A 52,581-nucleotide genomic window follows, 5' to 3' on the forward strand; every position below is an offset into this window, starting at 1 on the left:
CCATTTATCACCCGACGCACGGCGAGCCGGTGATGGATCCGCAGCGCTTTGTCCGGCACCTGCTCAGCCACCGCAAGCAGCGCGAGAACCAGATCGTGCGCGGCATCACCGAGGGGCTGGTGACGGTGCCGGCCATGGTGGCGGCCATGTATGCCATGGTGGACGAGCGGCTGCACCCGGCGGCTGGGCGGTCGGTGCTGGCGCATCTGATCGATCTGGAACAGCGCGGGCGGGTGGTGCGCGCGGGCGAAGGCTGGCAATTGACGGGAGTGGCGTGATGGATGTGCGTGTGGGTGCGGGGCTCAATCCGCTGGGCCTGAATCCGTTGGGTCTGGGTATCCCGGCTGTGGACCTGAAGGAAGAAATCGCGCGCCTGAAAAAAGAGCGCAACGCCGTCATTCTTGCGCATTATTATCAAGAGCCGGCGTTGCAGGACATTGCCGATTTCGTCGGTGATTCCCTTGATTTGTCGCGCAAGGCGGCGGCCACCGATGCCGATGTCATCGCGTTTTGCGGCGTCAAGTTCATGGCCGAAGTGGCCAAGATACTGTCCCCGCAGAAAACCGTGATCCTGCCCGATCTCAAGGCCGGATGCAGCCTTGAAGATAGCTGCCCGCCCGAGGAATTCGCCCGCTTCCGCCGCGCGCATCCCGATCACATCAGCCTCACCTACATCAACTGTTCGGCAGCGGTGAAGGCCGAGAGCGACATTATCGTCACATCGTCATCGGCGGAAAAGATCATCAACCAATTGCCGGCCGACCAGAAAATCCTGTTCGCGCCGGACAAGCATCTCGGCGCCTGGTTGAGCCGCAAGACCGGCCGCGACATGCTGTTGTGGGACGGCACCTGCATCGTCCACGAGAAATTCTCGGTGACGGAATTGCTCAAGCTCAAGGCGCATTATCCCGCTGCGCCGGTGCTGGCGCATCCGGAATGTCCGGCCGCCATCCTCGATCTGGCGCATTACATCGGCGCGACCAGCGGTATCCTGAGCTATGCGCTGAACAACCCGGAACCGGTGATGATCGTGGCGACCGAGCCGAACATCATCCACCAGATGCAACTCAAGGCCCCGCACAAGACGTTCATCGGCGCGCCCGGCGCCGACGGCAATTGCGGGTGCAACATGTGTCCCTATATGGCGCTCAACACGCTGGAAAAGCTGTATCTGTGCCTGCGTGACCTGTCGCCGGTCATCACAGTGCCCGAGGATGTGCGCCTGCGCGCCAGGGTCAGCCTCGACCGGATGCTGGAGATGGCGGGATCGGTCAGCGCCGTGCCGGTGCGCGGGGATTAGGGTTCTGGCGCGGCCCGGCGTGCGCCTGTCCTACACGGGGCATTCGTGCGAAGGTCACGCTGCTCTTTCCCATTGCCGAAATCGCTGGCCAATACTGCTTCTGCGTCCTGCCGGCAGATTTTCGAAAAGCTCACGAAACCGTCAACTTCGTCTACTTCCAAATGGGCCATCAAGGCCGGCCCTGGCGGCTGGCCCTGGCGGCTGCCGGGGCCGGATGCGGCGCTTGTCGGTGCCTTCGGGGCAGACTATCGGGGACGCATGATAGCTGATTTCGACCTGGCCGCCTTTGTTGCCGCAACGCTTGCCGAGGACATGGGCGTGGGCGGCGATGTAACCTCGGCTGCGGTTATTCCGGCCGAGGCGCGGCTGACGGCGGTGATGGACAGCCGCGATGCGGTCGTTGTCGCCGGCCTGCCATTGGCGGCGGCGTTCTTCCGGGCGCTGGATGCCGATTGCGCCATCGAGGCACTTGTGGCCGAAGGCGCCGCCGTGCCTGCCGGCACCGACCTGATGCGGATCACCGGCAATGCCCGCGCCCTGCTGACCGCCGAGCGTTCGGCTCTGAACACTGTCCAGCATCTGACCGGCATCGCCACCATGACGCGCAGCTATGTCGATGCCATTGCCGGCACCGGCGCCGTGCTGCTCGATACCCGCAAGACGCTGCCCGGGCTTCGGTTGCTGGAAAAATATGCCGTCCGCATGGGCGGGGCGACCAACCACCGCATGCGGCTGGATGACGGCGTCATGATCAAGGACAATCACATTGCGGTGGTTGGCGGCGTCGGCCCGGCTGTGCGCGCCGCCAAGGCGGCGGGCCTGACCGGCGTGGTGGTGGAGGTGGACACGCTGGAGCAGATTCCCCCGGCGCTGGAGGCCGGCGCCGACCGCTTGCTGCTCGACAACATGGGACCTGACATGCTGCGCGCAGCAGTCGCCATCATCGCAGGCCGCGTGCCGACCGAAGCGTCGGGCGGGGTCAACCTGTCCACCATCCGCGCCATCGCGCAAACCGGCGTCACCTACATCAGCGTCGGCCGCATCACCCAAAGCGCGCCGGCCGCCGATATCGGGCTGGATTACGCCTAGCGCCGATCCAGGTGCCGCCTGATCAGCCTGAGATTGCGGCTGTTGGAGCGGAAGAAAAAGTCGAAGACATCGCCGGCCAGCGGCACCGAGCCCAGCGCGGTATCAAACCCGACATTGGCCAGCATCCGCGCCAGCGTCCAGCGCGACAGCCCGAGGTTGCGCCCCTCCCAGATCAGATACAGCCCGATGGCGCCTGCCACAGCGTCTCCTGCCACAGGCACGAGCCCGATGATGGAATCCAGCCCCAGGCCGATGCGCGTGCCCGGAATGGTCAGGCTGCGTTCCAGCAAGCGTTCGAGCAGGTCGATGCGCGCCCGCACGGCTGCGGTGTCCTGTCCGATCAGCGGTGCCGTCATGTCGGCGAATATGGCCAGCGGGGTTGCTCCAGCGGCGGAAGGCCGGTGAAGCATGACGTGGCCCCGCCGCGCCGCAATGCAAGGCCCTTGCGGTTAATTCTTGCCGAACATGCCCGTTTTGATCTCCCCGCTGCACTGTTTGTCAGGCATGAGCATGTTACCAGCATGTTGCGATGCACATGCGCCAAATGGCGCGCTGCCAACGACGCACTTCCTGCTATGCTGCACAGATGGAACCCGAAACGCCCAGCGCCGCGCGCGCCGAAGAAAAAGCCCGCGCCCTGGCTGGCTTCCAGCTTGTCGAGCGCTTGCTGCTGATCATCATCGCGGTGCTGACGCTGGGTGCCGTCGGCATCGAGCTGGGGCGGGTCGTGCAGGCGCAGACGGTCAATCTCGCCGATATCCTGCTGATGTTCCTGTACACCGAAGTCATTGCGATGATTGCCGTTTTCTACACCAGCAAGGGCTCGCCGTTCGTTTATCCTATCTTCATCGCCATCACGGCGCTGGCTCGGCTGATCGTGTTGCAGGGCAAGGAAATGGCGCCGCAGAACATCGTGTTCGAGGCGTCCGCCATCCTGTTGCTGGCCGTGGCGGCAATGATCATCCTGAAGGTTACACGGACGCCCGGCGCCTAACCCCGCAACATCGCCGGCAGCGCGCCCTGATGGGCGCTGCGCAGCGCCCCCAACTCCAAAGCTTCCCCATTCAGCACCAGTGCCGTGCCGCCGGTTTCGCCCAGCTTCATCGCCGGCACGAGGCAGCGGCCAAGTTCGAAGCCTTGGGCAAGCGTGACGATATAGCGAGCCTGGTCCTCGCCAAAGGCGCTGGCTGCGGTCCATGCGCCATCGATGACGGCGCCGACATCGCCGGCCAGTGCCATTTCGGCCAGTGCCACGGCAATGCCGCCGTCGGACACGTCGTGCACCGCGGTGATCGGCGCGCTTTCGCGCAGCAACGTGATGAAATCGCCGGTCTTGCGCTCGGCAACCAGATCCACTGGCGGCGGCGGGCCTTCCTCGCGGCCCGCGATATGGCGCAGCCACAGCGACTGGCCAAGATGCCCCGGACCGGGGGCGCCGATCAGCCAGATTTCCTGGCCATCGCCCTTGAACGCCAGCGTTGATTGCGTGTCATAATCGGCGATCATGCCGACGCCGCCGATGGCCGGGGTGGGCAGGATGGCGCTGCCGCCGCCCGTCGCACGGCTTTCGTTGTAAAGGCTGACATTGCCCGACACGACCGGATAGTCGAGCGCGAGGCACGCCTGCGACATGCCCTGGATGCAGCCGACGATCTGGCCCATGATGACCGGATTCTGCGGGCTGCCGAAATTCAGGCAGTTGGTGATGGCCAGCGGCTTGGCGCCCACCGAAATCAGGTTGCGCCAGCTTTCGGCCACCGCCTGCTTGCCGCCTTCGACCGGGTCGGCAAAGCAATAGCGCGGGGTGCAGTCGGTAGTGATGGCGAGCGCCTTTTTCGTGCCATGCACACGCACCACCGCCGCATCGCCGCCGGGGCGTTGTAGCGTATCGGCGCCGACCATGTGGTCATACTGTTCCCAGATCCAGCGGCGCGAGCACAGGTCGGACGACGCCATCAGCGCCAGCAGGTCGGCAGCGATGCCGGCGCTTTCGGGCACATCCACCAGCGGCGCGCGCGGCGGCGTCGGCACATGCGGCCGGTCATATTTCGGCGCATCATCGGCCAGCGGCCCGAGCGGGATTTGCCCGACGACCTCGCCGTGGAACGTCATGGTCAGGTCGCCGCCGGCTACCACTTCACCGATGACGGCAAAATCCAGCTCCCATTTTCGGAAGATTGCCTGCGCAAAGGCTTCGCGGCCGGGCTTGAGCACCATGAGCATGCGCTCCTGGCTTTCGGACAGCATCATCTCATAGGGCAGCATGGCGGTTTCGCGGCACGGCACCTTGTCGAGGTCGAGCCGGATGCCGACGCCGCCTTTGGAGGCCATTTCCACCGACGACGATGTCAGGCCGGCGGCCCCCATGTCCTGGATGGCGACAATGGCGTCCGACGCCATCAATTCCAGGCAGGCCTCGATCAACAGCTTTTCGGTGAACGGGTCGCCGACCTGCACGGTCGGGCGCTTTTCGTCCGAATTCTCGTCGAATTCCGCCGAAGCCATGGTGGCGCCGTGGATGCCGTCGCGTCCGGTCTTGGAGCCGACATAGACGACCGGATTGCCCACGCCAGCTGCTGCCGAGTAGAAAATCTTGTCGGTTTTCGCGACGCCGACGGTCATCGCATTGACGATGATATTGCCGTTATACGACGGGTGAAAATTGGTCTCGCCGCCCACGGTCGGCACGCCGACACAATTGCCATAGCCGCCGATGCCGGCAACCACGCCCTTGACCAGATGGCGCATCTTGGGTGCATCAATATCGCCGAAGCGCAGCGCGTTCATGTTGGCGACCGGCCGCGCTCCCATCGTGAACACGTCGCGCAGTATGCCGCCAACCCCGGTGGCTGCACCCTGATACGGCTCTATGAAGCTCGGGTGGTTGTGGCTTTCCATCTTGAAGATGGCGGCATCGCCGTCGCCAATGTCGATGACGCCCGCGTTCTCGCCGGGGCCGCATATCACCCAGGGTGCCTTGGTCGGCAGCGTGGCGAGGTGGATTCGTGACGATTTGTAGGAGCAATGCTCCGACCACATCACCGAAAATATGCCCAGTTCGAGCAGATTGGGCGTGCGGCCCATGGCGGCTTCGATCCGCGCATATTCTTCCGGGGTCAGGCCATGGTCGGCCACGATCTGGGGCGTGATGTCAGATGCTGTGTGAATCATGGCGGCGGCGATAGCGTGTTGCCGACAATCTGTCATCCTGTGGTGCGATACTCAGTTATCGACTCGGAGGAGACAGACCATGAGCAGCGATATCCGCGCCATTGCCGATGATGTCATGGCGTTGGCCAATGCTGGTGATTTCGATGCCATCGGCCAGAAATACTGGGCTGATGACGTCGTGAGTTTCGAGCCGATGGATGGCCCGATGGCGGTGGCCGAAGGCCGTGAAGCCGTGCAGGCCAAGTCGGACTGGTGGAACGGCGCCCATGAGGTGCACAGCGCCAGCGCCCAAGGCCCCTATGTCCATGGTGACCAGTTCGCCGTGCGTTTCACGATGGACGTGACCAATCGCGAATCCGGCCAGCGAATCCAGATGGACGAGGTGGCGCTGTACACCATCGAAGACGGCCAGATCGTCGAGGAACGCTTCTTTTACTGATCAACCAGCCGGCGCAAGGGAGGTGGCCGCAATGTCGCCGCCCGGCAGCAGTTGCTGTTCCGATAAGGCATCTCCCTGTCGGTGACGCTGCATTGGCCATGCAGTGCGGCCATGCCGTCATGCACGGTGTGTCAATTGGATGGATTCGGGTTTGGGCAAACCGCGCCGCCGCGCTAAGGGTCACCAGGGAATATCAGGGCAAGGCCGCACAAATCGATGCCACGCACGCGCGCAGACGGAAAAAAGACCCAGATCGTCGTCGTCGGAGGCGGAGCGGGCGGGCTTGAGCTGGTCACGCGGCTTGGTGCCAATCTGCCGCGTGCCGATTTCGACATCATCCTCGTCGATCGCAACCCGACGCACGTCTGGAAGCCGCTGTTGCATGAGGTCGCCGCTGGCAGCCTCGACGCCAATCTCGACGAGGTCGGCTATCGCGGCCATGCCTTTCGCTGGGGTTATCGCTATTTCGATGGCGCGCTTGAAGGCGTTGACCGCGAGGCCAAGGAAATCCTGATCGCGCCGATCAACGACGAGGATGGCAGCGAAGTCATCGGCCGGCACCGTATCCGATATGATTATCTGGTGCTGGCAGTCGGCAGCGTTTCGAATGATTTCGGCATTACCGGCGTCAAGGAACATTGCCTCGCGCTGGAAACTCGTGCTGACGCTGACCGCTTCCGCCGCCGCCTGCTCAACCAGTGCCTGCGAGTATCACGCCAGATGGTCGCCGATCCAGCCTGTGATGCCTTGGTCAAGGTCGTGATCGTTGGCGGCGGCGCCACCGGCGTCGAACTGGCCGCCGAATTGTTTTCCGCCGCCGATGCGTTGGCCTATTATGGCCTTGAGGTCTTCGACGCCAAGCGACTGAAGGTGACTTTGCTCGAGGCCGGGCCGCGCATTCTGCCGCAATTGCCCGAGCGATTGGCCGAATCGGCCAAGGCCGAACTGGAAAATCTCGGTGTCACCGTGCTGACGCAGACGCAGGTGACCAGCGCGGCCGCCGACGCCATTCATACCAAGGATGGTCAGATCATTGCAGCCGACCTGAAGGTTTGGGCCGCCGGCGTGCGCGGCGCCGATTTTCTGCATGAAATCGGAGGGCTGGAAACCACGCGGGGCAATCTGCTGGTGGTGTTGCCGACGTTGCAGACAACGCGCGACCCGAGCATTTTCGCCATTGGTGACTGCGCGTTCTTCAAGCCCGAAGGCGCCGACCGGCCCATCCCGCCGCGCGCCCAGGCCGCGCACCAGATGGCAGACGCTGCCTATCGCAACATTCGTGCCGCCATCGCCGGCAAGCCGCTGGTGCCATTCGTGTACAAGGACAATGGCAGCCTGGTCAGCCTTGCCCGTTATTCGACAGTCGGCAGCCTGATGGGCAATCTTGTCGGCGGCCGCATGGCCATCGAGGGCCGGCTGGCGCGGCTGGTCTATACGTCGCTGTATCGCATGCACCTGATCGCCATCCATGGCTGGATCAAGGGACTGTCGCTTCTGCTCGTCGGCCATGTCAACCAGGTGGTGCGGCCCAAGTTGAAGCTGCATTGAGGTCGTGAATCACGATCGATAAAAAAGGGGCCGCCGGCTTGCGCCGCCGGCCCCTTTTTCGTGTTTGCGCGGACTCAGGCAGCCACGGCTGTCTGGCGACGACGACGCATCGTTGCGCCAATCAAGCCAAAGCCGGCCATCAGCATGGCCCAGCTTGCCGGTTCCGGCACGGCGAGATCATAGCCCATGGTGTCAAAGGCGATGAGGTCGAGCTTGGTGATGTTCATCCGGGGACGGCTGCCGTTCGGGCCGCTTGCGGTCGGGTCCATGATGCCGATCGGCGGGAAGATGTTCAGCGCCGAATCGTCCTTCCAGTGACTGGCCTGGCGGCCATCACCATTGAACGATCCCGTCGACAGCAAGGTCAGGCAATTCTGCCCGCCATTGATCGAGAAGCACGGGGTGCCGCCGATCGACCAGTCAAGGATACGGTCAGTGCCGAAATTGCCGTAACGGTTGAGGTCATGGACAGTGCCCCAGCCAATGTTGTTCAGGCCGCGGGCGCCATTGGGTGCGGCGCGGTTTGGCAGGGCGTTTTGATCGGCCAGATCGACGCCGGAACGAAAGCCGAGCGCATGGCCGATTTCATGGGCGGCAACGCCGACAAAATCGATGGCGCCCGGCGTGATGCCGTCGCTGGGGTCGAAGTCCCAGATGAACAGCGTGCTGAACTGCACCGTGCCGTCGCGGCCGCCGGCATTGGTGCCAGCATTGTAGACAGGGTTGAGGCCGAGCGCCTTCACCTGTGCCGTGTTGATCTGGATGTTGTTGTTGTCGAAGGTGTTGTTGTTGTCGAGGAAGCGCAGGCGCGCATCGATCGGGCCGGTGACCGGCGGCTCGTTGCTGACGAACGACAGCGGTCCGGCCTGCAACGCGGCAACAGATGAGCGGTCCCACACCGATTTGGCGTCGGTGCCCAGCACGCTCGCAAGGCCGGCATAGTTGATGGTGTTGGTCGTCGAACCGGTCGAACCCAGGATGTTGGGGCCAAGCTGCGCAAAGCGCACGTCGAGACGGATGGTGATCGGATCCTTCAGGACCCTGGACCACAAGGCGGCAGCCGCTTCAAAGCCGGCGCGCGCCTGGGAACCGACACCGACACCGCCCAGATCGTTGAGGAAGAACGTCATGCCGCCGCCAGCCGTGCTGGCAGACTGTGCCAGAAGCGACGAGCCGCCGCCTGTGCCGACCGTGCCTTCGTTGCTGGTGAACTGATGTCCGCAGGTGCCGTTATGGACATGGCCCTGCGCCATGGCCGAGCCCGATGATGCAAGCAACAATGCCGCTGCAAGAATTCGCATGTGTATTCCCCTTTTGAAGATCAAGAATCGCTAGTCCCCGAACGCTCATTACAATTCGTCAACGAGCGATGCAATTCGCAAAAAGACAGCCAAATCAAAATGATACATAGTTACATGAGTTGCGTCATCACGCATCGAATTCAAGAATTTCAGGGATGCGGGTAAAGGCAATGCGAGGGCCGCCGGACCGCGTGGCGCCATGCAGATCGTGGCCCAATGTGACGGCATCGCGCCCCCAGCGGCTGTTGACCTTGTCCATGGCCTCCGACAGCGCCCGGCGCCGTGTTTCGGTATTTGCATCGACCAGTCCCGCGCAGTCCAGCAAGTCGCCCTGCACGGCATCGGCGTCGGTCAGTTCCGCCAGCGTGATGCCGACTTGCAGCAACCGGACCGCGCCGAATGCGTCCAGCATCTGCTGCCACAGCTGCTCCATCACGGCGACCAGCGACAGCGAATCGATGATCTGCGGCAATTTCGTGCCGCCCTTCCAGCGCGTGCTGCGCGTTTCGCCCTCCCTGCGCGCCTCGCTCTTGACCATCAGGCCCAGCCAGCCGGCGCGCTTGCCGGCCTGCCGCAGTCGCGTGCCAGCCTTCATCACCAGCCGCCGCGTCACCAGCCGGGCGCGTTCGGGGCTTCGCTTGTCGGGACCGAGCACGTGCGAATGGCCGATGCTTTTCTGGTCGTGGCGGGTTTCGGCAATTTCCGCACCCTTGAGCAGCCAGTGCATGCGCGCGCCCCAGACGCTGCCCCAGGCCAATTGTGCCTCGTGCGCCGACAGGGCCAGCAGCCGTTCCATGGTGACAATGCCGGCCGCCGCCAGCCGCCGTTCCATGTTGCGGCCCACGCCGGGAATGTCCGACAGCTTGAGGCGCGATAGCCGTTCGTGCAGCGTGTCTGCCGTCAATATGGTCAAGCCATCGGGCTTTTGCATGTCGGCGGCCATCTTGGCGAGCAGCCGGTTGGGCGCAGCGCCGATCGAGGATGTGAGGCAGGTGCCGACATTGGCAGCAACGCCGGCCTTGATGCGGGCCGCCAATGCCGCAACTGCTCCTGCGCTGTTTTCATTGTCCATCAACTGGCAGGCCACTTCGTCGATGGAACAGACCATCGTTACCGGGACATGGCGGGCGACCTCGGCGATGACCTTGTGGTGAAAGCGGACATAGTCGCCGTGACGGCCCGGCACCACGACCAGATCGCGGCACAGAGCCCGCGCCTCCCAGATCTTCGTGCCGGTGCGGATGCCGAATGCCTTTGCCTCGTAGCTGGCGGCAATGGCGCTGGTGGAATCCGTGTCCACCGGCGCCACCACCACGGGCCGTCCGCGTAGAGCCGGGTCGAGCTGCTGTTCGACGCTGGCGAAATAGCTGTTCAGATCAAGGTACAGCCAGCGAAGGGGCGGCGAATCAATCATATCTGTTTGTCGCACAAACGGAACAAAAAAGGAACAAGTGTGGCGAGGGCTGTTGCGCCGCGTCGCTTGCGGGTAAACCGGCACCATGAGCGTCATCTCCGAAATTGCAGAACCCGCAGGTGTCACCGCTGTTGCCGCCGATGCGCTGGCAGGCAGGCAACTGCGCTTTTATGATTTTGCCATGGCGGCGTTTGCCGTCATCCTGATCTGTTCCAACCTGATCGGTGCGGGCAAGCAGGCGGCCGTAACGCTGCCCTTTTTCGGCCAGATGACGTTCGGTGCCGGCATATTGTTCTTCCCGCTGGGCTATGTGCTCGGCGATGTGCTGACCGAAGTCTATGGCTATGCCCGTGCGCGCCGGGTGGTCTGGGTCGGCTTTACCGCTTCGATCTTCACCGCTTTCATGGCCTTTGTCGTGGTCTCGATTCCCCCTGCGCCGGGCTGGGACGGGCAGGAAACGCTGGCCGCCGTTTTCGGCCAGACCCCGCGCATATTTCTTGCGTCCATCACGGCCTTTTGGGCCGGCGAGTTTGCCAATTCCTTCGTGCTGGCGCGCATGAAGGTCTGGACCGGCGGCAAGCACCTGTGGACGCGCACCATTGGTTCAACGGTCGTGGGGCAGGGGGTGGACAGCCTGATTTTCTATCCGCTGGCGTTTCTGGGCGTGTGGGACACGTCGGCAGTCATCACCGTGGCGTTGACCAACTACGGGCTCAAAGTGCTGTGGGAAGCGTTGCTGACCCCGGTCACCTACCGCATCGTCGCCTGGTTCAAGCGCGCCGAGGGGTTGGACGTGTTCGACACGGCCACCGATTTCTCGCCGTTCAAGACTCGGGTGTAAATGGCGGTGTTACGGGCGGCGTAACGGGGATTTCCATCAGGTCGCGCCCGACGATGATTGGTCCCTTGTAGGCGCGGGCTGCCGCGCCGGCCCATTGGCTGTCTGTTATGCTGCTGTCCCCGCCCGGCACGAAATGGCTGAGCACCAGCATGCCGACACCGGCCGCCGCTGCGATCTCGCCCGCCTGTTCTGCCGTCGTGTGGCTGGCGAGCAGATGTTCCCGCAGCCGCGTGGCGTTGGTTTCGGTGGCGAGCAGCCGCTCCAATGCCGGCATGTACATCGCCTCGTGAACCAGCACATCGGCGCCGCGTGCCAGTGCGGCCAGTGCCTTGCTGGGGCGGGTATCGCCGGAAAACACCACTGACCGGCCCGGCGAGTCGAAACGATAGGCATAGCTGTTCGTCAGCGGCGGGTGTTCTACCCGCGCCGCAGTGACCTTCAATGCCGGCGTGTCGATCAGCACTGCTGGTCCGGTTATCTCGCGCGCCGATACCATGCGCGCCAGATCGGGCCGGCCTTCATCGGCCATGCGGGTGCGGATATCGACCGCCTGCATCTTCAGGAACTGGCGGGTCATTGCGGCCAGCGGCGGTGGGCCGAACAGCTGCACCTGCCGCGCCAGCGGACCAGACCAGGCCAGCCAGGGCAGGGTCATGAAATCGGCATTGTGATCGCTGTGATGGTGGCTGATGAACACCCCTGCCAGCGAACGGAGCGGCAAGCCGGCGGCGACCAATTGGCGTGCCACACCGTTGCCGGTATCGATGACATACAGGGCGTCTCCGACCATGACGGCGGCGCCAGGCGCGGCGCGGGCGGCCTTGGGCGTTGGTCCGCCGGCGGTGCCAAGCAGGATGATACGCATCACCGGCGCGTCGGCGGCCCGGGCCGTGCCTGTCAGAAAGGGCAACGCTAGCGCTGCGCCAAGCAGTTGCCGGCGATCAGCCAAGCGCGGAGGCCAGCGCCTCGAACATGCGGCGGCCATCGGTGCCGCCCTGTTCCGGTTCGATCAGCCGTTCGGGGTGCGGCATCAGGCCAAGCACATTGCCGGCGGCATTGAGAATTCCGGCAATTTGCCGGGCCGAACCATTGACCGGCTCGCCGTAGCGCAGCGCCACCCGGCCTTCGCCTTCGAGTCGGTCGAGCGTTTCGGCATCGGCGACGAAATTGCCGTCATGATGAGCTACGGGCAGCGTGATCGTCTCGCCCGCGTCATAGCGGCTGGTAAACACTGACTGGGTACTTTCGACGATCAGCGGCACATCGCGGCAAACGAAATCAAGGCCGGCGTTGCGCATCAATGCGCCCGGCAGCAGCCCTGCTTCGGTGAGGATCTGGAAGCCGTTGCAGATGCCGAGCACGGCGCGGCCCTCGCTTGCGGCGCGCACCACCGCCTGCATGACCGGCGAGCGCGACGCCATGGCACCGGAGCGCAGGTAATCGCCATAAGAAAAACCGCCTGGCACGCCGATGAGGTCGAGGCCGCCCGGCAAGTCGGTATCGCCATGCCATACCATGTGCGGCGCGGTGCCGGTCACCTTGCGCAGCGCGTCGGCGAGATCCCGGTCGCAATTGGAGCCGGGGAACACGACGACTGCGGTCCTCACAGCACTTCGACCCGGTAATTTTCGATGACCGTGTTGGCGAGAAGCTTTTTCGCCATGTCCTCGATGACCGAAACGGGCGTCCCGTCGGCAAGGTCGAGTTCGATCACCTTGCCGGCACGGACATCACCGACGCCGGCAAAGCCGAGCCCGGACAGGGCAGCGGCAATCGCGCGCCCCTGCGGATCAAGTACGCCGGATTTCAGGGTGACGGTGACGCGGGCTTTCATGGGCGCGGCTTTAGGCCCTGAGCGCGCGCCGGGCAAGAGGCGCGAAACCGCTTGTCGGCGTGCTATGAAAAATGGTGGAATCGGGTTAACCTGTTGCCAAGGCCGGGTACGCCGCCAGGCGCGCCCCTGACGCCAAGGACAAGTGTTTGCACCAGGGGAGTGAACGACCATGTCTGAGGATTGGGCAGCAGACGTCAGGAACCATGTTCCGGATGCCGACCCAGCAGCGATTGCCGGTATCGTGCGATATTGCGGCATAGCCCTTCGTAGCCGCGATGCGTCGCTGGTGTCGTTTTCGGATCCGGTGGAAACCGGCCGGGTGCGGGAGAACTTCCTCAAGAAGAAGTTGGCGCTGGCGGATGGCGATGACGTTCTCGACGCCGCTGTCGCGCAGGTCGGAGTGCGGATGGCGGGCGAACCCACCAAGAACCGCGTCACTGTCTATTACCTGCTCGCCGAGCACTTTGGCCGGCTCGGCGATTTCATCAGCGCCAAGGATGCGGCGCTGAAAGCGAACGGTCCGGCCAACGATCCTGCATCGCCGCCCCTGCCATTGGCTGCGACCGATTCGCTACCGGCGCCGCCGGTCATGCCGCTGGGCCTTGCTGCTATGCCGGCGGCCGGGCCAGTGCATCATCGCCGCGCGCATGGCGGTTATGGCCTTGCTGGCTTGGGCCTCATCGGCCTTGCAGTGGCTGTCTTTGCGGGCATCGGCGTGCTGGTGACCGGCGGCTCGGCATCGTCACCGGCGGATGTCGCCGTGGCGCCGGCCGTCATGGCGGAGCCGGCCACGACCGTGATCGAAGCCCCTGATGGCGCCGGGGTGGTGGCACAGTTCATGGACGGCAAACCAAGCCTGTCCGTCTATTTCGACACCGCAAAGTCCGAAGTCATCGCCGATTTCGAGGCCGCCGCCGCGCCGCTCAAGGCCTGGCTCGATTTTCATCCTGCAGAACGGATCGTGGTATCGGGCTATAATGATGCGACAGGCAATGCAGCCCTCAATGCCGAATTGTCCAAGAACCGCGCTCGCGCCGTGCAGGCCGCGCTGGTATCGGCCGGCATTCCCGCTGATCGCATCCTGCTGGAAAAACCTGCTGCCACAACGGATACGGACGTCAGTTCGGCCGAGGCGCGGCGCGTCGATGTGATGGTCCGCTAACCCAGCAGCTGCATCACCGCCGCGCCCAGGCCGGCAGCAAGCAGCAGCCATGGCGTGGACCAGCCGCTGCTCTGCCCGCGCTCAGGTGCGGGCGGCATCGGTGCCTGCGGCGGCGCGGCACCGGGCATCGGGTTGTCGGCGACGAACTGGCGGAATATGCGCGGCAACTGCGCCAGGGCGCGGGCATTGAGCACGATTCGATCGGCAATGACCGCCTCTGGCCCCATTTCGTCGCGTACCCAGTCGCGGACATAGGGTTCGGCGACTTCCCACATGTTGACATGCGGATCGAGCGTCAGCGCCACGCCTTCGACCATCACCATGGTCTTTTGGAGCAGCAGCAGATGCGGCTGGACCGGCATGTCGAAACTGCGCGTGATCGAGAACAGACCTTCGAGCAGGTCGGTGATGGCGATGTCTTTGGCGCGCTTGCCGCGGATCGGCTCCCCCACCGCGCGCAGCGCCGTGGCAAAGGCCGCGACATTGTGGTGACCGGGCACATAGCCGGCCTCGAAATGGATCTCGGCCACACGCGCATAATTGCCGGTCACCAGCCCATGCAGGATTTCGGCCAGATACAGCCGCGCCCGGCGGTTGATGCGCCCCATGATGCCGAAATCTATGACTCCGATGCGGGCATGCGGGTGGCCATCGCCGGCCGGAATCACGAACAGATTGCCCTGATGCAGATCGGCGTGGAAAAATCCCTTGGCAATCGCCTGTGCCAGAAAGCCGTTGACCAGCACCCGCGCCAGCCGCGTCCGGTCAAAGTCCAGAGCGGCCATGGCCGCCCGGTCCGAGACCTTCACGCCGTCGATCCAGTCGATGACCAGCATGCGCCGGCCCGAACGCGCCCAATCAACGGCAGGAATGACATAGTCCGGCTCGCCGGCAAGTATCTCGGCAAGCTCCGACGCCGATGCTGCCTCGCGGCGCAGGTCAAGCTCGGTTTCGATCCAACCCTTGAACATGGCGATGACGGCGCGCGGCCGCAGCCGGGCAAATTCCCCGCCCAGCGTTTCAAGATGCGCCGCGCCCCATTCGTAGGTGGCGATGGCGCGCGCTACTTCTGCCTCGATGCCGGGACGCAGCAACTTGATGGCCACGGCGCGGCCGTCACTGGTGACGGCACGGTGGACCTGGGCGATGGAGGCAGCCCCGACCGACACCGGGTCCACCGACTGGAACTGCTCCCGCCAGTTTGGCCCGAGCACCGGCTCCAGCGCCGCAAACGGCACCGGCGGCAAGGCATCCTGCAACCGCGCCAAGTCAGCTGCAGCCTCCTGCCCGATCAGGTCGGGCCGTGTCGCCAACGCCTGGCCGAGTTTGATGGCAGCAGGGCCGACTGCCGACAGCCCGCCGGCAAAATCAGGTATGGCGGGCGCGCGGGCGCCCAGCCGAGCGACACGGGCCACCAGGCGGATGGCCAGCGGCAGGGCAGGGCCTTCGAACGGGCGCAGGGCGCCATGCCGGGCAAGCCGCCGGCCCCAGACCAGCATCCGCCAGAAATGCACGATGGCAGGCGTCATGCCGGGATCAGACCTTCCAGCCGGAATGCACGGCCACTGCGCCGCCCAGAATCGGACGGTATTTGACGCGAGTAAAACCGGCAGCTTCGATCATCGCGGCAAATGCGGGCATGCGCGGAAAGCGCCGGATCGATTCGATCAGGTAACGGTAGGACTCGCCATCGCCGGCCACCATCTGGCCAATGCGCGGCACCAGCTTTTCGGAATAGACGTCATACAACGAGGAAAAGCCCGCCCATTCGGTCGTGGAAAATTCGAGGCAGAAAAACCGCCCGCCAAATTTCAGCACGCGGTGCGCTTCGGCCAGGGCAGCGGGAATATCGGTGACGTTGCGGATGCCGAACGCGATCGTATAGGCGTCGAAATGCCGGTCCGGAAACGACAGCACTTCGGCATTTTCCTCGCGCCAGACAAGGCTGGTGAGGCCGCGCTCCGCCGCCCGGCCCATGCCGACTTCGAGCATGTGCGGGTTGATGTCGGCGACAGTGACACTGGCGCCGGACCCGGCAATGCGAAATGCGATGTCGCCGGTGCCGCCGGCCATGTCGAGGATGTGCTCGCCGGCGCGCGGGCGCAATTGGGCGACGAAGTCGTCCTTCCAGACCCGGTGCATGCCTGCCGACATCAGGTCGTTCATGATGTCATAGCGCCGCGCCACCGAGGCAAAGACATCGCCGACGCGCCGGGTCTTTTCCTCCGGCGCCACGTCTTCATAGCCGAAGCTGACGGTTTTCTGGGTCACGGCGGCGTCCTTGCTCATGGCCGATGCCCCTAGCCGAGGCTTGGCGCCGGCGCAAACGCGCCCTATGTCGCGCGTCACGCCGCAATCGCCGGTTGGAGTCGCCATGCCGGAACTGCCCGAAGTCGAAACCGTCATGCGCGGGCTGGAGCCGGTCTGGCTCGGGCAGCGGCTGGACGGCGTGATCCTGCATCGCCCCAACCTGCGCCGGCCCTTCCCGCAAGACCTGGGCCAGCGGCTGACCGGCGCTGTTATCATGCGCCTGCATCGCCGTGCCAAATACGGCCTGATGGACACCGACCGCGGCGACACGTTGATCATTCACCTGGGAATGTCGGGCCGGATGCGCGTCGATCCGGATACCATCGGCAAGCACGACCATGTCGTTTTCACCACTGGCAATGGCCGCACGGTTGCCTTCAACGATGCCCGGCGGTTTGGCAGTCTCGACCTTGTGTCCAGCGCCGACCTGGCGGCGCATCCACTGATTGCCGGCATCGGTCCCGAACCGCTTGGCCCCGAATTCGGCCTCGGCTTGCTGGAGCGTGCCTTTTCGGGCCGCATGGCGCCAGCCAAGGCGCTGCTGCTCGACCAGCGGCTGGTGGCCGGGCTGGGCAATATCTATGTGTGCGAATCCCTGTTTCGTGCCGGCATTCATCCCGCAACGCCCGGCAGCCATGTCCCCCGCCCCCGGTTGAAGGCACTGGCCGCCGTGATTCCCGCTGTGCTGGCTGAGGCCATTGCTGCCGGCGGGTCGTCCCTGCGAGATCATGCGGCGCCCGATGGCACTTTGGGTTATTTCCAGACCGGCTTTCATGTGTATGGCCGTGAAGGCGCGCCTTGCACCGCGTGCGGCACGCCTGTGGCCCGCATCGTCCAGTCAGCCAGATCAAGCTTCTTCTGCCCGTCCTGCCAGCGTGGCCGAGGGTAAGGGCTTGACCCGGACCGCGCACTCACTTATGCGGCTGCGCTCTTGGTGCGAGGGGTTTCCTGGCGCCAGACCGGCCTTGTGCCGGCATCAGCGCCGGCACCTGCACGGGTGACAGCACTGCCGCCGCGCCGGTTCATGCAATAGTTTTTACACCATCAAGGACGACCATGGCCAACACGCCCCAGGCTGAAAAGCGCATTCGCCGCAATGCCCGCCGCGCCCTCACCAACAAGGCGCGCGTCAGCCGCATCCGTACCTTTGTGAAGAAGGTCGAATCAACGCTCGCCGGCGGCGATCCCGCTGCTGCTGCGGCTGCCCTGGTGGCTGCCCAGCCGGAAATGATGCGCGGTGTCTCCAAGGGCGTTCTCCACAAGAACACCGTTGCCCGCAAGATCAGCCGGCTGTCCAAGCGCGTGAAGGCCCTGGCCACCGCCTGAGTGTTTCGGCACGGCGCAAATGCGCCGCGCCCCTGCCTGCGCAATGCCTGTCGCCGTCTGTCCCATATCCGGGGCGGGCGGCGATTTTCGTTTGGCTTTCTTGTCCCGGTCTGGCCGATTCGTTGCCGTGATTCGCGGAAGCCATTTGCCGATTCGCCGGGCCTGAACCGTTGCCGGAAGGACAAAGGCGGAACATTGTGTCAGGTGCCAGACGGCTACCATGAAAAGCGAAATCGCAAGCCCGGGCACTTCTGTTTTCATGACAGGCACGCCGCGAATCGGCTCTGTGGATAATTGCAGTAGATTCAATGGATTGCGAATCTCTCGCCGGGGGCCTGTCATCAACGTGTCATGAATTTGTCACGTAAAATCAGACCCTTGCAGGTCTCTCCAAGGGTGGTCCCCGGCTTGGCCTGTCAATCGCTTTATTTGCGGCGCTGACAAATTCTGTTGCTTGCTTGACGACCGTCCGCTTGCTTATCTGTGCCTCGGTTCGAGGCCGCTGACGGACATTCCGTCTGGCGACATCAATCGGAAATTTTATGAGGCAAGGCAGGAAGCTCGCGTTTTCTGCATGCGGTGTAGCGTGCCCTGTGTCTTGCGCTTGGTTGCCCTGTTTTGGTGCGCCCAAGGGTAATCCGGACATCTTCACCTCCATGGGTTGCGCCCGGTCCGGTTGCGGACAGCGTGCGGACTGTGCGGCTGCATGTCTGTTTTGCTTGGGTTTCGGTGGCTGATCCGCGCTGTGGGTTGGGGGTAATGGTCATAACGGCCAGGAGGTTGGGGTCACGTGTCGGCATTGGTTGCATCATCTGTCGTGTCTGCATCCTCTGTGGCCGTTGACTCTCTTTCCGGACCTGGCTTGCGCATCCCTTCGCGTGGTCCCCAGTCTGGACCCCAGCCTGGCCAGGCTGCGCGTCCGATGGTGGCCGCAGATCTTCAGCCCCGGTTGGCCGCCGACGCTGACAGCCTTGCATGGGGGCGCGTGCGCGCTGCCCTGCGTGCCGAAACCGGCGATTCGCTTTTTGACACCTGGCTTGCCCCGCTCGCCTTGATCGGCTGCGAAGGCGAAACCGTTCGTCTTGCCGCGCCATCGGCCTTTCTCGCCGATTGGGTCGGCGGCCAATACACCGACAAGTTGCGCCAGCATTGGGCGGCCCAGCGCCCCGGCAGCCGGCGTATCGCCCTGGTCGTGCAAGCTGTTCCGTCGGCGCCGACATCGCAGCACGCCGTGCAGCCGGCGCTCGAAACCAGCGGGCCGTTGCCCGTCGAGGCGCGCTACAGCTTTGACAGCTTCATTGTCGGCAAGTCCAACGAACTGGCCTATAATGCCGCCATGACAGTGGCCGAGGCTGGGCCTGTCGGGTTCAACCCGCTGTTCCTCCATGGCCCGACGGGGCTGGGCAAGACCCACCTGATGCACGCCATCGGCAATGCCGTGATGGCCCGGCAGCCCGATGCCCGCGTCGCCTATATGTCGGCGGAAAAATTTATGGTCGAGTTTTTGGCCGCCATGCGCGCCAAGGACACGATCAGCTTCAAGCAGCGGCTGCGTTCGGTGGACCTGCTCATGATCGACGATGTGCAGTTCATCGCCGGCAAGGAATCGACGCAGGAAGAATTCTTCCACACGATGAACGAAATCATCGGCGCCGGAAAACGTCTGGTCATCACCGCCGATCGCAGCCCGCAGAACCTCGAAGGCATTCAGGACCGCATCCTGTCGCGCATGGCCTGGGGCCTGGTCGCCGACATCAACCCGGCCGACTATGAATTGCGGCTCAATATCCTGCATGCCAAGTTGGCCGGCATGGCCCAGCGCGTGGTCGTGCCCGATGAAGTCATCGAGTTTCTGGCACGCAAGATCACGGCCAATGTCCGCGAACTCGAAGGCGCGCTGAACCGTGTCGTCGCCTATGCGGCGCTTGTCGGCCAGGCCGTCACCCTGGAATTCACTCGCGAGACGCTGGCCGATCTGCTGCGCGCCCATGAGAAAAAGCTGACCATCGACGAAATCCAGCGCAAGGTCGCCGAACACTATGGTCTGAAGATGCAGGATTTCTTGTCGGCCCGCCGTGCCCGCGAAGTTGCGCGGCCGCGCCAGCTTGCCATGTACCTGGCGAAAAAGCTCACGCCGCGCTCGCTCCCCGAAATCGGTCGGCGGTTCGGTGGCCGTGACCACACCACGGTTATGCACGCGGTCAAGCGCATCGAAGAACTGCGCGCCACCGACCGCGAGATCGACGCCGATGTGGTGCTGCTGACGCGGCTGCTCGACGCCTGAGCGCACGGATGCGCACAGTTTATGCTGGCGCCGGCGTGCGCCTCTATCACCTCGATGACACTGATCCCGTCGCGCAGACGCTGTTCTACGGTCCGCTCGATGCCGCGCTGGACGTTGCCCGCCAGCAGCCCGAGGACATACAGGCCGGGCTGTGGCTCGCGACGGAAAATGACGTCGTGTCCTTTCTTGACATTGAGCAGGGCTGAAACCCTTCCCACATTCATCCCGGGCCGCTAACCCGGCCCGGTGAACGGTTTCCTTCAGCGCGGCGCATTCTGGATGGTGGTGTCCTGCGCTGCCTTTGCGTCGATGTGGGTGATGATCCGCTATGCCTCGGCCAGCCTGCATGCCTTCGAGATCGTGTTCTTTCGCAATTTCATCGGGCTTGTCTGCCTGTTGCCGCTGCTGGCGCGCAATCCCGGCTTGATCCGGCTGGAAAACTGGCGCCTGCACCTGCGGCGCGCGACGTCGGGCTTCATCGCCACCATGGGCACATTCTATGCCGTAGCCAATGCGCCCCTGGCGACGGCGCTATCGATCAATTACACGGCGCCGCTGTTCGCAACCGTGGGTGCCGTGCTGTTCCTGGGCGAACGCATCCGCTTCCGGCGTGTGCTGGCGCTGGCGTTTGGCTTCCTGGGCATGCTGATCGTCGTGCGCCCTGGCCAGCTGCCGATGACGCCGGGTGTGGTTGCTGCGGTCATCTCGGCTGTCTCCACGGCCTTTTCGGTGATTGCGATCCGCCAGCTTGTCGCCAGCGACGACAGCCGCGCCGTAGCGGCCTGGACCTTCATCCTCACGGTCATACCCAGCCTGATCGTAGCGATGTTTGTCTGGTCCTGGCCGGCACGGGACACCTGGCCGCTGCTGGCCGGAATCGGCGCCATGGCCGCCATAGGTCAGCTCAGCCTAAGCCGCGCCTTTTCGCTGTCCGAGGCGTCGGCGATCCTGCCTTATGATTTTGTGCGATTTGGCCTGGTCACACTGGCGGGCGTCGCGTTGTTCGGGGAGCGCTATGACGCGCTGACGCTGACGGGCGGCGCCATCATCCTGGCCAGCACCATCTATCTTGCCCTGCGCGAGGCCAAGGTCGCCCGCGATGCGCGCGCTGCCAGCCTGCCCGAAAGCCCCAACTGACAAATGCAGGGGGCGGGGGCAGGGGGCTGGCGGAAATGGCCGGTTGCGCGCCGGCCCGCGCCTTCGCATAACCGCGATGCAATCTTTTGGGGAGACGCGAGATGAAACTGGATGGTGTGTCGGCCGTGGTGACCGGCGGTGCTTCGGGCCTTGGTGCGGCGACGGCGCGTGCGCTTGCAGCGCATGGCGTTAAAGTGGCGATCTTCGACATGAACGCCGAAAAGGGCGAAGCCGTTGCAGCCGAGCTTGGCGGCGTGTTCTGCCACGTCAATGTCACGTCCGAGGACTCCGTTGATGCCGGCTTTGCCAAGGCCCGCGCGGCCATCGGCCAGGAACGCATCCTGATCAACTGCGCCGGCACCGGCAATGCCATCAAGACCGCCAGCCGCTCCAAGGAGGATGGCAGCATCAAGCATTTCCCGCTCGATGCCTTCAACATGATCATCCAGATCAACCTGGTCGGCACGTTCCGCTGCATCGCCAAATCGGCCGCCGGCATGATGGCCCTGCCGCCGATGGAAGACGGGGAGCGCGGCGTGATCGTCAACACCGCCAGCGTGGCAGCCGAGGATGGCCAGATCGGCCAGGCGTCCTATTCCGCGTCCAAGGGCGGCGTTGTCGGCATGACCCTGCCGATCGCGCGCGATCTGGCTTCTGAATCGATCCGGGTGAACACCATCCTGCCCGGCATCTTTAACACGCCGTTGCTTCAGGGTGCACCGCAGAACGTCAAGGATGCGCTTGCCGCGTCGGTGCCCAACCCCAAGCGCCTGGGCGCGCCGGAGGAATATGCCTCGCTGGCAGTGGAAATGTGCCCCAATGGCTTTTTCAACGGCGAGGACGTGCGGCTCGAGGGCGCCATCCGGATGGCGCCGCGCTGAGTTTTGCGCCGATTGACTCGCGCTTTGGGCGCAATAGGATGGCAACTGCAACCAAAGGGAGGACGCAATGGGTCACAAGTTTGAAGTCTACAAGGACAAGGCTGGCGAATATCGCGTGCGCTTCATGTACAACAGCGAAGTGATGTTCTCGACCCAGGGCTATGCTTCCAAGTCGTCAGCCATCAGTGCCATCGAATCCATCAAGAAGAACGGTCCTGACGCACCGACCGAAGAAGCCGAATGACATGAAACCGGGGCGGCCCAGTGCCGCCCCGGTTATTCAAATCAGCGCGTCAATGGCAGTCGCCAGCTTGACGTCCCGCGCCGAAAGCCCGCCCGCGTCATGGGTGGTGAGCGCGATCTCCACCTTGTTATAGACATTTGACCATTCCGGATGATGGTCTGCGGCCTCTGCCAGCAGCGCCACCCGGGTCATGAAGCCAAAGGCTTCGACAAATGTCTCGAAACGAAAACTGCGCTTGAGATGCTCGCCATCGACATGCCAGAGCGGCAATTGCGCGCCCAGCGCAGCCCGGGCATCGGCTTTGAGTTTCTCGACCATATCGTGTCCCTTCGCTACTATGCGGCAATGAAAACCCATGCGCCCAGCCTGCACCATATCGAGACCCTGGCCCGGACGGCCATGGCCAATCTGCCGGACCTGTTCCGCCAGCATCTCGCCCATGTCGTCCTCAAAGTCGAGGATTTCCCGGATGAGACGGTCATTGCCGAGATGGGGCTGGAGAGCGAGTGGGACATTCTCGGGCTTTATTGGGGCCGGCATGTCGGCATGAAGGGCGATGTGCCGACCGGCGCGCTGCCCGACATGATCTTTCTGTACCGCCAGCCCCTGCTGGCCGCCTGGTGTGAAGGCGAGGACAGCCTTGAGGCGCTGGTCACCCATGTTCTGGTGCATGAGGTGGGGCATCATTTCGGGCTGAGTGATGAGGCGATGGATCGTATCGCCGCGAGTGGCTAGCGCGCAGCGCTGGGCGCCGGCAGGCGAAAGATCGGCCGGCGGCGGCGGCGCAGGCCCGCGGTCGGACGAGTCAAAAAAGGGGCGGCCTGATGGCCGCCCCTTTTTCGCTCGCCGTCCGGTCTTGCCAGAGTCGGCAGATAACACAGTGCGTTATCTGCGCGCCCGGCTGCGACTAGAAGTTCACCCGTGCCGTCACGCCGAAATACCGATCCGCTTCGCGCGGAATGATATAGCGCAGCGAACCACCAGGGCCGCCGTTGGTGATCTGGGCTGCGAAGCTCTTGTCGAACAGGTTGCGCACCACGAACTGCACGCGGAACTTGTCTTCCTGCTCCACCAGCCCAAGCTGGAGATCGAACAGCGAATAGGCGCCGATGGTGCCGGCAGCGCGGACAGCGGCACTGGCATCGAACAGCGACAACTGGCTCGACTGGGTGGAGGCCTGCAAGCCGAAGGTCACATCGACCACGCCGCCAGTGCGCCAGCGATAATCGGCGCCGATGGCACCCTTCCACTCTGGTGCAAATGCCAGCGGTGTGCCGGCCGGCACGATCGCGGCACCCGGGGGTGCACGGAACGCATCGACGCGCGCCTTGGTCCAGGCAACGCCGCCGGTGATGTTGAAATCACGGAACGGCGTGAAGGCGAAGTCCGCTTCTACGCCGCGGGTCGAAACATCGCCGGCGTTGGTGAAGCGGGTGATGATGACACCGGCGACCAGATCGGGGTTGTTGGCCTGGAAGTTGCGATACTTGGCGTAGAAGCCCGCAAGGTTCAGCGTCAGCTTGCCATCGAGGAACGTGTTCTTCAGGCCGATTTCGAACGAATCCGAAAGTTCGGGTTCGATGACGTTGGTGCCATTGGCATTGAGGTTGAAGAAAATGTTGTAGGCCGGGCCCTTGTAGCCCCGGGTCCAGCTGCCATAGGCCATGATGTCATCGCTGAAATCGAACTGCAGGCCGGCCTTGCCCGACAGGTTGGTGGCATCGGTGGCGGCGCGATAAGGCACGCCGTTGGTGGCCAGCGGGTCGCCGTTGATGTTCGCCGGTGTCGAGGTCAGGAACACGCCCTGGTCGAAGTTGCGATTGACGCCGGGGATGCCGCCGACGTTCGGCGAGGCGACACGGCTGTGAAAGCCTGTCAGGTTATCGACGGTGTAACGCAGGCCGACGATGCCGCGCAGGCGGTCGGAGAAATTCAGCACGCCCTGTCCGAACAACGCGATGTTGTCGAACGTCGAGCCGAACGTGGCCGAGCCGCTGAACTGGCTGGTGGCCGGGGCGCCGGCGCTGCCGCAGGGCACAAGCGCCACCACGGCCGGCGCCGGATTGCAGGTAATGACGTTGCGGGTGAACGTGCGCTGAGACGGCGCATGGCTGTAGAAAACGCCTGCGACATAGGTGAAGAACTGATCGGTCGGCGATGCGATGCGCAGTTCCTGCGTGAAGGTGGTGCCGGTCTGCGGACCATCATCATGCAGCTGCGGCACGCCGGCCACGGCCTGGCCGATCCAGTCGCCATCGCGGATTTCGCGGTTCTTGTAGCTGCGATAGGCCGTGATCGAAGTGACGCTGTGCGTGCCCAGTTCGACGTCGAGCTGCAATGACCCGCCCCAGCTGTCTTCCTCGGTGCGGGTCACCAGATTCTGGCGGATGGTGCGGGTGCCGTCACCCTTGAAGTTGATGCCGGCCAGCGCCAGCGCGCCAACGCCGGTCGGTTGCGTGCCGATCACTTCGGCGCAGCAATTGTCCTTGGCCTGGCGCCAATCGAGGATAACCGTGGCCTTCACGGTGTCGCTGATGTCTGCCTCGGTCACGGCGCGCACGCCCCAGCGGCGATAGCCGTTGACGCGGCGGTTCACGTTCGGCGCATCATTGAAGATGTTGCCGTTCCAGGTGCCGTAAAAGCCCGTGATGCGGGTGCGCACGGTGTCGCTGAGCGGCACATTCAGCGCGCCGCGCATGCGATATTCCTCGCCATTGCCGCCAAAGAACGCGCCTTCCAGATAGCCGCCCAGTTCATCGGTCGGGCGCTTGGAGACGATGCTGACCACACCGGCAGAGGCGTTCTTGCCGAACAGCGTGCCCTGCGGGCCGCGCAGCACTTCGATCCGCTCGATATCCACCAGGTCACTGAACGCTTCACCGGCGCGGCTGAGCACCACGCCGTCGAGAACGGTCGAAACCGACGGTTCGCCGGCAATCGAGAACGTCGCGGTGCCAACGCCGCGCAGATACAGCGACTGGTTGATCGTGGTGCCCGACTTGCGGAAGTTCAGGGTCGGGACGAGATACTGCGCGCCTTCGATGTTCAGAGCACCCTGCCGAGCCAATTGGTCACCGCCGACGACCGACACGGCCAGCGGGATGTCCTGAAGCTTTTCCGAGCGCTTTTGCGCAGTGACGACGATTTCCGCCGGCTCCCCTTCATCGGCGGCCACTTCGGCAGGCGCATTCTGCGCCATGGCCGGCGTGATGGCAAAAAGCACAAGGGCAGCGCTGCCCAGCAATGATGCGATCTTCATGGTCTCTCCCCGATTTGGCGCTGCATTGCAGCCGCCCGCCGGCTGACCCCGGCATTTCCCGCATTGCCATGCCGGGATTTGGCGTTTCGCGTCAATTGGCCGGACAGAGAAGCCGCGCCTGTGTTGCTATCGTGTCACAGTTTCAGTCGCGTTACAGACCCAGTTCCGCCATCGTCACAACCCGGTGTTCGCGTGCTGAAATCTCGGCGGCCATGCCCATGGCGACTGCGCGCAGGCCGTCATCGGCGCTGACCATCACCGGGCCGGCGCCGCGCACGGCCTTGGCGAAATGCTGGTGCTGGAAGAAGGTCGAGCCGTGATGCTGGCCAGCCGCCAGCGCTTCGGCTGGCGTTTCGACATGCCAGCGCACAGCCTGCTTGGGGTTCATGAAGCCGACGCGTGGGCTATGGATGAGGTCGCCGGCCGGGATCAGCACATCCAGCCGTGCCTTGTCCCCCACCGCGATGATCTCCTCCTGCTGCTGCGCGCCATCGGCGAACATGTTGAGGTCGAGCATCGCCCGCGCGCCATTTGCAAAATCGACGGTGGTGTAGCTGTTGTCGATGATGTCCGGCGTCCGGCCATCATAGCGCTCGTCCTTGTGGTTCACGTCCATGGCGCCCGAGCAATGCACGCGAACCGGCTCCGACCCGATCACAAGGCGCATCAAGTCAAAGAAATGGCAGCATTTCTCCACCATGGTGCCGCCGGTATTGGCGACAAAGCGGTTCCAGTCGCCAACCTTGACCAAAAAGGGAAAGCGGTGTTCGCGGATCGACAGCGTCTTGAGGTCACCGACCTTGCCGGCGTGGACAAGCTGCACAAACTCGCTGACCGGCGGCATGAAGCGATATTCCATCGCCGTCCAGAATATCGGTCCATAGCTGCGGGCGGCATCGGCCACGGCGCGTGCGTCATCCATCGTCGTGCACAGCGGCTTTTCGCACAATATGTGCAGGCCCGCGTCCATCAGCGGCGTCAGCACCGCGCGGTGCGTGAAGTTCGGTGAAGCAATCACGACTGCATCGCACAGGCCAGAGGCGGCAAGGCCCGCCGCATCTTCAAAACGTGCCACTTCGCCGCCGATGGCCGCTGCGGCGCGGTCGAGGCAGGCCGGCACCGGATCTGCAATCGCGGTGATGACGGCGTTTTCCGTCAGCTTGATGTTGGCGACATGCTCCAGCGCCATCATCCCTGTGCCGACAATGCCCCAGCGGATAGTGTCTGTGCTTTTCATGTGGGCTGTCCCCGGTCTATGGCATGGTCATGAACGAAATCACCCTAAGCCCCAATCCGCGCCCGCTGGGCAAGTCCGAAATCATGGTCAGCCCGCTGGCCTGGGGCATGTGGCGCTTTGCCGGCGACGATGTGAAGGCCGCTCAGGCCAAGTGCGAAGCGGCGCTGGCTGCGGGCATCACCTTTTTCGACACCGCCGACATCTATGGTCCCGACAATGACGAGGCGTTCGGAGCGTCGGAGGCGCTGCTTGGCCGCGTGTTTGCTGCTGCGCCGCATCTCAAAGACCGTATCGTTCTGGCGTCCAAGGGCGGCATCCGCATGGGCGTGCCCTATGATAGCTCGCCCGCCTATCTGCGCGAAGCGGTCGAGGCATCGCTCACCCGGCTCGGTGTCGATCATATCGCGCTGTGGCAGATTCACCGCCCCGACATGCTGGCGCATCCAGCGCAGACTGCCGCCATGCTCGATACGCTGGTGGCCGAAGGCAAGATCGGCGCCATCGGCGTGTCCAATCACACCGTTGCCCAGTCGAGCGCGCTGAAAAAGCATTTGAAATCACCTCTGGTTTCCACCCAGCCGGAATTTTCGCCGCTGGCCACCGCGCCGCTGTTCGACGGCACGTTCGATTGGGCGATGAAGCATGGCCTGTCCGTGATGGCATGGTCACCGCTGGGGCAGGGCCGGCTGGGCGATGGTGATCCGCGTCCCGGCCGCCGGCAGGTGGAAGATCCGCGCACACTTCGCGTCAAGGCGGCGCTGGCTGCGCATGGCGCCAGCTTTGGCGTTGGCATCGCAGCCGCCGCCTATGCCTGGGCGATGGCGCATCCCGCCGGCATCATCCCGATCATCGGCAGCCAGAACCCGGCCCGCATCGCCGAGGCCGCTGACGCGTTCAAGGTGACGTTCACCCGCGCGCAATGGTATGCCATCCTTGTCGCCTCGCTTGGGGAGAATCTGCCATGAAGCCTGTCGAAGTCAGCTGGTTTTCCGCCCTGTGTGACGATGATTACGAATTCCTGGGTGTTCCCGACCAGGCGCTGAAATCCAGCTGGGAGCATTGCCGCAACATCGTGCTGGCGGCGGAAAAGGGCGGCTTCGACAATATCCTGCTGCCGTCAGGCTATGCGCTGGGTATCGACACGCAGATGTTTGCCGGCGCGATTGCGGCGCTGACCAAGCGCATTCGCCTGCTGATGGCGATCCGTGTCGGCGAAACCTGGCCGCCGCAGTTGGCGCGGGCGATTGCCACGCTGGACCAGATTGCGGGCGGACGTTTGACGGTGAACATCATCTCGTCGGACATGCCCGGCGAAACCCTGCCGTCAAAGCCGCGTTACGACCGCACCGTCGAAGTGATGGAAATCCTCAAGACAATCCTGAACGGCCAGCCGCTCGATCATCAGGGCGAATTCTACAAGCTCAAGCTCGATCCGCCCGGCGTCAAGACCGTCAGCGGCAAATGCCCGCCGCTGTATTTCGGCGGACTGTCGGAGGACGCGCGCGAAGCCTCGGCCCGCGCCGCCGATGTCTATCTGATGTGGCCGGACACGATGGACAAGGTGAAGGATGTTGTCGCCGACATGACGGCGCGCGCGGCGAAATATGGCCGCACGCTGAAATTCGGCTACCGCGTCCATGTCGTGGTGCGCGAGACGGAGGCCGAAGCCCGCACGGCGGCGAACCGGCTGTTGTCGAAACTCGATGCCGCCACCGGTGATGCCATCCGCGCCAAATCCCTCGATGCCACAAGCGTCGGCGTCAAGCGCCAGGCCGAACTGCGCGATGCGGCGAGCGACGGCTATGTCGAGGACAATCTGTGGACCGGCATCGGCCGCGCCCGCTCAGGCTGCGGCGCGGCGCTAGTGGGCGACCCGGACCAGATCGTCGCCAAGCTGAACGCCTATGCCGAAGCGGGTATGGAGGCCTTCATCCTGTCGGGTTATCCGCACGCCGCAGAGGCCGATTTGTTCAGCCGGCATGTGCTGCCACGGCTCAACCACGGGCCTTTGGTTATGTAACGGCGACGCCGGGCAGGCGTGCTACCGGCCCTTGAAAGCCGGCAGCCGCTTTTCGCGGTAACTCGCGAACGCCTCCCGGAAATCTTCTGTTCCTGTCGCCTTGTCTTGCTCAAGATCGGCGGCGGCAAAGGCCGTGCTGTAATCCTCGTCAATCGCCGTCCACACCTGCGCCTTCATCGCAGCCAGGCTGCGCGGAGCGGAATAGGCAGCGATGTTCCGCGCATACTCCATCACATGCGCCATCAGCGCATCGTCATCGAGCACGGCATTGACCAGCCCCAGCCGCTCTGCCTCGGTGCCGTCGAACCGCCGCGCGCTGTAGAGCAGGTCCATCGCCCGTGCCGGCCCGATTGCCCGGGTCAGCAGCCAGGCCGAGCCCTTCTCGCCGGGCACGCCGATGCGCGCGAAGGTGGCGTTGAACATGGCCGAGCGCGCGGCAAAGCGGATGTCGCAGTGCAATGACAGGATGAAGCCCCAGCCGAACGCCGGGCCGTTCACCGCCGCGATCGTCGGCTTGCGGCAGGTGATAAGCGCCGGCCAGCCGCCGGAATAATAGGGCGCCAGCGCCGGGCCGACATCATCGCCCCATTGCGGCGCGCTGTCCGGATGTGTCTCCACGCGCCCGCCGGCACCGGTGCCGATGATCGACAGGTCGAGCCCGGCTGAGAATCCGCGCCCGGCACCCGTCACCACGACCACCCTGACCGCATCGTCCGCGCCCGCCCGTGCCACGGCGGCGAAGAACGCGCTCAGCATGTCCGGGGTCAGGGCGTTCAGCTTGTCCGGGCGGTTAAGGGTGATGACGGCCACCCCCTCGGCCACGGCATATAGAATGCTGTCGTCCGTCATCACAGGAACCCCGGCAACCGCTTGGTGATGATGGCATGCGCATCGGCCATGATGGTGTCGATCAGCTGCTTGCAGGTCGGAATGTCGTGGATCAGGCCGACGACCATGCCGCACGACCAGGCGCCGGCTTCCATCGTGCCGTCCTTCATGATCTTGGGATACACGCCGGCGACTTCCTCGATGATGTCCTCGAACTTCAGGTTCGGGCCCAGCGCCTTTTCCTTGGCCAGCAGGCGCTCGACTGCCGCATTGTTGAGCACGCGTTCCGTGTTGCGCAGCGGCCGCATCACCAGCCGCGTGTCCAGCTCGGTGGCGTTCAAAATCGCCTGTTTGACATTGTCATGCACAGGCGCCTCGACGGTCGCGATGAAGCGCGTGCCCATGTTGACGCCGTCGGCACCCAGCGCCAGCGCCGCCACCAGCTGGCTGCCGGTGGCAACGCCGCCGGATGCCACAAACGGGATTTTCAGTTCCTGTGCGGCGCGGGGCAGCAGGATCCAGTTGGGCACGTCATCCTCGCCGGGATGGCCGCCGCATTCGAAGCCATCGACGCTGACGGCATCACAACCGATCGATTCTGCCTTCAGGCTGTGGCGCACGCTGGTGCATTTGTGGATGACCTTGATGCCGGCCTCCTTGAGCACCGGCAGCCATTTTGCCGGATTGTTGCCGGCGGTTTCGACCGCCTTCACGCCGCCATCGATGATGGCCTTGATATAGCCGGGGTAATCTGGCGTCGCGAGGCTGGGCAGGAATGTCAGGTTCACACCGAACGGCTTGTCGGTCATGTCGCGGCAGCGGGCGATTTCGCTGGCAAGATCATCGGGCGTGCGCTGCGTCAGGCCGGTGATGATGCCCAGTCCGCCGGCATTGGACACGGCGGCCGCCATTTCGGCAAAGCCGACAAAATGCATGCCGCCCTGGATGATCGGATGTTCGATGCCGAACATTTCGGTGATGCGCGTCTTCATGGCCTTGTCCCCGATGCTGATCTTTTGCCATGGCTAACCCGCCCCCGCGCTGGCGGCAACGCCGCGTTTGTGGGAGGGTCAGGGCGTGATCGTATTCGGGGTGATGAGCATCACGTTGCTGGTGGGGGCAGCGCAGGGACTCGTGCTGGCCGCGCTGTTGTGGCGGGCGCCCGCCAACCGCGCTGCGAATCGCTGGCTGGCGCTGTTGATCCTGGCCGTGGCGGCACTGATCACGCCCTATATCATTGGCTATGCAGGCTTTTACGATCGCTGGCGCTGGCTGAGCTTTGCGCCGTTCCGATATACGCTGGCCTTCGGGCCGCTGCTCTGGCTTTACGCCGCGACATTGACGGGCAGGGCGCCGGGCCGGGTGTGGCCGCATTTTCTGCCGGTGGCGGTGCAGTTCGCGTCCGATGCGCTGGTGTTTCCATGGCCGCTGGCGGTCAAGAACTGGTGGGACGGCGCCGTCCATGCGCCCTATATCTCGCCCGCGCTCGATCTGGCGACGTTCGTTTCGCTGGCCATCTATGGCCGCCTTGCCTGGGCGTCATGGGCCGAATACCGGCGCTGGCTGGGCGAGAATGTTACCGATGCAGTGGATTTCGATCCCGGCTGGATTCGCAATTTCCTGATCGCGCTTGGCCTTGTCGTGATGGTCTGGCTGGGGTTTTTCATCGCCAATCTGCGTGACCCCGGCCGCAACTACTTCGACCAGTTCTGGCTCTATGTGACCTTTTCGGTGCTGGTCATCTATCTTGGGGTCGAGGGCTGGCGCCACGCCCGCATGCGCTACCCCTTGCCGCCCGATACCCAGCCTGCCCGGCAAGCAGCAACAGCCGGAGATCCGACCGGCCGGGACTGGGCGGCGCTGGGCGCGCGTTTTGTGGGGGAGATCGAGACGCGCCGCCTGTGGCAGGACCCGGACCTGACCGCCACCAGCCTCGCCCGGGCGCTCGGCACCAACACCAACTACCTGGCGCGCGCCTTCAACGAAGGGCTCGGCGCCAATTTCAATGCCGTGATCAACCGTCGCCGCGTGACAGCGGTCCGGGCATGGCTGGAAGACCCCGCCGACAGCCGCGCCATCTTGACCATGGCGATGGATGCCGGCTTCCGTTCCAAGGCCAGCTTCAACCGCGCATTTGCGGAGTTTGTCGGCATGTCGCCCAGCGCAGTACGTCTCAAATCCTGAAAATCATCGGTATTTGGGAATTTCGGGCGATGCTGCCCGCGGAAATCGCAAGGGAAACGGCGTCAACCTTTCGGAGAACCGGCGCCATGTTTTGCAAATCCTTGATTGCCGCCCTGCTGATGTCTGCGCCCGCCATGGCTGCCGACATGCCCGATGCCATGCTTACTGCCGAACAGGCCAGCAGCGATGTCGCGTTGCTGCGCCGCGCGCTGGAGACCGTTCACCCCGGCCTGTATCGCTACACGCCCAAGCGCGACATGGACGCCAGTTTTACCCGGCTCGAAGCCCTGGCGCGCCAGCCAATCGCCACGCTGGCGCTGCACCGCGAGATTGCGCGGCTGGTCGCCAGCATCCACTGCGACCACAGCAAACCCGAATTGCCCGATGCCATCGACGCATGGCGCCGCATCAATCCCAGCCATCTGCCGCTGCGGTTCCGCCTGATTGAAGGGCGTATGGTGGTGCTTTCGGGCGCGCTGCCTGCCGGTTCCGAAATCACGGCCATCAATGGCCGGCCAGTGCCGCAAATTCTCGCCGCGCTGGCGCCGCTCGTCGCCTATGACGGCGACACCGATCAGGCCATCGCGGTCAAGATCGCGGATGACAGCGATTTGTCGGGCAGCGATTTCGACGAATATTGGCCGGGATTGTACGGCGCCGCCAAGAGCTGGGACGTGGCATGGAAAATGCCCGGTGCCGGCAGGAACGAGCGCACGGCTCTGGCGCCCATCAGCTTCGATGCGTGGACGCGGCTTGCTGCGCCCGACGGCAATCATCGGCAAGAATTCTATAACAGCATGACCTGGCGCATGGCAGGCAAGGTGGCGCGGTTGCAGATTGATACCTTCGTCAACTACCGCAATCCCGTGCAGCCCACGGCGTATCTCGGTGGCTTTTTCCGGGCCATGAAGGCGGCTGGCACGGATCATCTGATCCTCGATCTCAGGAACAACGGCGGCGGTTCCGAGGATGTTTCGATCGCGCTGGCCCGCTATCTGTTCGATGCACCGTTCACCTGGTCCAAGCCAGTGCGCTACAAGGCCATCCGCTATGGCGATCTTGCACGACACATCAGCAGCTGGGGCGAGCGTGATGCACTGTTCTACCCGCCGGAGGCCGCCTTCACCCGCACCGCCGATGGCTGGTACGACCGCATCCCGGCAGGGACCGACGAGCGCGACGACGATGACAGCACCATATCGCACGACCCGCGGCCCGAGGCGGAACGCTTCACCGGCCGGCTGACCGTATTGACGGGGCCGCAAAATGGCTCAGGCGCCACCCGTACGGTGGCCTGGCTCAAGGAACGGCGGGGCGCGACGTTGGTCGGCGAGGAAGGATCGGGCAGTGCCGAGGGACCGACAGCGGGCCGGATCTTTCTTGTGACCCTGCCGAAAAGCGGCATCAAGGTGCGCGTGCCAAATGCCTGGAACCGCACCAATATCACGGCTTTCACGCCGCGCCGGGGTGTTGCCGCCGATGTGCTGGTGGTGCCGACACTCGCCGATTTCGAGGCCGCGCGCGACCGCGCCGTCGAAGTGGCCCGCGATTTGCCAGCTCCGCCTGCTGCACTTGATGCCGCCGCCACCCTTGCCGGCGCGCTGGCCGGAAATTGGGCAGGCACGCTGGATTACCGCGATTATGGCGACGACACGCGTGCCAGCCTGCCGACGCTGCTGACCGCCCGTGGCCTGAACTTGTCCTGGGCCTTTGATGATGGCCCGGCCAACACCGTTCGATCAATCGAAAACTGGGCCTTCACGCCAGACGGCAAGACCCTGACAATCATCAGCGGCAAGACCCGCGAGACGCTGGCAGTGTCGGAATTGCGCCGCAGCCGCGATGGCGCGTTGACCATGGTGCTGGACGGCAAGGGCACGGAAAACGACCGGCCGGTGACGATTCGCACCATCCTGACCCAGGACAAACAAGGACTGCGCATCACCCGCATGAGCCGCACGCGCGGACAGCCGTTCATCATGCGCCACAGCTATCAGTTGCGCCCCGCCTGAGGGGCTGGCCGTGCGCCGGGCTGCATGCCACAAGGGGCGCATGCAGGCTGGCACGACCATCTTCGAGCATATGTCGGGCCTCGCCCGCGCCCATGATGCCGTCAATCTGGGCCAAGGCTTTCCCGATTTTGGATGGTCCGATGCGGTGCTGGGGGCGGCGGCAGAAGCCGTTCAGCGCGGCAACAACCAATATCCCCCGATGCGCGGCCTGCCTGAGCTGCGCCGTGCCGTATGCGATCATTATGCCGTGCACCAGGGGCTGGTGCTGTCGCCCGATCAGGTCATCATCACATCCGGGGCCACGGAGGCACTGGCGGCGGGCATATTGGCGGTGGTTCAGCCCGGCGACGAAGTCATCGTCTTCGAACCATTGTACGACGCCTATCTGCCGCTCATCCGCCGCGCCGGCGGTGTGCCGGTGCCGGTGCGCCTCAATCCGCCCGACTGGCGCATCGATGCCGGGGCGCTGGCTGCCGCCATCTCTCCGCGCACCCGCGCGCTCATTCTCAACAACCCGCAAAACCCGGCGGCATCGGTTTGCCCGGCTGCCGATCTCGATATCATTGCCGCGACCTGCGCCGCACACGACCTGATCGCCATTTCCGACGAGGTCTGGGAACATGTGCTGACCGGCGACGCGCCGCATATTCCGCTCGCCAGCCGCCCCGGCATGGCGGCGCGTACCATCAAGATCGGCTCGGCCGGCAAGATACTGGCGCTGACCGGCTGGAAGGTTGGTTGGGCGGTGGCCGAGCCGAGCCTGGCCGAGCGGGTGGCGGGGATGCACCAATTCCTGACCTTCACGACGCCGCCGCCGCTTCAGAGCGCGGTTGCCGTCGGCCTGGCATTGCCGCCTGACTGGTTCGCGGCATCCCGCGCGCGGCTGACGGCCGCCAAGGCGCGCCTGTCGGAGACATTGTTTGCCGCTGGCTGGCACCTGCTGCCTTCCGCCGGCTCCTATTTCATATCCGTCGATCTCGCGGCGTCCGGCGTTGCCATGGATGACATCGCCTTTTGCGAGCGCGCTGTGCGCGAGGTTGGTGTCGCGGCGATCCCCATGTCGGCCTTTTACGCCGCCGCGCCCGAAACCGGACTTGTGCGGCTGTGTTTTGCCAAAAGCGATGCCGTGCTTGATGAAGGGGCGCTGCGGTTGGCACGGGCGCGGGATTTGTTCAGCAAGGGAGCGGCGTGATGGAGAAGAAGGAAGTTGTCAGATCCGGCATCGGCTTTGGCTCGGCACTGGCCATGGTCATCAGCTGGAGCCTGCACAAATCGATCCTGTGGGCGATCGTGCACGGGTTCTTGACCTGGTTTTATGTGATTTATTACGCGGTGACGCGGTAGGCGCATCTGACTGCGGCCGCCGGCAAAGCCGTCGAGTCCGCTGAAGCGAAAAGCAAGCAAGGCAGGTTGCGGGCAAGGCCCGCGCGTCGGACGGGCCGAACGTGCCGGCCTGTAGGCCGGTCGTTCGCCCGCCGGCCGCGCTTGCCGGAGTCGGCAAATTGCGTTGCGCGCAATTTGCGCGCCCGGCTGCGCTGGAGCGGGCAGCGGGAATCGAACCCGCACGAGCAGCATGGGAAGCTGCCAGGCTACCACTACATCATGCCCGCCTGAGGGCCGCTTGCCATGGCGCGGGGCCGCAGGTCAACTGTCGGCGTCGCGGTGGCCGAATTCACCGTACCAGTCATGCAGAACACTCTTGACGACTACGGATGTAGTCAGTATTGATGACTACAGTTGTAATCATCGAGTCGCAGCCCATGCCAGCACCGCCCACAGAACGCATCAGCGAAGCCGAACTGGCGGTCATGGAAGTGCTTTGGCGGCAAAGCCCCGCCACCGCGCAAGACGTGGCGGCGCAGCTTGGCGACATGGCCTGGACGCTGGCAACCGTCAAAACCCTGTTGTCGCGGCTTGCCGCCAAGGGCGTGCTGGCGTTTGCCGAGGATGGCCGCCGGTATCTGTATCGCCCCAATGTCGCACGCTCGGATTATGTCGCGGGCGAATCGCGGCGGCTGGTTGATCGGTTGTATGGCGGTCGCCCGGCGCCGCTGGTGGCCCATCTGGCAACGCGCGGCGACCTGACAGAAGCCGATATCGCCGAACTCGAAGCCCTTGTCCGGGAGCTGCGTTCATGACCGTCTGGCTGATCGAGGCCCTTGTCGGGTCAAGTCTGTTGATGCTGTTCGTTGCGCTGGTGCGCCGGCCGATGGCGCGCATGTTCGGGGCGCGTATCGCCTATGCGCTTTGGCTGTTGCCGGTGCTGCGCATGATGCTGCCGGCGCTGCCCGGTTGGCAGCCGCTCTATGTCCCGGTCGCGGGCGAAACGCCGGCGGGCGGCGCCGCATTCGCCCTGATGGACCCGGCAAGCGCAGCAGCGATGCCCCCGATCCTGCCACCGGTCCTGACCACTACCGCGCCGCCGCCGACCGCCGGCTTGATCGCCGATCCGGTTCAGGTCTTGCTGCTGCTCTGGCTGGCGGGCGCCATTGTCTGGTTCGGCTGGCAGATGGCACGCTATGTCCTGTTCCTGCGCCGCGCGATGACGGACAGCGAACTGCTCAGCCGCCAGGCCGGCATCGACATCGTCATCAGCCCCAATGTCGATGGCCCGATGGCGGCTGGCATTGTCTCGCGCCGCATCTTCCTGCCTGCGGATTTTCGCACCCGATATACGCCGGAGGAACGCCGCCTGGCACTGCTGCACGAAGGCGCGCACCATGACCGGCGCGATATCTGGGCCAATTTTGCCGGCCTGCTGTTCGTGGCGCTGCACTGGTGGAACCCCATCGCCCACATCGCGTGGCGCGCCTTTCGTGCCGATCAGGAGCTGGCTTGCGACGCCTCTGTCCTGTCCGGTGCCGCCGCAAATGCCCGCGCCGCTTATGGCAGCGCCGTCCTGAAATCCGCCTGCGCCCGCACCCCGACTGCGGCTTGCGCCATGAACCACAAATCCCAACTCAAGGAACGCATCCTCATGATGAAATATCGCAATTTCGGACGTGCCCGCCTTGCTGCCGGCGCCGCCACCATCGCTTCTGCCATTGTCCTTGGCCTGATCGCCACGGCCAGTGGTGCCCAGGTGCAGCCGGCGCCGGTTGTCCCGCCGGTGCCTGCAGCCCCGCAGGCACCGGCGGCTCCCGCTGCGCCGCACCCGGCGGCGGCTCCGGCCGTGCCCGCTGCACCGAAGCCGCCACACATCGAGATAATCCGCGTGGAAGCCGGCAAGGATGTGAAGCCGGGCGAGAAGCGCATCATCCGCACCATGGTCATCAAGGACGGCCAGGTTGTAACGGATGATGTCGGCGGACCGGACGCGCCCGATGCGGTGGTGGGCGGCGATGGCAAGCACCGGACCGTGATGATCCGGCGGTTCGCCGACGGCAAGGACGCGGCGGAGGCTGACAAGGCGATGACCGAAGCCCATGGCGCCATGGGCCAAGCGCATCGCGCCATGGACCAGGCCCATAAGGACATGATTCGCGCCGAACATGTGCGCCTGAACATGCCAAGTCGCGAAGCCATGATGGCCAAGGTGCGCGCGGACATGACAGAGCGCTGCAACGCAGCCGGCACGCCGATGGACAAGAACGCCGAGCTGTCCCGGCTGGCGACCTGCGGTGTCGATTATCGCGAACAGGTCGCCAAGGCGCTGGCAACTGCGCGCACCAGCATCGCGCGTGACCGCAATCTGTCCGACGCGCAGCGCGCCGAGGCGCTCAAGGGCATCGACCAGGCTGTGAACAGTCAGATGCGAAACGGCGACCGCATCATCATCAAGACCAACTGATCAAAAATCGTCGCTGGCGTCCAGAAACAGCGCCGCCAGCGCCTCAAGCCCGGCCCGGTCGCCTTCATCGAAGCGGCCGGGCCTCGGGCTGTCGAGGTCGAGCACGCCAATGATGACGCCGTCGCGCAGCAGCGGCACGACAATTTCGGAACGGCTGTCGGCATCACAGGCGATATGGCCGGGAAAAGCATGGACATCGGCAACGACCTGCGTCTCGCGCGTCGCCGCCGCCGTGCCGCAGACGCCGCGTCCCAACGGGATGCGGATGCAAGCCGGCTTGCCCTGGAACGGCCCCAGCACCAGTTCGCCGCTGCGCATCAGATACAGCCCCGCCCAATTGAGGCCATCCAGCTGTGTGTAGATGAGCGCGGCCATGTTGGCGGCATTGGCGATGAAATCGCGCTCGTCGGCCATGAGACCGCCCAGCTGCGAGGCCAGTTCGGCATATTGTTCGGGCTTGGTGCCTGAAAGGGCAGGGGCGGCAAACGACATCAGCCCAGCCTCTGCAGTGCGGCCGCCAGCCGCTGCGCTTCTTCGTTTCGCGCGGCATGATCTTCCCGCGCCTTTTCCACCGCTTCGGGCTTGGCCTTTTCGGTAAAGCCGGGGTTGGAAAGCCGGCCCGCCAGTGCGTCGCGTTCTTTGATCGCCCCGGCCATGGCCTTTTCCAGCCGGGCCCGTTCGGATGCCAGATCGATGACATCGCCAATCGGGATCAACAGCGTCGCCTCCCCGTGCACGACCTGGAGCCGCCCACCGCCTGCTGCTGCGTCACCTGGTGCAATCCGTGCCAGTCGCTCGATTGCGGGAGCCTGCGCTACCAGCCGCGCCAGCGTCGCAGCGTCAGCGCCTTCCACGCTGTATGACAGCCGTGCGCCGGGCGGCACATTCAGTTCTGTTCGCGCCGAGCGCACTTCCGAAATCAGCCCGATCAGCCAGTCGATGTCGGCGCTTGCTGCTGCGTCGAAAGGCAGCGCGCCGGTTTGCACCCAGCCCGATCCGATCAGGTCACGGCTGCGCACTGCCAGCTTGTGCCAAAGCTCCTCGGTCAGGAACGGCATCACCGGGTTGAGCATGACCAATATCTGGTCGAGCGCCCAGCCAGCAACGGCGCGAGTCTCCGCCGCCACCGCAGCATCTGCGCCTTCAGCCAGCAGCGGCTTGATCAACTCGACATACCAGTCGCAAAACCGGTTCCACACCAGTTTGTAGATGGCATCGGCATAGGCATCGAAGCGGAAGTCGGCGATGGCCTGTTCCAGCGCCTGTGCCGCCTGTTTCACTTCGCCGATGATCCAGCGGTTGACCGGCTGGAGGGCGGCGGGCGGCAAGGCGCTGTCATGGCCCGAAATGCCGTTGGACTGGCAGAATCGCGCGGCATTCCACAGCTTGGTGGCAAAGTTGCGATAGCCTTCGATGCGGCTTTCGTTCAGCTTGATATCGCGGCCTTGCGTTTCCATCGCGGTCAGCGTGAAACGCAGCGCATCGGCGCCATATTTGTCGATGAGGGTGAGCGGATCGACGGTGTTGCCCTTGGATTTCGACATTTTCTGGCCCTGGGCGTCGCGCACCAGGCCATGGCAATAGACGGTCTTGAATGGCACGCGATCAGCGGGGTCGCTCCGCTCCGGGCCCATGAAATGCAGCCCCTGCATCATCATGCGGGCGACCCAGAAGAAGATGATGTCGAAGCCGGTGACCAGCACATCGCCGGGATAATGGCGGGCCAGATCATAGCCGGGATCGCCGGGTTGCAGCCCCCGTGTTTCGTCATTCCCGCGAAGGCGGGAAGCCATCTCCGGCGTGTCGCGACCTGCATCTCCGGTCGGGCGATGGACCCCCGCCTGCGCGGGGGTGACGGGATCGATTGGCCAGCCGAGGGTGGCAAAGGGCCCGAGTGCAGAGGAGAACCAGGTGTCGAGGACGTCCTCGTCGCGCGTCAGCACCAGGCTCCCGGCCATTGTCTGCGCCTCGTTCTCGGTCTCGGCCACGAAGCACTCACCGCCCGGACCATACCAGGCCGGAATGCGGTGACCCCACCAAAGCTGGCGGCTCACGCACCAGGGCTGAATATTCTCCATCCAGTTGAAATAGGTCTTTTCCCAGGTCTTGGGCACGAACTGGGTGCGGCCATCCTGCACCGCAGCAAGCGCGTCCTTGGCCAGTTCGGCGGCATTCACATACCATTGGTCGGTCAGCCACGGTTCGATCACCACGCCCGAACGATCGCCATAGGGCATCTGGATGGTCTTTTGCTCGATCGATTCGATCAGGCCGAGCGCTTCCAGGTCGGCCACGACCTTTTTGCGCGCCTCCTCGCGGGCGAGCCCGATATAATCGGCCGGCACGCCGTCAGCGGCACAGATCTGCGCCTTGCCATCGAGGATGTTGATGTAGCCGATGGTCTTGTTGCGCTCATAGACCTGCCAGTCGTTGAAATCATGGGCCGGTGTGATCTTGACGGCGCCGCTGCCCAGTTCGGCATCGGCATGTTCATCGGCAATGATCGGGATGCGGCGGCCGGTGATGGGCAGCACCACGAACTTGCCGATCACCGACGCATAGCGCGCATCGTCCGGGTTCACGGCGACGGCGGTGTCGCCCAGCATCGTTTCGGGGCGCGTCGTTGCCACGATGATATGGTCCGCGCCGCTGTCCAGCACCGCGCCGTCCGCCAGTGGATAGCGGATATGGGTGAAGCTGCCGGCCACTTCGCGGGTTTCCACCTCAAGGTCGGAAATCGCCGTGCCCAGCTTGGGGTCCCAGTTCACCAGCCGCTTGTCGCGGTACAGCAAGCCCTGTCTGTGCAACTCGACGAACACCTTGATGACGGCGGTGTTGAAACCCTCGTCCATGGTGAAGCGCTCGTTTGCCCAGTCGCAACTGGCGCCCAGCCGGCGCAACTGGCCGGTGATGGTGCCGCCGCTTTCTTCCTTCCATTCCCAGACCTTGGCCACAAACGCCTCGCGGCCCATGGCGGTGCGGCCCGGCAACCGGCTTTCCATCAGCTGGCGTTCCACCACCATCTGCGTGGCGATGCCGGCATGGTCGGTGCCGACCACCCAGCGCGCATCGCGGCCTTGCAGCCGGTGCCAGCGGATCAGCAGATCCTGCAACGTGTTGTCCAGCGCATGACCGATATGCAGGCTGCCTGTCACATTGGGCGGCGGGATGACGATGGTGAACGGCTTGGCATCGGGCCGCGCCGGGCGAAAGGCGCCGGTGGCTTCCCAATGCGTATACCAGCGGCTTTCGATGCTCGCCGGGTCAAAGGTCTTGTCAATAAGGGTCGGGCTGTCGGTCATGGAACCGCTGTTAGCGGGTGCGGCAGTCGCGCGAAAGCCCGCAAAAGCCCCCAAAGAGTTACCGACGGGTATGCGTTGGCGCTACATCTTGCCAGTCAGCCGGCGGATTTCCTCACGCGCCAGCCGCTCGACGATTTCCGGCATATGGGCGTCGAGCCAGGCCTTGAGCATCGGTGTCATCATCTGGCGCATGAGCGTGTCCAGCGTCATGGCGCCGATTGTGGGCGTGATCTCCACGGCGCCGACCTCGGCGATCATGACCGGCGGCGGCGGCGGTGCCACCAGCGCCGCTCCCTCGTCTTCGGCATCATCGCCCGTCACACGGGCGCGGATGGAGGCGAGGATGGCGTCAATGGTGGGAGGCAAGTCGCTCATACGAAGTCATCATAAGGCGCAGACAGCGCGATGACCAGAGAGTGTGAATACCCTTTAACGATTTGCAGCTCTCAAAAGGCGAATTTTTTCGGCCGGGCAAAGCCGGGAAGCGGATATGCTGCCACTTCGAGGAAGGGCAGGCCGGCAATTGCGCCATCCGCGAGCACCGATCCGGCATAGGCGCCGCCGACTCCACTGGTTCGCACCACCGCTGCAATGCGGCCACCGCCAGCCAACTGCGCCCACAATGCTGCCGGCACATGTTCGATGGCGCCTTCGAACAGCATGAGGTCATAGGGTGCTCCGGGCGCCCAGCCATCTGCCAGCGGGCCTGTGCGGGTGACTACACCGGCCGATTCGGCCAGCGCCGCCAGCGCCGTATCTGATTCGAGTGCGGTCACCTGCGCCCCCATATGCGCCAGCACGGCTGCGGAATAGCCGCTGCCGCTGCCAACGACCAGAACGCGCATCCCCGGTGTCACGCCGGCATTCTGGAGCAGCAGCGCCAGCACCAGCGGCTCCAGCAGCCAGCGGCCCGGCGCCAGCGGCTGCGCGGCATCGGCATAGGCCAGGCTCTGCTGTTTCTGCCCAAGGAATATCTCGCGCGGCACCGTGCCCATGGCGGCCAGCAAGCTGGCATCGGTGATCCCGACCGTCTTGAGCTGGCTGTCGATCATGCTCTGGCGCATGGCGGAAAAATCGCTGGTCACTCGCACACTCTTGCAATTCGGGGGCGTCGGCACGCGTTCTGTAACCATGAAGGTTGCCCTCGCCAAGCGTCATTGCTAGGGGAGCATTCCCGCGCAGGCATCGCGATGGGGCCCGATGGCGGAGTGGTGACGTAACGGACTGCAAATCCGTGCACCCGGGTTCGATTCCCGGTCGGGCCTCCACCTACCTTGTTATAGTCGTTTTATATCAACGCCTTGACCTGATAAATTGGCGAACCTTTTAGGGGGGTTCGCCAATTTGTCGGCGGCGCTGTCGGCCAGCTGGCTGCGATTCGCGGCCTCCACATATCGGGTCACTTCCTTGTCGCTGCTGTGGCCGGTCCAGCTTTTTATTTCTTGTTGTGATGCGCCGGCGTTGGCGAGGCGGACGGATGCCGCCTTGCGCAGGCCGTGGGCGCGGCCTGGTACGCCGGCGGCGATGCAGCGTTCGGCGAACCAGTTGCCGAAGCCGGCGTCGGTGAAGGGCTTGCCCTGTTCGGTGACCAGATAGGTCATGTGGCCGCTGGTGAAGCCGTCCAGCGCCTCGTGCAGTTCGGCGATGATTGGCAGATCGAGCGCCTTGTCGGTCTTGCGCTGCTTGAAGGACAGGCGGCCGCCGCGCACGTTCTGCCGGCCCAGCCTGATCGCATCGCTGCGCCGCTGGGCGGTGTTGAGCATCAGCGCCAGCGCCAGCCATTCGCGCGTGCCGGGCGGCCAGCGGCGTTTGTATTGGGCAATCTCGGCCTCGGTCCAGGTGTGGAAGCCGCCCTTGACCTGATAGGGCCGCACCAGTTTCCACGGATTGTCGGCGACGATTTTCATGCGCATGCCTTCGTCCCAGATGCGGGACAGCAGCTTGCGCAGTTTGTTGCCGGCGTTGGGCCGGTCGGCGAACTTGGCCATGATGGCGCTGGATTCCTCATAGCCAAAGCTGGCGACGGGAATGTGTTGGAACGGCTGCCGGAACCGTTCAATGACCAGGCGGAAGCTGTGGCGGGTGCGGTCGCTGGGCCGCTGCCAATCGGCGCTGCCATAATAGCGGGCAATCAGGTCGCCGATGGTGCCGGGCACGCTGCGCGCCTCGCCGGGAGTGATCGCGGGCGCGGCAAGGCCGGCCTTGCATGCGGCATATTCGGCCCACCATGCCGGGCTGAACGGTTCGGATTTGAAGTCATGGGCGGCGTGGCCGGTGCGGCGAAAGCGGGTGCGCAGTTTTCCGTGCCGGTCGCGGTAGGCGCTGACATTGGCAGGGAAGGGGCTGCGCGGGCGCGTCACAGGGCCGTGCCGGCGATCAGGTCACGCAGTGCGTCTTTTCCGGTGGGCATCGGCCTTGCCTCGCAGGGTGTCATGCGGATCGTGCCGTCTGATGTAATCTCAATGGCCATGGTAACGCCAGCCTTTGCCGCGCCAGACAGCGCACGGGCGATATCCGCCTGTGTGAACCGGGCGCGGCGGGCGGTCATGGCCATAGTCCGGGGTTGACAACATCGCGGCCGTTCACACGCAGCACACAAAGCGGAGAAATATCGTCAATGCCGGAAATCGATACGATCCAATGCCCGTCCCAGTTCGCCATTGTAAAAGTTGATCGACCGCCGCACCGGGCCACCAGAAGCTGATTGCCCGGCCGCAAGACAGTTCTTGCCCATTGCAATGCAAGACCGCGCCGAAAGTCCCGCTGCTCGTGGGACATGGTGGTCCATGACAGCAGATAATAGGGATGCTGCAGCAGCGGTGCGCCGCTCACAGCGCCAGCTCGGCGATGATGCGGGCGATTGTTTGGGTCTGGGTGACGACGGCGGCGCGGCGGCATCGGTCGATGACCCGTCGCGGCAACGGTTCTTCGCTGTGCGTGACCGCTGCGAGCATCAGGCCGTTGACGATGCCGTCGCGCAGGCACAGGCGGTGCACCTGGATGATGCGCGCCACGACTTCGCCCAGATCTTCACGCGGGACATCGGCCAGCGCCGTCTGCATGTCGGCCGCCATCTGGTAATGGCCGGGGCTGGTGATGTTCAGCTTGAGCGGTTCAAACGGCATGGTCGGCATCCGCGTCGATCTGTTCGATTGCGAGCAGCAGAAAGGCGGCGGCGCGCACCAGATCGGAACGGCGCGGCGCGGTATCGGCGGTGTGGGCCAGACTGAGCACAGCCTCGGCCCGCCTGTTGGCGGCGGGTTCGCGCGCCCATGGGCTGCGCAGCGTGTCGAGCACGTCCAGCACATCGTGTGCGGCGGGGGTGACGCCTTGGCGAAGGTCAGTCATTGCGGCGTCTCCCCCTGTGAGAAACTGTCAACGCCGGCCACCATGGCAAACTCAAGCAAATCCCGCAGGTTTTGCTGATGATCTTCGTTAAACATGGTCACGCCTTGAGATGATGCGTAGAGTTGCAGAGTGGCAAACATCATCCCCACCAACAAAGCCCCTTGATCTTGTCGCGGCGCTTTGAGCCGGGCCGTGCAATGCGCCAAGGCTTTGCGCCGCTCCCGCTCGCACGCTGCATTAAAGAGGTCTGCGGCGTTGAACGCGCCCCAAGTTTCGGGCGGCCCTAGTCTGGCAAATGCCCTGTCTCTGGCGCCGCTCATGCCGCCACCTGCATGGCGTTGAGGGTGGCGGTGAGCACCTGGAGGCGGGCGGCGTGGTGGGCGCGGTCGCGGGGGTCTGGCGCGTGGTGGGCCATGGCGCGGGCGCGGGCGATGATGTGGCGGGTGCTGTCGATGACGCCGGCGCGAATCTTGGGGTCGGCCAGCAGGACCGAGGCGGGGCGCGGGGTCATCGGGCTACGCCGATGTGCTGCGCCCGGCGCCCGGCGCGGATCGATTCCAGTGCAGCGCGGTTGTCGACGCGCTGCTGCGCCTGATCGATGCGGTGGCGCCGGATGAGCATGATGCGCGTCGTGGCGCAGAACAGCGGCCAGCCAATGACCAGACCGGCCAGTGTGCCGGTGAAGATGCCGGCCCCGAAGATATCCCAAAATGCCATCATGGCCTCCCGTTGTGGAAGCGCAAAAATTGCAGATTGTGATTATTGGTGCAAGCGAATTTATTGCAGATTGTGAAGTCGGGTATTATGCCGCCGGCTTGTGCCTGAAATTCAGCACGGTTTCGGCGAGGGCTATGATCTGGCGCTGCTCACCCTTGTCGGCGTTGTTCCAAATTTCCAGGATGCTTGCGTCAAGATCATATGGGTTGTGATCCAACAGCAGCCCCGGCGTTGTTTCCAAACAGGGAGCCAGTCTTCTCAGCCATTTAGCCGAGAGTTGCCGTTCGCCATTTTCGAGCATCGATACGACTGAAGCGGTCGTCCCGGCAGCGTGCGCCAGATCTTCCTGGGTCAGCTTTCGAAAATCGCGCCAATCGCGAAGATGGTTTGGGCCGCCATTTTTGCTGTTGTCCATGGTCACAGCTTGCCACGAACCCGCGTTTTGCGCCTTTGCGCGACTGTGAAAAAACACGCTTGACGCAATTGTCACAATCTGTGAAGTCTGGGGCATGCAAGAAGCCTCAACCATAAAGCCGCCCAAGGTAATCGAGATTGCTGCTCGGCTTGGTATTTCGCAGCCTTATGCGTCGATGCTGGTCAACGGGCGGCGTCCATGGCCGGTGCCGCTTGCGGCGCGGGCATGGCAGCGCCTCGGCCTCAAGTACGGGCCGCTGGTCGATCTTGACGACGCCGCGTGCGCCGCGCTGGCACGCGCACACGGCGCACCTGCCTCTGCTGTTCAAAACTAGGAGATGCGTCGCATGTTCCACTATCTGAACCCCATCCAGATACCCTGGGGGCCGACGCCGAAGGTAACGGCCGGCGCCACATGGTCAAAGGTCATCGCGTGGACGACGACGCCAGCCGTCATCGACGAGCATGGTGTCGAGCGCCGCGGCGAGATCTTCCGCGTTTTGTCGGGTAAGGAGGATTTGATAGCAGCGTTCGTCCGCCGTGGTAACCATGAGCGCGCCGAGGCCCTGAGGATGTCCGCCGGGGAGGCCGATTTCAGTCTTGACGGGCTGGATGACGATGTTGCGCATGGCGATGGTTCCTGTGGGCGAAATGTGCCCGGCGTGCAGCCTAATCCGGCCAGCGGCGACGGCCAAGGCCGGCCCGCATGATCCAGCATCTGACGACTTTCAGCCTGGCGCCCTATGCCATCCGGCGCCCGGTGCCGGTGCCCAGCGTGCAGACCATCGTGGCTGCCGGCGCCGATGACGCGCCGATGGCGGCTGCCGATGGCGGCGTGTTGCGGGGCGGGGTGGGCGTGGATCATGCCGCACCATCGCGCCGCGCGGCCACCCTGTCATGCGGAAAGGCGGGCGGCGTTTCCGCCTGTGTGGTGCCGTCAGTTGTCAAGGGTTCCTTGACAACTGGTGCGCCGGCCGCAGGCGGTGCCCTGTGATGGCCGACATCGTGCTGGGCGTCGGGCTGGTGGTGGCCTTGGTGCTTGATGGCAGTGTGTGCGCCATCGCCATCTGGTTGATGCACGACAGCTGGAACATCGGTGATTGGGCCGGCGTGCGGCGCAACGCGGCGGTGCTGCTGTGCCTGATTGCCGTCACCGGATGGACCGTGCCGCAAATTCTGGGGGTGATGTGATGACCCCGCGTGACCAGGCCATGAAGCGCGCCACCCGCGCCCTGATCGAGGCAGTGGGCGGTATCGAGGCCGCCGCCGTGCTGTGCCGGGTCGGCAAGACCAAGCTGGCGGAATATGCCAGCGTCAACCACCCCGAGGCATGGATGCCCGCCGATGTGGTGCGCGACCTGATGGCGGTGACGCGGGGCTGTGCCGGGCGTCATGCCCTGCTGGCGATGCTGGCGGCAGACGCCGGCGCCGCGCTGGTGATGCTGCCCGACCATGCGCTGGCGCCCACCGACCTGATCGAGGTCATCCCGGCGTTGGCCAAGGAAAGCGCCGATGTGGTCAGCCGGCTTGTCGATGCTGCTGCCGGGCGCGGCAATGCGCGCGCATTGATCAAGGACATTGATGAGGCCGTCGCCGTGCTGGTGACGCTGCGCGCCGCTGTTGTGGAGGGTGAGGGATAATGAAAAGCGGGGGAATGATCATGGGCGGGCGCGGGGGTTTTTCGGGGCCGTGCGGTGACGTCGTGCCGGCCGCCGACACGCTGTCGGATGATGCGTTGATCGGCCGGCTGAATGCCTGGGTGGTCAAGGCGCAGCCGGGCGCGGTGATGGACCTGATCACGGTGCCGATGACGCATCTGGTGGGGGCCGATCTGGGCCGGCGGGTGCAGGTGCTGGATGGTGCCGCGTTGATCATTGCGATGTGGCGGCGCGGGCGCCGGGACGGGGACTGGACTTGGCGCGTGACGCGCCTGCGCCGTCCGGTGCCGGGCAGCTGGCCCAAGGTCATTGCCTCGCCGCAACTGTCGGCGGGCGGGCGGAACGTGGATACAGAGGCGATGATCGAGGCCGAACGGCGTGCCCAGCATGCCGGCCGTGAACGCAGGCGCCGCGACGCAGCGCGCGCCATGGTGACGGCATAATGCGCGTGTCCTGGACAGATGCGGGATGGGTGGGCGCGCTGGCCGACAGGCTGGAAATGCTGTCGGCCGCGCCCAGTGCCGCGCGCCTTGCCGATCTGAAGGCGCATCTGGCGGAGCAGCCCGACAGCTATCTGGGCGATGATGCCTATCGGTTGATCGAGGCGGCGCAGACGTGGCTGGCCGATGCCGACCGGGCGGTGCCGCGTTTTCGGGGCGCGCAATTGATTGCCCGGGCGCGGGCCGGTGCCGTGCCGGCCGTGCCGGCGCCGTGGGCGGGCATGTGAACCTAGCGGGCATGAACTGACATTTAGGGACGGGGAGTGGTTATGAGCGGGGATTTTCTTTCCAAGACGGAATCACGCGTCTGCCTGGCGCGCGGTATCGATGACCGGGTGGCGGTGGTCCGTGACCTGAACGCGCTGGTCGACCGCAACGGTCTGGCGGGCGCCGAGGCGGTGCTGGGCTTTGCCGGCGCCACCATCGGGCCAATCGTGGAGCGGCGCATCGGCATCACCGAGCGCATTCTGGAAGCGCTGTACGGCCCGCGGGGCCGCAAGCTGCGCGCCGATCTGGGGGCGGCGAGCGACCCGATGAGCCGGATCATGGCGGCGGTGCGTCCGGTTGAGGCCCTGGCGGTAGTGCCTATGGTGCCTGTGGCTGCTGCGCCGTCTGTGCCCGATTCATGGGCGGCGGCCGGCACCAGCGCGGCCGAAATCGCGGCTATTCTGGCGGACGCGCGCAACCTGGGCATGACCTGGGCGCAGATCGCTGCGGCGTGCGGCGCGCATGACAAGACGCTGGGCAATCTGTTCGTCGGGCGGTTTAGGCCGGGCGTGGATCTGCTGCACAAGGTGCTGACCCTGCGCCCCGTGATTGCGCAGCACCGGGCCGTGCAGGCGCAGCGCAGTGATGAGATTGAAGCGCCGCCGATAGAAGTGGCGGCGAATGCTGCCGCGCCCGCGCCAGTGGCAGAACAACAGGTTTCCGATGCGGTAACGGAAGATGCCGCACCGGAACGGGGGGCGGCGGCTTGCCCGGCGGCTGATGCCGATGGGGTGCAGCCTGATGTATTGCCGCCCCCTGACGTGTTGCCGGTCATGTTCACGGCCCAGAGCGAGGCCAGCGGTGATGTGATCGCCGATGCTGCCGCTGCGCTGGCGGCGCGCATGACGTTTCTGGATGATGTGCAGGCCGAAGCGTGGCAGCGTGCGAGCCGGCTTCAGGGCGAGCTGGACGCAGCGCGGGCGGCGCTGGATGCTGCCGCCGATGAGCAGGTGCGTGTCGGTGCGGCGCTGAAAGCCTTGAACGGCCTGACGGCGTTGGCGGCATGAGCGCGCCGGCTGCGATGATTGCGCGCGACCCGGCCAATACCGATGCGACCGATTTCACGCCGACACCGGAGCCGGTGGCGCGGGCGATGGTGGCGCTGGAGCCCTGGGGGCCGCGCGTGTGGGAACCGGCGTGCGGCGATGGCGCCTTGAGCGGGCAATTCCTGCGGGCCGGCATCGATGTGGTCGAAACCGATTTGGCCCCGCGCGGCGTGGGCAGCCGGCTTGATTTCCTGCACGCGCGGCACCTGCTGGCGCCGGAGATCTGCACCAACCCGCCGTACCGCGACGGCCTGACCGATGCGTTCGCGGCCAAGGCGCTGGAACTGGGGGCGCGGCGGGTGATGCTGTTGATGCCGCTGGGCTGGATGCAGGCGGTGCAGGCGCCGCGCCCGCAGTTGCTGCGGCGTGGTTTGGCGCGGGTGTGGGTATCGAGCCGGCGCATCGCGTTCAAGCGCGGCGGGTGGGACGAAGGCCAGGGCGGCGGATCGATGCACAAGCATGCGCTGTATGTCTGGGAGGCCGGATACGCCGGCGACCCGGTGTTGAAATTCTTTGATTGGCGGGAGTGGGAATGATGGCGGGACGTTCACGAAAATTGCCTGTTGCGGTGGCTGATGTGGTCGATGCTGCGGTGACGGTGCCGGTGGAAACGGGCGATGTGCGGCTGCTGCCGCTGTCGGCGCTGCGGTTGGCGTCGGGCAATGTGCGCCGGGGCAAGCGGGCCGATCTGCTGCCGTTGGCGGAATCCATCGCCGCGCTGGGCGTGCTGCAAAATCTGGGGGTGGTTGTGCATGCCGGCGGTGACGCCGAGGTGCATTACGGCAGCCGGCGCCTGGCGGCGTTGCAGCAGCTGGCCAAGGCGGGGCGGATCGCCGGTGATTATTCGGTGCCGTGCCGCGTTTTGCGCGAAGCGCCGGCGCGCGAATCGGCGCTGGCGGAGAATTTCCAGCGGGTGGCGATGGGCGCGGCCGATGAGGTCAGGGCGTTTGCCGCGCTGGTGGCCGGCGGGGCGACGATCGAGGTTGTGGCGGCGCGGTTCGGCCAGACGGTGCGGTTCGTGCGGCAGCGGCTGCGCCTGGCCGGGCTGCATGCCGATGTGCTGGCGGCGCTGGAGGCCGGCACGATCACGCTGGATGTGGCGCAGGCCTTTGCATCGGTCGATGACCCGGCGCGGCAGGCCGCCGTGTTGAAGAACGCGGGCGGGTATGTCCTGATGCGCGCAGCGCTGGTTTCCGAGCAGATGCGGCATTCCAGCTGCACGGCAACCGACATTGCGGCGGTGTATGCCGGGCGCGAAGCCTATGTGGCGCGCGGCGGGCGGATATCGGCGGACCTGTTCAGCGAGGCCGAGGATGAATTGTGGCTGGACGGCGATATGGTCGACGCCATCGTGCAGGAGAAACTGCGCGCCGAGGCGCCGGAATGGCAGGCCCGGCATGGGTTTGGCCGGGTGCTGGTGGCCGGCGATGAGGAGCCCGAGGATCTGGCCAGCATCATCGGCGAATGGGTGCAGCCCGGCGCCGCGATGCAGATGCCGACGGAGCAGCGCGCCGGCCTGATCGTGACGATCGGATTGCGCCGCGCGGGCGTGGAGGTGACCGGCGCGAACCGCATGGTCGATGCGGTGCCGGTATCGGATGCTTTTTCGCCGGCGCGGGCCGATGAGGGCGAACCGGATGATGCCGAACTGGCGCAGCCGGAAGCCGAGGCAGCACCGGCGGCCTTCAGCGGCGAGATTACCCAGTCGGCCAAGGCCGCGATGGCGATGCGCGGGCGTGATCTGCTGGCGTCGCGGCTGTTGCGCGCTGGTGACCCGGCCGCGTTCGATGTGTGTTTTCGCCTGGTGGCGTTTACCATGGCCGATGACATGGTGCGCCGGTTCGGCAAGAAGTTCCCCGGCGCCGCCCATACCCGGCTGTGTGCGGTGGAATTTGCCACGCAGGTGCAAGACCCGTTGGCGCCCGGCAAGGATGGCCAGCCCTGGGCCGGTGATGCGCTTGATACGGTGTTGCAGAACCATTTCACCGAACGTGCCGACGATGGTCTGAATTGGGCATGGGCGATGTCTGCCGATGCCGATGACAGGTTTGCGGCGTTCTGTGCGCTGGATGCCGATGTGGCGTGCCAATGGTTCATGCGGGCGACGGCGGCGAGCCTGCGGGCGTTGCAGGGTGCCACGCTGCGCAACCAGGCGGCGCTGGTGGCCGGGCAATTGGACGGTGAGACGGGGGTGCCGTTGTGGCGGCCGACTGCGGAGAATTATTTCCTGCGATCGAGCGGCAAGAACGCGTGTTTGGAGATGATCGCCGAATGTTTCGGTGAGGGCGCCGATGTGTCGGGCTGGGCCAAGTGGAAGAAAGCCGATCTGGCGGCGGCGTGCGAGGCGCTGGCGCGCGGCGATGCCGCCAAGCTGGGCGCGGACATTACCGCCTATGGTAAGTGGAAAGGGCCAGACACTGCCATCGAACCTGTTGTCGCCGCCGCGGGCGCGGTGTGGATGCCCGCCATCATGCGCATCGGCGGTGATGCGTGATGCGCAGCGTGACGGATACGGATTTTGAAAGCGCGATTGCGCGGCCTGGCCCGGTGCTGGTGGTGTTCGAGGCGGTGTGGTGCCGGCCCTGCGTGCGGATGCGCGACGAAGTGGCCGAGGCCGCCGGGCGGCTGGCATGGCCGGTGCTGACCGCCGAGCTTGACGCCGCGCAGAATGCCGCGCTGGCGTCCAAGGTGCGGGCGGTGCCGTCGGCGGCGCTGTACCGCGACGGCGTGCTGTTGGCGACCAAGCCCGGCGCCTGGCCGGCCTCGGCGTTGCTGGGCTGGATTCAGGGCGCGCTGGCTGCGCCCGGCAGCGCTGGCTGAACCATGGCGGGACGGGGACATGATGACGCCGCAGACGCGGCGAACGACGGGTCGCCTGTGCTGGCTGCCGCGCTGCGGGGGTGTGTTCATGGATGATGATCTGTTTGAGCGTGCGCGCGCCATGCTGATCCAGGACGTGGTCGCGCAGCGCGGCGGGCGCCTGATCGGCGGCGGTGATCGCCGGCGGTCGCATTGCCCGCTGTGTGGCGGCGGCGAGGCATCGAAGTCGACGCCGCTGTCGGTCGATGTGCGGCGCGGCCTGTTCAAATGCTTTTCGTGCGGCGCGGGTGGCGATGCCGTGCGGTTCGAACAGATTGCCGGCGCGCATGCCACCGCCGCCGATGCCGCGCGCGCGTTGACTGGTGACCGGGAGGGTGAACTGTCCGTAGTGTCCAGATACATGGCGAAGCGCCACCGGGCTTCGTCTGCGTCTGATGCCCTTGCGATCGTGGACAGTGCGGCGGTAGCGAAGTGGATGCGCAGCGCGGCGGTGGCTGCCGATGACAGCAGCCCGGTGGCGATGTGGCTGGCGGCGCGCGGGCTGAAGCCGGATGGCGTACCGGGTGCGCTGGCGCGTCTTGGCTGGCTGCGCGCGGCGCCAGTGTCGGCGTGGCGGGTGCGATTCCCGGCCGATGCGGTGCGGCCGCCCGATAGTGTCGGCGTGTGCCCGGCGATGGTGGCCGGCCTGGTTGATGCAACCGGCGCGGCGGTCGATGCCGTGCATGTCACCTATCTGGCAGACGGGGGCCGGTCCAAGGCCGATCTGCGCCGCCGCGACGGGTCGGCGATGCCGTCGCGCAAGATGTACGGCAGTGTTCACCGCGCCTGTTTTGCCCTGACAGACCTGCACGGCGCCGGGCCGTTGATTGTCGGCGAAGGCATTGAAACGGTGTGGGCC

General features: G+C 64.8%; 61 protein-coding genes, 2 tRNA genes and 3 pseudogenes (1 of these 66 only partly in view). 37 read left to right on the forward strand and 29 right to left on the reverse strand.

All coding sequences use genetic code 11. The features are described from left to right. The 3 genes and pseudogenes from RMQ73_RS10765 to nadC form a co-directional block, all read left to right on the forward strand. Positions 1-278: pseudogene (locus tag RMQ73_RS10765) on the forward strand (MBL fold metallo-hydrolase); the annotation flags it as partial. Further along, on the forward strand, positions 278-1,300 hold the full coding sequence (nadA, locus tag RMQ73_RS10770) for a quinolinate synthase NadA (RefSeq protein WP_310498230.1): 1,023 nt from the start codon (positions 278-280) through the stop codon (positions 1,298-1,300). The pseudogene RMQ73_RS10765 and the gene nadA, both read left to right, overlap by 1 nt. 258 nt (positions 1,301-1,558) lie before the next feature. Further along, on the forward strand, positions 1,559-2,389 hold the full coding sequence (nadC, locus tag RMQ73_RS10775) for a carboxylating nicotinate-nucleotide diphosphorylase (protein WP_310498231.1): 831 nt from the start codon (positions 1,559-1,561) through the stop codon (positions 2,387-2,389). Here the strand turns inward: nadC and RMQ73_RS10780 are convergent. After that, the gene (locus tag RMQ73_RS10780) at positions 2,386-2,745 is read right to left on the reverse strand and encodes a DUF4112 domain-containing protein (protein WP_310498232.1); all 360 of its coding nucleotides are present in this window, start codon (positions 2,743-2,745) and stop codon (positions 2,386-2,388) included. The genes nadC and RMQ73_RS10780 overlap by 4 nt on opposite strands. 230 nt (positions 2,746-2,975) lie before the next feature. On the opposite strand from RMQ73_RS10780, the gene RMQ73_RS10785 reads away from it, so the two are divergent. Continuing rightward, complete coding sequence (locus RMQ73_RS10785; RefSeq protein WP_310498233.1) at positions 2,976-3,383, forward strand: phosphate-starvation-inducible PsiE family protein; 408 nt, start codon at positions 2,976-2,978, stop codon at positions 3,381-3,383. Here the strand turns inward: RMQ73_RS10785 and purL are convergent. Then, a complete protein-coding gene (purL, locus tag RMQ73_RS10790; RefSeq protein ID WP_310498234.1) occupies positions 3,380-5,560 on the reverse strand; it encodes a phosphoribosylformylglycinamidine synthase subunit PurL in 2,181 nt (726 codons plus the stop codon). The two genes, RMQ73_RS10785 and purL, sit on opposite strands and share 4 nt — an antisense overlap. Before the next feature lie 79 nt (positions 5,561-5,639). Here purL and RMQ73_RS10795 point away from each other — a divergent pair, with 79 nt between their 5' ends. After that, positions 5,640-5,999 (forward strand): nuclear transport factor 2 family protein, encoded by a 360-nt coding sequence (locus tag RMQ73_RS10795; RefSeq protein ID WP_310498235.1) that lies wholly within the window; start codon positions 5,640-5,642, stop codon positions 5,997-5,999. 216 nt (positions 6,000-6,215) lie between these two features. Continuing rightward, the gene (locus tag RMQ73_RS10800) at positions 6,216-7,547 is read left to right on the forward strand and encodes an NAD(P)/FAD-dependent oxidoreductase (RefSeq protein ID WP_310498236.1); all 1,332 of its coding nucleotides are present in this window, start codon (positions 6,216-6,218) and stop codon (positions 7,545-7,547) included. A gap of 74 nt (positions 7,548-7,621) precedes the next feature. Here RMQ73_RS10800 and RMQ73_RS14290 read toward each other — a convergent pair. The 3 genes and pseudogenes from RMQ73_RS14290 to RMQ73_RS10810 all read right to left on the reverse strand — a co-directional run. Further along, positions 7,622-7,720, reverse strand: a pseudogene (locus tag RMQ73_RS14290) (PEPxxWA-CTERM sorting domain-containing protein); the annotation flags it as partial. 15 nt (positions 7,721-7,735) lie between these two features. After that, positions 7,736-8,848 (reverse strand): annotated as a pseudogene (locus RMQ73_RS10805) (NF038122 family metalloprotease); the annotation flags it as partial. 127 nt (positions 8,849-8,975) lie between these two features. Beyond that, positions 8,976-10,262, reverse strand: coding sequence for a type VI secretion protein ImpB (locus tag RMQ73_RS10810; protein WP_310498239.1), 1,287 nt, complete (start codon positions 10,260-10,262; stop codon positions 8,976-8,978). 85 nt (positions 10,263-10,347) lie between these two features. Between RMQ73_RS10810 and RMQ73_RS10815 the strand changes: the two genes are divergently transcribed. After that, the gene (locus RMQ73_RS10815) at positions 10,348-11,103 is read left to right on the forward strand and encodes a queuosine precursor transporter (protein WP_310498240.1); all 756 of its coding nucleotides are present in this window, start codon (positions 10,348-10,350) and stop codon (positions 11,101-11,103) included. Here the strand turns inward: RMQ73_RS10815 and RMQ73_RS10820 are convergent. The 3 genes from RMQ73_RS10820 to purS form a co-directional block, all read right to left on the reverse strand. Then, positions 11,087-11,968, reverse strand: coding sequence for an MBL fold metallo-hydrolase (locus tag RMQ73_RS10820; RefSeq protein ID WP_310498241.1), 882 nt, complete (start codon positions 11,966-11,968; stop codon positions 11,087-11,089). The genes RMQ73_RS10815 and RMQ73_RS10820 overlap by 17 nt on opposite strands. A 76-nt stretch (positions 11,969-12,044) precedes the next feature. Further along, entirely contained in the window at positions 12,045-12,710 is a 666-nt protein-coding gene (gene purQ, locus RMQ73_RS10825; RefSeq protein WP_310498243.1) for a phosphoribosylformylglycinamidine synthase subunit PurQ, read from the reverse strand. Further along, the gene (gene purS / locus RMQ73_RS10830; RefSeq protein WP_310498244.1) at positions 12,707-12,937 is read right to left on the reverse strand and encodes a phosphoribosylformylglycinamidine synthase subunit PurS; all 231 of its coding nucleotides are present in this window, start codon (positions 12,935-12,937) and stop codon (positions 12,707-12,709) included. The genes purQ and purS overlap by 4 nt, the downstream gene beginning before the upstream one ends. A 169-nt stretch (positions 12,938-13,106) precedes the next feature. On the opposite strand from purS, the gene RMQ73_RS10835 reads away from it, so the two are divergent. Then, the gene (locus RMQ73_RS10835) at positions 13,107-14,099 is read left to right on the forward strand and encodes a DUF2853 family protein (protein ID WP_310498245.1); all 993 of its coding nucleotides are present in this window, start codon (positions 13,107-13,109) and stop codon (positions 14,097-14,099) included. On the opposite strand, the gene RMQ73_RS10840 is transcribed toward RMQ73_RS10835, so the two are convergent. Together RMQ73_RS10840 and RMQ73_RS10845 are read right to left on the reverse strand one after the other, a co-directional pair. Then, positions 14,096-15,628: an AarF/UbiB family protein gene (locus RMQ73_RS10840; RefSeq protein WP_310498246.1), complete on the reverse strand. Its 1,533-nt coding sequence runs from the start codon at positions 15,626-15,628 to the stop codon at positions 14,096-14,098. The genes RMQ73_RS10835 and RMQ73_RS10840 overlap by 4 nt on opposite strands. 7 nt (positions 15,629-15,635) lie before the next feature. After that, positions 15,636-16,388 (reverse strand): class I SAM-dependent methyltransferase, encoded by a 753-nt coding sequence (locus tag RMQ73_RS10845; RefSeq protein WP_310498247.1) that lies wholly within the window; start codon positions 16,386-16,388, stop codon positions 15,636-15,638. Positions 16,389-16,473: 85 nt separating this feature from the next. On the opposite strand from RMQ73_RS10845, the gene mutM reads away from it, so the two are divergent. The 7 genes from mutM to RMQ73_RS10880 all read left to right on the forward strand — a co-directional run bounded on the left by mutM (position 16,474) and on the right by RMQ73_RS10880 (position 22,281). Continuing rightward, entirely contained in the window at positions 16,474-17,298 is an 825-nt protein-coding gene (gene mutM / locus RMQ73_RS10850) for a bifunctional DNA-formamidopyrimidine glycosylase/DNA-(apurinic or apyrimidinic site) lyase (protein ID WP_310498316.1), read from the forward strand. A gap of 167 nt (positions 17,299-17,465) precedes the next feature. After that, positions 17,466-17,735, forward strand: coding sequence for a 30S ribosomal protein S20 (gene rpsT, locus RMQ73_RS10855; RefSeq protein WP_310498248.1), 270 nt, complete (start codon positions 17,466-17,468; stop codon positions 17,733-17,735). Positions 17,736-18,657: 922 nt separating this feature from the next. Next, positions 18,658-20,019, forward strand: a complete 1,362-nt coding sequence (gene dnaA, locus RMQ73_RS10860) for a chromosomal replication initiator protein DnaA (protein ID WP_310498249.1) — start codon at positions 18,658-18,660, stop codon at positions 20,017-20,019. A gap of 8 nt (positions 20,020-20,027) precedes the next feature. After that, positions 20,028-20,225, forward strand: coding sequence for a hypothetical protein (locus RMQ73_RS10865; RefSeq protein ID WP_310498250.1), 198 nt, complete (start codon positions 20,028-20,030; stop codon positions 20,223-20,225). A gap of 40 nt (positions 20,226-20,265) precedes the next feature. Further along, a complete protein-coding gene (locus tag RMQ73_RS10870; RefSeq protein ID WP_310498251.1) occupies positions 20,266-21,156 on the forward strand; it encodes a DMT family transporter in 891 nt (296 codons plus the stop codon). Positions 21,157-21,257: 101 nt separating this feature from the next. Beyond that, on the forward strand, positions 21,258-22,037 hold the full coding sequence (locus RMQ73_RS10875; protein ID WP_310498252.1) for an SDR family NAD(P)-dependent oxidoreductase: 780 nt from the start codon (positions 21,258-21,260) through the stop codon (positions 22,035-22,037). Between the two features lie 67 nt (positions 22,038-22,104). Then, positions 22,105-22,281: a DUF1508 domain-containing protein gene (locus RMQ73_RS10880; protein WP_310498253.1), complete on the forward strand. Its 177-nt coding sequence runs from the start codon at positions 22,105-22,107 to the stop codon at positions 22,279-22,281. A 36-nt stretch (positions 22,282-22,317) separates the two neighbouring features. Here the strand turns inward: RMQ73_RS10880 and RMQ73_RS10885 are convergent, their stop codons facing one another. Continuing rightward, positions 22,318-22,599 carry a 4a-hydroxytetrahydrobiopterin dehydratase gene (locus RMQ73_RS10885; RefSeq protein WP_310498254.1) on the reverse strand — a complete coding sequence of 94 codons (282 nt, stop codon included), beginning with the start codon at positions 22,597-22,599 and terminating at the stop codon, positions 22,318-22,320. Positions 22,600-22,626: 27 nt separating this feature from the next. On the opposite strand from RMQ73_RS10885, the gene RMQ73_RS10890 reads away from it, so the two are divergent. Next, positions 22,627-23,016: a metallopeptidase family protein gene (locus RMQ73_RS10890; RefSeq protein ID WP_310498255.1), complete on the forward strand. Its 390-nt coding sequence runs from the start codon at positions 22,627-22,629 to the stop codon at positions 23,014-23,016. 172 nt (positions 23,017-23,188) lie between these two features. On the opposite strand, the gene RMQ73_RS10895 is transcribed toward RMQ73_RS10890, so the two are convergent. Then, positions 23,189-25,540: a TonB-dependent receptor gene (locus RMQ73_RS10895; RefSeq protein ID WP_310498256.1), complete on the reverse strand. Its 2,352-nt coding sequence runs from the start codon at positions 25,538-25,540 to the stop codon at positions 23,189-23,191. A 151-nt stretch (positions 25,541-25,691) separates the two neighbouring features. Beyond that, positions 25,692-26,777: a Gfo/Idh/MocA family oxidoreductase gene (locus tag RMQ73_RS10900; protein WP_310498257.1), complete on the reverse strand. Its 1,086-nt coding sequence runs from the start codon at positions 26,775-26,777 to the stop codon at positions 25,692-25,694. A 29-nt stretch (positions 26,778-26,806) separates the two neighbouring features. Here RMQ73_RS10900 and RMQ73_RS10905 point away from each other — a divergent pair, with 29 nt between their 5' ends. Both RMQ73_RS10905 and RMQ73_RS10910 read left to right on the forward strand, forming a co-directional pair. Further along, positions 26,807-27,742 (forward strand): aldo/keto reductase, encoded by a 936-nt coding sequence (locus RMQ73_RS10905; RefSeq protein WP_310498259.1) that lies wholly within the window; start codon positions 26,807-26,809, stop codon positions 27,740-27,742. Next, positions 27,739-28,797, forward strand: coding sequence for an LLM class flavin-dependent oxidoreductase (locus RMQ73_RS10910; RefSeq protein WP_310498260.1), 1,059 nt, complete (start codon positions 27,739-27,741; stop codon positions 28,795-28,797). Before RMQ73_RS10905 ends, RMQ73_RS10910 begins: the two co-directional genes overlap by 4 nt. 21 nt (positions 28,798-28,818) lie before the next feature. On the opposite strand, the gene RMQ73_RS10915 is transcribed toward RMQ73_RS10910, so the two are convergent. Continuing rightward, entirely contained in the window at positions 28,819-29,646 is an 828-nt protein-coding gene (locus tag RMQ73_RS10915) for an enoyl-CoA hydratase-related protein (protein ID WP_310498261.1), read from the reverse strand. Next, a complete protein-coding gene (locus RMQ73_RS10920; protein WP_310498262.1) occupies positions 29,646-30,617 on the reverse strand; it encodes a nitronate monooxygenase family protein in 972 nt (323 codons plus the stop codon). The genes RMQ73_RS10915 and RMQ73_RS10920 overlap by 1 nt, the downstream gene beginning before the upstream one ends. An 85-nt stretch (positions 30,618-30,702) precedes the next feature. Between RMQ73_RS10920 and RMQ73_RS10925 the strand changes: the two genes are divergently transcribed. From RMQ73_RS10925 to RMQ73_RS10940, 4 genes are all read left to right on the forward strand, one after another. Next, complete coding sequence (locus RMQ73_RS10925) at positions 30,703-31,809, forward strand: helix-turn-helix transcriptional regulator (protein ID WP_310498263.1); 1,107 nt, start codon at positions 30,703-30,705, stop codon at positions 31,807-31,809. A 119-nt stretch (positions 31,810-31,928) separates the two neighbouring features. Then, positions 31,929-33,821 carry a S41 family peptidase gene (locus RMQ73_RS10930; RefSeq protein WP_310498264.1) on the forward strand — a complete coding sequence of 631 codons (1,893 nt, stop codon included), beginning with the start codon at positions 31,929-31,931 and terminating at the stop codon, positions 33,819-33,821. 40 nt (positions 33,822-33,861) lie between these two features. After that, the gene (locus RMQ73_RS10935) at positions 33,862-35,013 is read left to right on the forward strand and encodes an aminotransferase (protein ID WP_310498265.1); all 1,152 of its coding nucleotides are present in this window, start codon (positions 33,862-33,864) and stop codon (positions 35,011-35,013) included. Further along, positions 35,013-35,165 carry a hypothetical protein gene (locus tag RMQ73_RS10940; protein WP_310498266.1) on the forward strand — a complete coding sequence of 51 codons (153 nt, stop codon included), beginning with the start codon at positions 35,013-35,015 and terminating at the stop codon, positions 35,163-35,165. Before RMQ73_RS10935 ends, RMQ73_RS10940 begins: the two co-directional genes overlap by 1 nt. Positions 35,166-35,357: 192 nt before the next feature. Here the strand turns inward: RMQ73_RS10940 and RMQ73_RS10945 are convergent. Further along, a tRNA-Gly gene (locus RMQ73_RS10945) sits at positions 35,358-35,431 on the reverse strand. Between the two features lie 150 nt (positions 35,432-35,581). Here RMQ73_RS10945 and RMQ73_RS10950 point away from each other — a divergent pair. Both RMQ73_RS10950 and RMQ73_RS10955 read left to right on the forward strand, forming a co-directional pair. Further along, positions 35,582-35,959, forward strand: coding sequence for a BlaI/MecI/CopY family transcriptional regulator (locus tag RMQ73_RS10950; protein WP_310498267.1), 378 nt, complete (start codon positions 35,582-35,584; stop codon positions 35,957-35,959). After that, positions 35,956-37,611, forward strand: coding sequence for a M56 family metallopeptidase (locus tag RMQ73_RS10955; protein WP_310498269.1), 1,656 nt, complete (start codon positions 35,956-35,958; stop codon positions 37,609-37,611). Before RMQ73_RS10950 ends, RMQ73_RS10955 begins: the two co-directional genes overlap by 4 nt. Here the strand turns inward: RMQ73_RS10955 and RMQ73_RS10960 are convergent, their stop codons facing one another. The 4 genes from RMQ73_RS10960 to RMQ73_RS10975 all read right to left on the reverse strand — a co-directional run bounded on the left by RMQ73_RS10960 (position 37,612) and on the right by RMQ73_RS10975 (position 41,998). Further along, positions 37,612-38,103 (reverse strand): GAF domain-containing protein, encoded by a 492-nt coding sequence (locus tag RMQ73_RS10960; RefSeq protein ID WP_310498270.1) that lies wholly within the window; start codon positions 38,101-38,103, stop codon positions 37,612-37,614. Next, positions 38,103-40,913, reverse strand: coding sequence for a valine--tRNA ligase (locus RMQ73_RS10965; RefSeq protein ID WP_310498271.1), 2,811 nt, complete (start codon positions 40,911-40,913; stop codon positions 38,103-38,105). Before RMQ73_RS10965 ends, RMQ73_RS10960 begins: the two co-directional genes overlap by 1 nt. An 81-nt stretch (positions 40,914-40,994) precedes the next feature. Next, entirely contained in the window at positions 40,995-41,288 is a 294-nt protein-coding gene (locus RMQ73_RS10970; protein WP_310498272.1) for a DUF2497 domain-containing protein, read from the reverse strand. A gap of 71 nt (positions 41,289-41,359) precedes the next feature. Continuing rightward, entirely contained in the window at positions 41,360-41,998 is a 639-nt protein-coding gene (locus tag RMQ73_RS10975; RefSeq protein ID WP_310498273.1) for a protein-L-isoaspartate O-methyltransferase, read from the reverse strand. A 109-nt stretch (positions 41,999-42,107) separates the two neighbouring features. Here RMQ73_RS10975 and RMQ73_RS10980 point away from each other — a divergent pair. Further along, positions 42,108-42,181: transfer RNA gene (locus RMQ73_RS10980), tRNA-Cys, on the forward strand. A 9-nt stretch (positions 42,182-42,190) separates the two neighbouring features. On the opposite strand, the gene RMQ73_RS10985 is transcribed toward RMQ73_RS10980, so the two are convergent. The 9 genes from RMQ73_RS10985 to RMQ73_RS11025 all read right to left on the reverse strand — a co-directional run bounded on the left by RMQ73_RS10985 (position 42,191) and on the right by RMQ73_RS11025 (position 45,393). Further along, positions 42,191-43,273 (reverse strand): tyrosine-type recombinase/integrase, encoded by a 1,083-nt coding sequence (locus RMQ73_RS10985; protein ID WP_310498274.1) that lies wholly within the window; start codon positions 43,271-43,273, stop codon positions 42,191-42,193. After that, a complete protein-coding gene (locus RMQ73_RS10990) occupies positions 43,270-43,467 on the reverse strand; it encodes a hypothetical protein (protein ID WP_310498275.1) in 198 nt (65 codons plus the stop codon). The genes RMQ73_RS10985 and RMQ73_RS10990 overlap by 4 nt, the downstream gene beginning before the upstream one ends. Beyond that, positions 43,458-43,745 carry a hypothetical protein gene (locus RMQ73_RS10995; protein ID WP_310498276.1) on the reverse strand — a complete coding sequence of 96 codons (288 nt, stop codon included), beginning with the start codon at positions 43,743-43,745 and terminating at the stop codon, positions 43,458-43,460. Before RMQ73_RS10995 ends, RMQ73_RS10990 begins: the two co-directional genes overlap by 10 nt. Further along, positions 43,742-44,038 (reverse strand): hypothetical protein, encoded by a 297-nt coding sequence (locus tag RMQ73_RS11000; RefSeq protein ID WP_310498277.1) that lies wholly within the window; start codon positions 44,036-44,038, stop codon positions 43,742-43,744. Before RMQ73_RS11000 ends, RMQ73_RS10995 begins: the two co-directional genes overlap by 4 nt. After that, a complete protein-coding gene (locus RMQ73_RS11005) occupies positions 44,028-44,261 on the reverse strand; it encodes a hypothetical protein (protein WP_310498278.1) in 234 nt (77 codons plus the stop codon). The genes RMQ73_RS11000 and RMQ73_RS11005 overlap by 11 nt, the downstream gene beginning before the upstream one ends. Then, positions 44,258-44,581 carry a hypothetical protein gene (locus tag RMQ73_RS11010; protein ID WP_310498279.1) on the reverse strand — a complete coding sequence of 108 codons (324 nt, stop codon included), beginning with the start codon at positions 44,579-44,581 and terminating at the stop codon, positions 44,258-44,260. Before RMQ73_RS11010 ends, RMQ73_RS11005 begins: the two co-directional genes overlap by 4 nt. Further along, entirely contained in the window at positions 44,578-44,772 is a 195-nt protein-coding gene (locus RMQ73_RS11015) for a hypothetical protein (RefSeq protein WP_310498280.1), read from the reverse strand. Before RMQ73_RS11015 ends, RMQ73_RS11010 begins: the two co-directional genes overlap by 4 nt. Then, a complete protein-coding gene (locus RMQ73_RS11020; RefSeq protein WP_310498282.1) occupies positions 44,769-44,981 on the reverse strand; it encodes a hypothetical protein in 213 nt (70 codons plus the stop codon). Before RMQ73_RS11020 ends, RMQ73_RS11015 begins: the two co-directional genes overlap by 4 nt. A gap of 82 nt (positions 44,982-45,063) precedes the next feature. Continuing rightward, the gene (locus RMQ73_RS11025; RefSeq protein WP_310498317.1) at positions 45,064-45,393 is read right to left on the reverse strand and encodes a helix-turn-helix transcriptional regulator; all 330 of its coding nucleotides are present in this window, start codon (positions 45,391-45,393) and stop codon (positions 45,064-45,066) included. A 94-nt stretch (positions 45,394-45,487) separates the two neighbouring features. Here RMQ73_RS11025 and RMQ73_RS11030 point away from each other — a divergent pair, with 94 nt between their 5' ends. The 12 genes from RMQ73_RS11030 to RMQ73_RS11085 all read left to right on the forward strand — a co-directional run. Continuing rightward, complete coding sequence (locus RMQ73_RS11030) at positions 45,488-45,727, forward strand: hypothetical protein (protein WP_310498284.1); 240 nt, start codon at positions 45,488-45,490, stop codon at positions 45,725-45,727. A gap of 12 nt (positions 45,728-45,739) precedes the next feature. Beyond that, complete coding sequence (locus RMQ73_RS11035) at positions 45,740-46,102, forward strand: hypothetical protein (RefSeq protein WP_310498285.1); 363 nt, start codon at positions 45,740-45,742, stop codon at positions 46,100-46,102. Next, entirely contained in the window at positions 46,099-46,386 is a 288-nt protein-coding gene (locus tag RMQ73_RS11040) for a hypothetical protein (RefSeq protein WP_310498286.1), read from the forward strand. The genes RMQ73_RS11035 and RMQ73_RS11040 overlap by 4 nt, the downstream gene beginning before the upstream one ends. Continuing rightward, a complete protein-coding gene (locus tag RMQ73_RS11045) occupies positions 46,383-46,583 on the forward strand; it encodes a hypothetical protein (RefSeq protein ID WP_310498287.1) in 201 nt (66 codons plus the stop codon). Before RMQ73_RS11040 ends, RMQ73_RS11045 begins: the two co-directional genes overlap by 4 nt. Then, positions 46,583-47,032 (forward strand): hypothetical protein, encoded by a 450-nt coding sequence (locus RMQ73_RS11050; protein ID WP_310498288.1) that lies wholly within the window; start codon positions 46,583-46,585, stop codon positions 47,030-47,032. The genes RMQ73_RS11045 and RMQ73_RS11050 overlap by 1 nt, the downstream gene beginning before the upstream one ends. Beyond that, a complete protein-coding gene (locus RMQ73_RS11055; protein ID WP_310498289.1) occupies positions 47,032-47,493 on the forward strand; it encodes a hypothetical protein in 462 nt (153 codons plus the stop codon). The genes RMQ73_RS11050 and RMQ73_RS11055 overlap by 1 nt, the downstream gene beginning before the upstream one ends. Further along, on the forward strand, positions 47,493-47,777 hold the full coding sequence (locus RMQ73_RS11060) for a hypothetical protein (protein ID WP_310498290.1): 285 nt from the start codon (positions 47,493-47,495) through the stop codon (positions 47,775-47,777). The genes RMQ73_RS11055 and RMQ73_RS11060 overlap by 1 nt, the downstream gene beginning before the upstream one ends. A 42-nt stretch (positions 47,778-47,819) precedes the next feature. Beyond that, complete coding sequence (locus RMQ73_RS11065; protein WP_310498291.1) at positions 47,820-48,824, forward strand: hypothetical protein; 1,005 nt, start codon at positions 47,820-47,822, stop codon at positions 48,822-48,824. Next, positions 48,821-49,399 carry a hypothetical protein gene (locus RMQ73_RS11070; protein ID WP_310498292.1) on the forward strand — a complete coding sequence of 193 codons (579 nt, stop codon included), beginning with the start codon at positions 48,821-48,823 and terminating at the stop codon, positions 49,397-49,399. The genes RMQ73_RS11065 and RMQ73_RS11070 overlap by 4 nt, the downstream gene beginning before the upstream one ends. Next, positions 49,396-51,357: a ParB/RepB/Spo0J family partition protein gene (locus RMQ73_RS11075; RefSeq protein ID WP_310498293.1), complete on the forward strand. Its 1,962-nt coding sequence runs from the start codon at positions 49,396-49,398 to the stop codon at positions 51,355-51,357. Before RMQ73_RS11070 ends, RMQ73_RS11075 begins: the two co-directional genes overlap by 4 nt. Next, positions 51,357-51,683, forward strand: coding sequence for a thioredoxin family protein (locus tag RMQ73_RS11080; RefSeq protein WP_310498294.1), 327 nt, complete (start codon positions 51,357-51,359; stop codon positions 51,681-51,683). The genes RMQ73_RS11075 and RMQ73_RS11080 overlap by 1 nt, the downstream gene beginning before the upstream one ends. An 88-nt stretch (positions 51,684-51,771) precedes the next feature. Continuing rightward, on the forward strand, positions 51,772-52,581 hold the 5' portion of the coding sequence (locus RMQ73_RS11085) for a CHC2 zinc finger domain-containing protein (RefSeq protein WP_310498295.1). The gene runs 402 nt beyond the window's last position; the window shows 810 of its 1,212 coding nt (coding positions 1-810); the start codon lies at positions 51,772-51,774; the stop codon falls past the right edge of the window.

It is taken from the genome of Sandarakinorhabdus sp. (genome assembly GCF_031430775.1).
Taxonomy (GTDB): domain Bacteria; phylum Pseudomonadota; class Alphaproteobacteria; order Sphingomonadales; family Sphingomonadaceae; genus Sandarakinorhabdus.

Excerpts from the sequence above, each read along its gene's own strand:
- nadA (WP_310498230.1), top strand. The coding sequence starts at position 278 with ATGGATGTGCGTGTGGGTGCGGGGCTCAATCCGCTGGGCCTGAATCCG.
- nadC (WP_310498231.1), top strand. The coding sequence starts at position 1,559 with ATGATAGCTGATTTCGACCTGGCCGCCTTTGTTGCCGCAACGCTTGCC.
- RMQ73_RS10780 (WP_310498232.1), bottom strand. The coding sequence starts at position 2,745 with ATGACGGCACCGCTGATCGGACAGGACACCGCAGCCGTGCGGGCGCGC.
- RMQ73_RS10785 (WP_310498233.1), top strand. The coding sequence starts at position 2,976 with ATGGAACCCGAAACGCCCAGCGCCGCGCGCGCCGAAGAAAAAGCCCGC.
- purL (WP_310498234.1), bottom strand. The coding sequence starts at position 5,560 with ATGATTCACACAGCATCTGACATCACGCCCCAGATCGTGGCCGACCAT.
- RMQ73_RS10795 (WP_310498235.1), top strand. The coding sequence starts at position 5,640 with ATGAGCAGCGATATCCGCGCCATTGCCGATGATGTCATGGCGTTGGCC.
- RMQ73_RS10800 (WP_310498236.1), top strand. The coding sequence starts at position 6,216 with ATGCCACGCACGCGCGCAGACGGAAAAAAGACCCAGATCGTCGTCGTC.
- RMQ73_RS10810 (WP_310498239.1), bottom strand. The coding sequence starts at position 10,262 with ATGATTGATTCGCCGCCCCTTCGCTGGCTGTACCTTGATCTGAACAGC.
- RMQ73_RS10815 (WP_310498240.1), top strand. The coding sequence starts at position 10,348 with ATGAGCGTCATCTCCGAAATTGCAGAACCCGCAGGTGTCACCGCTGTT.
- RMQ73_RS10820 (WP_310498241.1), bottom strand. The coding sequence starts at position 11,968 with ATGCGTATCATCCTGCTTGGCACCGCCGGCGGACCAACGCCCAAGGCC.
- purS (WP_310498244.1), bottom strand. The coding sequence starts at position 12,937 with ATGAAAGCCCGCGTCACCGTCACCCTGAAATCCGGCGTACTTGATCCG.
- RMQ73_RS10835 (WP_310498245.1), top strand. The coding sequence starts at position 13,107 with ATGTCTGAGGATTGGGCAGCAGACGTCAGGAACCATGTTCCGGATGCC.
- RMQ73_RS10840 (WP_310498246.1), bottom strand. The coding sequence starts at position 15,628 with ATGACGCCTGCCATCGTGCATTTCTGGCGGATGCTGGTCTGGGGCCGG.
- RMQ73_RS10845 (WP_310498247.1), bottom strand. The coding sequence starts at position 16,388 with ATGAGCAAGGACGCCGCCGTGACCCAGAAAACCGTCAGCTTCGGCTAT.
- mutM (WP_310498316.1), top strand. The coding sequence starts at position 16,474 with ATGCCGGAACTGCCCGAAGTCGAAACCGTCATGCGCGGGCTGGAGCCG.
- rpsT (WP_310498248.1), top strand. The coding sequence starts at position 17,466 with ATGGCCAACACGCCCCAGGCTGAAAAGCGCATTCGCCGCAATGCCCGC.
- dnaA (WP_310498249.1), top strand. The coding sequence starts at position 18,658 with ATGGTGGCCGCAGATCTTCAGCCCCGGTTGGCCGCCGACGCTGACAGC.
- RMQ73_RS10865 (WP_310498250.1), top strand. The coding sequence starts at position 20,028 with ATGCGCACAGTTTATGCTGGCGCCGGCGTGCGCCTCTATCACCTCGAT.
- RMQ73_RS10875 (WP_310498252.1), top strand. The coding sequence starts at position 21,258 with ATGAAACTGGATGGTGTGTCGGCCGTGGTGACCGGCGGTGCTTCGGGC.
- RMQ73_RS10880 (WP_310498253.1), top strand. The coding sequence starts at position 22,105 with ATGGGTCACAAGTTTGAAGTCTACAAGGACAAGGCTGGCGAATATCGC.
- RMQ73_RS10885 (WP_310498254.1), bottom strand. The coding sequence starts at position 22,599 with ATGGTCGAGAAACTCAAAGCCGATGCCCGGGCTGCGCTGGGCGCGCAA.
- RMQ73_RS10890 (WP_310498255.1), top strand. The coding sequence starts at position 22,627 with ATGAAAACCCATGCGCCCAGCCTGCACCATATCGAGACCCTGGCCCGG.
- RMQ73_RS10895 (WP_310498256.1), bottom strand. The coding sequence starts at position 25,540 with ATGAAGATCGCATCATTGCTGGGCAGCGCTGCCCTTGTGCTTTTTGCC.
- RMQ73_RS10900 (WP_310498257.1), bottom strand. The coding sequence starts at position 26,777 with ATGAAAAGCACAGACACTATCCGCTGGGGCATTGTCGGCACAGGGATG.
- RMQ73_RS10905 (WP_310498259.1), top strand. The coding sequence starts at position 26,807 with ATGAACGAAATCACCCTAAGCCCCAATCCGCGCCCGCTGGGCAAGTCC.
- RMQ73_RS10910 (WP_310498260.1), top strand. The coding sequence starts at position 27,739 with ATGAAGCCTGTCGAAGTCAGCTGGTTTTCCGCCCTGTGTGACGATGAT.
- RMQ73_RS10915 (WP_310498261.1), bottom strand. The coding sequence starts at position 29,646 with ATGACGGACGACAGCATTCTATATGCCGTGGCCGAGGGGGTGGCCGTC.
- RMQ73_RS10920 (WP_310498262.1), bottom strand. The coding sequence starts at position 30,617 with ATGAAGACGCGCATCACCGAAATGTTCGGCATCGAACATCCGATCATC.
- RMQ73_RS10930 (WP_310498264.1), top strand. The coding sequence starts at position 31,929 with ATGTCTGCGCCCGCCATGGCTGCCGACATGCCCGATGCCATGCTTACT.
- RMQ73_RS10935 (WP_310498265.1), top strand. The coding sequence starts at position 33,862 with ATGCAGGCTGGCACGACCATCTTCGAGCATATGTCGGGCCTCGCCCGC.
- RMQ73_RS10940 (WP_310498266.1), top strand. The coding sequence starts at position 35,013 with ATGGAGAAGAAGGAAGTTGTCAGATCCGGCATCGGCTTTGGCTCGGCA.
- RMQ73_RS10950 (WP_310498267.1), top strand. The coding sequence starts at position 35,582 with ATGCCAGCACCGCCCACAGAACGCATCAGCGAAGCCGAACTGGCGGTC.
- RMQ73_RS10955 (WP_310498269.1), top strand. The coding sequence starts at position 35,956 with ATGACCGTCTGGCTGATCGAGGCCCTTGTCGGGTCAAGTCTGTTGATG.
- RMQ73_RS10960 (WP_310498270.1), bottom strand. The coding sequence starts at position 38,103 with ATGTCGTTTGCCGCCCCTGCCCTTTCAGGCACCAAGCCCGAACAATAT.
- RMQ73_RS10965 (WP_310498271.1), bottom strand. The coding sequence starts at position 40,913 with ATGACCGACAGCCCGACCCTTATTGACAAGACCTTTGACCCGGCGAGC.
- RMQ73_RS10970 (WP_310498272.1), bottom strand. The coding sequence starts at position 41,288 with ATGAGCGACTTGCCTCCCACCATTGACGCCATCCTCGCCTCCATCCGC.
- RMQ73_RS10990 (WP_310498275.1), bottom strand. The coding sequence starts at position 43,467 with ATGGCCATGACCGCCCGCCGCGCCCGGTTCACACAGGCGGATATCGCC.
- RMQ73_RS11000 (WP_310498277.1), bottom strand. The coding sequence starts at position 44,038 with ATGCCGTTTGAACCGCTCAAGCTGAACATCACCAGCCCCGGCCATTAC.
- RMQ73_RS11005 (WP_310498278.1), bottom strand. The coding sequence starts at position 44,261 with ATGACTGACCTTCGCCAAGGCGTCACCCCCGCCGCACACGATGTGCTG.
- RMQ73_RS11010 (WP_310498279.1), bottom strand. The coding sequence starts at position 44,581 with ATGAGCGGCGCCAGAGACAGGGCATTTGCCAGACTAGGGCCGCCCGAA.
- RMQ73_RS11015 (WP_310498280.1), bottom strand. The coding sequence starts at position 44,772 with ATGACCCCGCGCCCCGCCTCGGTCCTGCTGGCCGACCCCAAGATTCGC.
- RMQ73_RS11020 (WP_310498282.1), bottom strand. The coding sequence starts at position 44,981 with ATGATGGCATTTTGGGATATCTTCGGGGCCGGCATCTTCACCGGCACA.
- RMQ73_RS11025 (WP_310498317.1), bottom strand. The coding sequence starts at position 45,393 with ATGGACAACAGCAAAAATGGCGGCCCAAACCATCTTCGCGATTGGCGC.
- RMQ73_RS11030 (WP_310498284.1), top strand. The coding sequence starts at position 45,488 with ATGCAAGAAGCCTCAACCATAAAGCCGCCCAAGGTAATCGAGATTGCT.
- RMQ73_RS11035 (WP_310498285.1), top strand. The coding sequence starts at position 45,740 with ATGTTCCACTATCTGAACCCCATCCAGATACCCTGGGGGCCGACGCCG.
- RMQ73_RS11040 (WP_310498286.1), top strand. The coding sequence starts at position 46,099 with ATGATCCAGCATCTGACGACTTTCAGCCTGGCGCCCTATGCCATCCGG.
- RMQ73_RS11050 (WP_310498288.1), top strand. The coding sequence starts at position 46,583 with ATGACCCCGCGTGACCAGGCCATGAAGCGCGCCACCCGCGCCCTGATC.
- RMQ73_RS11055 (WP_310498289.1), top strand. The coding sequence starts at position 47,032 with ATGAAAAGCGGGGGAATGATCATGGGCGGGCGCGGGGGTTTTTCGGGG.
- RMQ73_RS11060 (WP_310498290.1), top strand. The coding sequence starts at position 47,493 with ATGCGCGTGTCCTGGACAGATGCGGGATGGGTGGGCGCGCTGGCCGAC.
- RMQ73_RS11065 (WP_310498291.1), top strand. The coding sequence starts at position 47,820 with ATGAGCGGGGATTTTCTTTCCAAGACGGAATCACGCGTCTGCCTGGCG.
- RMQ73_RS11070 (WP_310498292.1), top strand. The coding sequence starts at position 48,821 with ATGAGCGCGCCGGCTGCGATGATTGCGCGCGACCCGGCCAATACCGAT.
- RMQ73_RS11075 (WP_310498293.1), top strand. The coding sequence starts at position 49,396 with ATGATGGCGGGACGTTCACGAAAATTGCCTGTTGCGGTGGCTGATGTG.
- RMQ73_RS11080 (WP_310498294.1), top strand. The coding sequence starts at position 51,357 with ATGCGCAGCGTGACGGATACGGATTTTGAAAGCGCGATTGCGCGGCCT.